Source organism: Patescibacteria group bacterium (assembly GCA_028707065.1).
Lineage (GTDB): Bacteria > Patescibacteriota > Patescibacteriia > Patescibacteriales > WJLG01 > JAQTUZ01.
Window position 1 is genome coordinate 57,672 of sequence record JAQTUZ010000001.1, and the last position, 55,364, is coordinate 113,035.

Annotated in this window: 62 protein-coding genes and 8 tRNA genes (1 of these 70 only partly in view); 41 read left to right on the top strand and 29 right to left on the bottom strand. The window is 44.2% G+C overall.

Annotated features, from left to right (window positions below; all coding sequences use genetic code 11):
* Positions 1–79, top strand: partial view of a PBP1A family penicillin-binding protein gene (locus PHE24_00285; GenBank protein MDD4901565.1) — the final stretch only. The gene continues 2,861 nt to the left of window position 1, outside the view; the window shows 79 of its 2,940 coding nt (coding positions 2,862–2,940); its start codon lies beyond the left edge, outside the window; it ends in the stop codon at positions 77–79.
* Between the two features lie 251 nt (positions 80–330).
* Here PHE24_00285 and dnaN read toward each other — a convergent pair whose 3' ends face one another.
* Both dnaN and dnaA read right to left on the bottom strand, forming a co-directional pair.
* Complete coding sequence (gene dnaN / locus PHE24_00290) at positions 331–1,473, bottom strand: DNA polymerase III subunit beta (protein MDD4901566.1); 1,143 nt, start codon at positions 1,471–1,473, stop codon at positions 331–333.
* Between the two features lie 246 nt (positions 1,474–1,719).
* Positions 1,720–3,093, bottom strand: a complete 1,374-nt coding sequence (dnaA, locus tag PHE24_00295) for a chromosomal replication initiator protein DnaA (protein MDD4901567.1) — start codon at positions 3,091–3,093, stop codon at positions 1,720–1,722.
* A 347-nt stretch (positions 3,094–3,440) separates the two neighbouring features.
* On the opposite strand from dnaA, the gene PHE24_00300 reads away from it, so the two are divergent.
* Positions 3,441–3,514 (top strand) — tRNA-Asp (locus PHE24_00300).
* 626 nt (positions 3,515–4,140) lie between these two features.
* Here PHE24_00300 and PHE24_00305 read toward each other — a convergent pair.
* The 4 genes from PHE24_00305 to PHE24_00320 form a co-directional block, all read right to left on the bottom strand.
* The gene (locus tag PHE24_00305; GenBank protein ID MDD4901568.1) at positions 4,141–4,488 is read right to left on the bottom strand and encodes a hypothetical protein; all 348 of its coding nucleotides are present in this window, start codon (positions 4,486–4,488) and stop codon (positions 4,141–4,143) included.
* 155 nt (positions 4,489–4,643) lie between these two features.
* The gene (locus PHE24_00310) at positions 4,644–4,889 is read right to left on the bottom strand and encodes a hypothetical protein (protein ID MDD4901569.1); all 246 of its coding nucleotides are present in this window, start codon (positions 4,887–4,889) and stop codon (positions 4,644–4,646) included.
* A 103-nt stretch (positions 4,890–4,992) separates the two neighbouring features.
* Positions 4,993–5,712, bottom strand: coding sequence for a diacylglycerol kinase family protein (locus PHE24_00315; protein ID MDD4901570.1), 720 nt, complete (start codon positions 5,710–5,712; stop codon positions 4,993–4,995).
* Between the two features lie 48 nt (positions 5,713–5,760).
* Complete coding sequence (locus tag PHE24_00320) at positions 5,761–6,240, bottom strand: polymer-forming cytoskeletal protein (GenBank protein MDD4901571.1); 480 nt, start codon at positions 6,238–6,240, stop codon at positions 5,761–5,763.
* Between the two features lie 505 nt (positions 6,241–6,745).
* On the opposite strand from PHE24_00320, the gene PHE24_00325 reads away from it, so the two are divergent.
* Positions 6,746–6,819, top strand: a tRNA-Ala gene (locus PHE24_00325).
* Between the two features lie 586 nt (positions 6,820–7,405).
* Here the strand turns inward: PHE24_00325 and PHE24_00330 are convergent.
* The 8 genes from PHE24_00330 to PHE24_00365 all read right to left on the bottom strand — a co-directional run bounded on the left by PHE24_00330 (position 7,406) and on the right by PHE24_00365 (position 14,347).
* Positions 7,406–8,431: a hypothetical protein gene (locus tag PHE24_00330; protein ID MDD4901572.1), complete on the bottom strand. Its 1,026-nt coding sequence runs from the start codon at positions 8,429–8,431 to the stop codon at positions 7,406–7,408.
* 81 nt (positions 8,432–8,512) lie between these two features.
* The gene (locus PHE24_00335) at positions 8,513–8,875 is read right to left on the bottom strand and encodes a YraN family protein (protein MDD4901573.1); all 363 of its coding nucleotides are present in this window, start codon (positions 8,873–8,875) and stop codon (positions 8,513–8,515) included.
* 63 nt (positions 8,876–8,938) lie between these two features.
* Positions 8,939–9,322: a hypothetical protein gene (locus PHE24_00340; protein ID MDD4901574.1), complete on the bottom strand. Its 384-nt coding sequence runs from the start codon at positions 9,320–9,322 to the stop codon at positions 8,939–8,941.
* Positions 9,323–9,384: 62 nt separating this feature from the next.
* Positions 9,385–9,939, bottom strand: coding sequence for a methyltransferase domain-containing protein (locus PHE24_00345; protein MDD4901575.1), 555 nt, complete (start codon positions 9,937–9,939; stop codon positions 9,385–9,387).
* A gap of 25 nt (positions 9,940–9,964) precedes the next feature.
* Positions 9,965–10,630, bottom strand: a complete 666-nt coding sequence (locus tag PHE24_00350; protein ID MDD4901576.1) for a helix-turn-helix domain-containing protein — start codon at positions 10,628–10,630, stop codon at positions 9,965–9,967.
* Between the two features lie 21 nt (positions 10,631–10,651).
* The gene (locus PHE24_00355; GenBank protein ID MDD4901577.1) at positions 10,652–11,110 is read right to left on the bottom strand and encodes a pilin; all 459 of its coding nucleotides are present in this window, start codon (positions 11,108–11,110) and stop codon (positions 10,652–10,654) included.
* Positions 11,111–11,220: 110 nt separating this feature from the next.
* The gene (locus PHE24_00360) at positions 11,221–12,591 is read right to left on the bottom strand and encodes an extracellular solute-binding protein (protein ID MDD4901578.1); all 1,371 of its coding nucleotides are present in this window, start codon (positions 12,589–12,591) and stop codon (positions 11,221–11,223) included.
* 238 nt (positions 12,592–12,829) lie between these two features.
* Entirely contained in the window at positions 12,830–14,347 is a 1,518-nt protein-coding gene (locus PHE24_00365) for a YifB family Mg chelatase-like AAA ATPase (GenBank protein ID MDD4901579.1), read from the bottom strand.
* A gap of 349 nt (positions 14,348–14,696) precedes the next feature.
* Here PHE24_00365 and PHE24_00370 point away from each other — a divergent pair, with 349 nt between their 5' ends.
* Complete coding sequence (locus PHE24_00370; protein ID MDD4901580.1) at positions 14,697–15,092, top strand: hypothetical protein; 396 nt, start codon at positions 14,697–14,699, stop codon at positions 15,090–15,092.
* A gap of 189 nt (positions 15,093–15,281) precedes the next feature.
* Here the strand turns inward: PHE24_00370 and PHE24_00375 are convergent, their stop codons facing one another.
* The 3 genes from PHE24_00375 to PHE24_00385 all read right to left on the bottom strand — a co-directional run bounded on the left by PHE24_00375 (position 15,282) and on the right by PHE24_00385 (position 19,161).
* Positions 15,282–15,572, bottom strand: a complete 291-nt coding sequence (locus tag PHE24_00375) for a DUF4325 domain-containing protein (protein ID MDD4901581.1) — start codon at positions 15,570–15,572, stop codon at positions 15,282–15,284.
* 14 nt (positions 15,573–15,586) lie between these two features.
* Entirely contained in the window at positions 15,587–16,315 is a 729-nt protein-coding gene (locus tag PHE24_00380) for a MerR family DNA-binding transcriptional regulator (GenBank protein ID MDD4901582.1), read from the bottom strand.
* A 224-nt stretch (positions 16,316–16,539) separates the two neighbouring features.
* Positions 16,540–19,161, bottom strand: a complete 2,622-nt coding sequence (locus PHE24_00385; GenBank protein ID MDD4901583.1) for an AAA family ATPase — start codon at positions 19,159–19,161, stop codon at positions 16,540–16,542.
* Positions 19,162–19,517: 356 nt separating this feature from the next.
* On the opposite strand from PHE24_00385, the gene PHE24_00390 reads away from it, so the two are divergent.
* The 6 genes from PHE24_00390 to PHE24_00415 all read left to right on the top strand — a co-directional run bounded on the left by PHE24_00390 (position 19,518) and on the right by PHE24_00415 (position 22,429).
* Positions 19,518–20,090: a (d)CMP kinase gene (locus tag PHE24_00390; GenBank protein ID MDD4901584.1), complete on the top strand. Its 573-nt coding sequence runs from the start codon at positions 19,518–19,520 to the stop codon at positions 20,088–20,090.
* Between the two features lie 221 nt (positions 20,091–20,311).
* Positions 20,312–20,737 (top strand): 50S ribosomal protein L19, encoded by a 426-nt coding sequence (gene rplS / locus PHE24_00395; protein MDD4901585.1) that lies wholly within the window; start codon positions 20,312–20,314, stop codon positions 20,735–20,737.
* Between the two features lie 45 nt (positions 20,738–20,782).
* A complete protein-coding gene (locus tag PHE24_00400; GenBank protein ID MDD4901586.1) occupies positions 20,783–21,436 on the top strand; it encodes an LAGLIDADG family homing endonuclease in 654 nt (217 codons plus the stop codon).
* Positions 21,437–21,451: 15 nt separating this feature from the next.
* Positions 21,452–21,533 (top strand) — tRNA-Leu (locus tag PHE24_00405).
* Between the two features lie 127 nt (positions 21,534–21,660).
* Positions 21,661–22,167, top strand: coding sequence for a hypothetical protein (locus PHE24_00410; protein ID MDD4901587.1), 507 nt, complete (start codon positions 21,661–21,663; stop codon positions 22,165–22,167).
* 188 nt (positions 22,168–22,355) lie between these two features.
* Positions 22,356–22,429 (top strand) — tRNA-Val (locus tag PHE24_00415).
* 192 nt (positions 22,430–22,621) lie between these two features.
* Here the strand turns inward: PHE24_00415 and aroA are convergent.
* Positions 22,622–23,920 (bottom strand): 3-phosphoshikimate 1-carboxyvinyltransferase, encoded by a 1,299-nt coding sequence (gene aroA / locus PHE24_00420; GenBank protein ID MDD4901588.1) that lies wholly within the window; start codon positions 23,918–23,920, stop codon positions 22,622–22,624.
* 218 nt (positions 23,921–24,138) lie between these two features.
* Between aroA and PHE24_00425 the strand changes: the two genes are divergently transcribed.
* The 3 genes from PHE24_00425 to tsaE are packed head-to-tail and all read left to right on the top strand — an operon-like array spanning position 24,139 to position 27,166.
* On the top strand, positions 24,139–25,032 hold the full coding sequence (locus tag PHE24_00425) for a branched-chain amino acid transaminase (GenBank protein MDD4901589.1): 894 nt from the start codon (positions 24,139–24,141) through the stop codon (positions 25,030–25,032).
* Positions 25,033–25,038: 6 nt separating this feature from the next.
* Positions 25,039–26,739, top strand: coding sequence for a prephenate dehydratase (gene pheA / locus PHE24_00430; GenBank protein MDD4901590.1), 1,701 nt, complete (start codon positions 25,039–25,041; stop codon positions 26,737–26,739).
* Position 26,740: 1 nt separating this feature from the next.
* Positions 26,741–27,166: a tRNA (adenosine(37)-N6)-threonylcarbamoyltransferase complex ATPase subunit type 1 TsaE gene (gene tsaE, locus PHE24_00435; GenBank protein MDD4901591.1), complete on the top strand. Its 426-nt coding sequence runs from the start codon at positions 26,741–26,743 to the stop codon at positions 27,164–27,166.
* A 38-nt stretch (positions 27,167–27,204) separates the two neighbouring features.
* On the opposite strand, the gene PHE24_00440 is transcribed toward tsaE, so the two are convergent.
* Genes PHE24_00440 through PHE24_00455 form a run of 4 tightly spaced genes read right to left on the bottom strand, consistent with a single transcriptional unit; the run spans position 27,205 to position 29,127 of the window.
* Entirely contained in the window at positions 27,205–27,915 is a 711-nt protein-coding gene (locus PHE24_00440; protein MDD4901592.1) for a serine/threonine-protein kinase, read from the bottom strand.
* Positions 27,916–27,958: 43 nt separating this feature from the next.
* The gene (locus tag PHE24_00445) at positions 27,959–28,189 is read right to left on the bottom strand and encodes a hypothetical protein (protein ID MDD4901593.1); all 231 of its coding nucleotides are present in this window, start codon (positions 28,187–28,189) and stop codon (positions 27,959–27,961) included.
* Between the two features lies 1 nt (position 28,190).
* Positions 28,191–28,691 carry a signal peptidase II gene (locus tag PHE24_00450; GenBank protein ID MDD4901594.1) on the bottom strand — a complete coding sequence of 167 codons (501 nt, stop codon included), beginning with the start codon at positions 28,689–28,691 and terminating at the stop codon, positions 28,191–28,193.
* Positions 28,692–28,731: 40 nt separating this feature from the next.
* Positions 28,732–29,127: a TraR/DksA C4-type zinc finger protein gene (locus tag PHE24_00455; protein MDD4901595.1), complete on the bottom strand. Its 396-nt coding sequence runs from the start codon at positions 29,125–29,127 to the stop codon at positions 28,732–28,734.
* Positions 29,128–29,322: 195 nt separating this feature from the next.
* Here PHE24_00455 and rpmH point away from each other — a divergent pair, with 195 nt between their 5' ends.
* The 7 genes from rpmH to PHE24_00490 all read left to right on the top strand — a co-directional run bounded on the left by rpmH (position 29,323) and on the right by PHE24_00490 (position 34,417).
* Complete coding sequence (rpmH, locus tag PHE24_00460; GenBank protein ID MDD4901596.1) at positions 29,323–29,463, top strand: 50S ribosomal protein L34; 141 nt, start codon at positions 29,323–29,325, stop codon at positions 29,461–29,463.
* 50 nt (positions 29,464–29,513) lie between these two features.
* Entirely contained in the window at positions 29,514–29,858 is a 345-nt protein-coding gene (gene rnpA / locus PHE24_00465) for a ribonuclease P protein component (GenBank protein ID MDD4901597.1), read from the top strand.
* 74 nt (positions 29,859–29,932) lie between these two features.
* Positions 29,933–30,181 carry a membrane protein insertion efficiency factor YidD gene (yidD, locus tag PHE24_00470; protein MDD4901598.1) on the top strand — a complete coding sequence of 83 codons (249 nt, stop codon included), beginning with the start codon at positions 29,933–29,935 and terminating at the stop codon, positions 30,179–30,181.
* A 120-nt stretch (positions 30,182–30,301) separates the two neighbouring features.
* Positions 30,302–31,060, top strand: coding sequence for a YidC/Oxa1 family membrane protein insertase (locus PHE24_00475; GenBank protein ID MDD4901599.1), 759 nt, complete (start codon positions 30,302–30,304; stop codon positions 31,058–31,060).
* 327 nt (positions 31,061–31,387) lie between these two features.
* Positions 31,388–31,981 (top strand): hypothetical protein, encoded by a 594-nt coding sequence (locus PHE24_00480; GenBank protein MDD4901600.1) that lies wholly within the window; start codon positions 31,388–31,390, stop codon positions 31,979–31,981.
* Positions 31,982–32,144: 163 nt separating this feature from the next.
* Positions 32,145–32,215, top strand: a tRNA-Cys gene (locus PHE24_00485).
* Positions 32,216–33,895: 1,680 nt separating this feature from the next.
* Positions 33,896–34,417 carry a hypothetical protein gene (locus tag PHE24_00490; GenBank protein MDD4901601.1) on the top strand — a complete coding sequence of 174 codons (522 nt, stop codon included), beginning with the start codon at positions 33,896–33,898 and terminating at the stop codon, positions 34,415–34,417.
* Between the two features lie 88 nt (positions 34,418–34,505).
* Here the strand turns inward: PHE24_00490 and PHE24_00495 are convergent, their stop codons facing one another.
* The 6 genes from PHE24_00495 to PHE24_00520 all read right to left on the bottom strand — a co-directional run bounded on the left by PHE24_00495 (position 34,506) and on the right by PHE24_00520 (position 37,183).
* Positions 34,506–34,952 (bottom strand): pilin, encoded by a 447-nt coding sequence (locus tag PHE24_00495; protein ID MDD4901602.1) that lies wholly within the window; start codon positions 34,950–34,952, stop codon positions 34,506–34,508.
* 29 nt (positions 34,953–34,981) lie between these two features.
* Complete coding sequence (locus PHE24_00500) at positions 34,982–35,365, bottom strand: hypothetical protein (GenBank protein MDD4901603.1); 384 nt, start codon at positions 35,363–35,365, stop codon at positions 34,982–34,984.
* Positions 35,366–35,368: 3 nt separating this feature from the next.
* A complete protein-coding gene (locus tag PHE24_00505; protein MDD4901604.1) occupies positions 35,369–35,767 on the bottom strand; it encodes a hypothetical protein in 399 nt (132 codons plus the stop codon).
* 33 nt (positions 35,768–35,800) lie between these two features.
* The gene (locus PHE24_00510) at positions 35,801–36,154 is read right to left on the bottom strand and encodes a hypothetical protein (protein ID MDD4901605.1); all 354 of its coding nucleotides are present in this window, start codon (positions 36,152–36,154) and stop codon (positions 35,801–35,803) included.
* A 58-nt stretch (positions 36,155–36,212) separates the two neighbouring features.
* The gene (locus PHE24_00515; protein ID MDD4901606.1) at positions 36,213–36,605 is read right to left on the bottom strand and encodes a pilin; all 393 of its coding nucleotides are present in this window, start codon (positions 36,603–36,605) and stop codon (positions 36,213–36,215) included.
* A gap of 191 nt (positions 36,606–36,796) precedes the next feature.
* A complete protein-coding gene (locus tag PHE24_00520; GenBank protein ID MDD4901607.1) occupies positions 36,797–37,183 on the bottom strand; it encodes a hypothetical protein in 387 nt (128 codons plus the stop codon).
* Between the two features lie 306 nt (positions 37,184–37,489).
* On the opposite strand from PHE24_00520, the gene PHE24_00525 reads away from it, so the two are divergent.
* The 9 genes from PHE24_00525 (at position 37,490) to PHE24_00565 (ending at position 46,724) form a co-directional block, all read left to right on the top strand.
* Complete coding sequence (locus PHE24_00525; protein ID MDD4901608.1) at positions 37,490–38,839, top strand: M23 family metallopeptidase; 1,350 nt, start codon at positions 37,490–37,492, stop codon at positions 38,837–38,839.
* Between the two features lie 122 nt (positions 38,840–38,961).
* Complete coding sequence (locus PHE24_00530) at positions 38,962–39,213, top strand: hypothetical protein (protein MDD4901609.1); 252 nt, start codon at positions 38,962–38,964, stop codon at positions 39,211–39,213.
* Positions 39,214–39,410: 197 nt separating this feature from the next.
* Positions 39,411–39,482 (top strand) — tRNA-Ala (locus PHE24_00535).
* Between the two features lie 66 nt (positions 39,483–39,548).
* Positions 39,549–40,067, top strand: coding sequence for a hypothetical protein (locus PHE24_00540; GenBank protein MDD4901610.1), 519 nt, complete (start codon positions 39,549–39,551; stop codon positions 40,065–40,067).
* Between the two features lie 30 nt (positions 40,068–40,097).
* Positions 40,098–41,042 carry a thermonuclease family protein gene (locus tag PHE24_00545; protein ID MDD4901611.1) on the top strand — a complete coding sequence of 315 codons (945 nt, stop codon included), beginning with the start codon at positions 40,098–40,100 and terminating at the stop codon, positions 41,040–41,042.
* An 82-nt stretch (positions 41,043–41,124) separates the two neighbouring features.
* Positions 41,125–41,412 (top strand): hypothetical protein, encoded by a 288-nt coding sequence (locus PHE24_00550; GenBank protein MDD4901612.1) that lies wholly within the window; start codon positions 41,125–41,127, stop codon positions 41,410–41,412.
* A gap of 72 nt (positions 41,413–41,484) precedes the next feature.
* Positions 41,485–44,358, top strand: coding sequence for a DNA polymerase I (gene polA, locus PHE24_00555; GenBank protein MDD4901613.1), 2,874 nt, complete (start codon positions 41,485–41,487; stop codon positions 44,356–44,358).
* Between the two features lie 265 nt (positions 44,359–44,623).
* On the top strand, positions 44,624–44,926 hold the full coding sequence (locus PHE24_00560) for a hypothetical protein (protein MDD4901614.1): 303 nt from the start codon (positions 44,624–44,626) through the stop codon (positions 44,924–44,926).
* 169 nt (positions 44,927–45,095) lie between these two features.
* The gene (locus PHE24_00565; protein ID MDD4901615.1) at positions 45,096–46,724 is read left to right on the top strand and encodes a UDP-N-acetylmuramoyl-L-alanine--D-glutamate ligase; all 1,629 of its coding nucleotides are present in this window, start codon (positions 45,096–45,098) and stop codon (positions 46,722–46,724) included.
* A 67-nt stretch (positions 46,725–46,791) separates the two neighbouring features.
* Here the strand turns inward: PHE24_00565 and PHE24_00570 are convergent, their stop codons facing one another.
* Complete coding sequence (locus tag PHE24_00570; protein ID MDD4901616.1) at positions 46,792–47,205, bottom strand: hypothetical protein; 414 nt, start codon at positions 47,203–47,205, stop codon at positions 46,792–46,794.
* 118 nt (positions 47,206–47,323) lie between these two features.
* On the opposite strand from PHE24_00570, the gene PHE24_00575 reads away from it, so the two are divergent.
* The 12 genes from PHE24_00575 to PHE24_00630 all read left to right on the top strand — a co-directional run bounded on the left by PHE24_00575 (position 47,324) and on the right by PHE24_00630 (position 55,294).
* A complete protein-coding gene (locus tag PHE24_00575; protein MDD4901617.1) occupies positions 47,324–48,568 on the top strand; it encodes a glycoside hydrolase family 1 protein in 1,245 nt (414 codons plus the stop codon).
* A gap of 16 nt (positions 48,569–48,584) precedes the next feature.
* A complete protein-coding gene (locus PHE24_00580) occupies positions 48,585–48,914 on the top strand; it encodes a nucleoside triphosphate pyrophosphohydrolase (GenBank protein MDD4901618.1) in 330 nt (109 codons plus the stop codon).
* 39 nt (positions 48,915–48,953) lie between these two features.
* Positions 48,954–49,931: an EamA family transporter gene (locus PHE24_00585; protein ID MDD4901619.1), complete on the top strand. Its 978-nt coding sequence runs from the start codon at positions 48,954–48,956 to the stop codon at positions 49,929–49,931.
* A 58-nt stretch (positions 49,932–49,989) separates the two neighbouring features.
* Positions 49,990–51,528 (top strand): O-antigen ligase family protein, encoded by a 1,539-nt coding sequence (locus tag PHE24_00590; protein ID MDD4901620.1) that lies wholly within the window; start codon positions 49,990–49,992, stop codon positions 51,526–51,528.
* Positions 51,529–51,794: 266 nt separating this feature from the next.
* A complete protein-coding gene (locus PHE24_00595; GenBank protein MDD4901621.1) occupies positions 51,795–52,040 on the top strand; it encodes a GIY-YIG nuclease family protein in 246 nt (81 codons plus the stop codon).
* Positions 52,041–52,044: 4 nt separating this feature from the next.
* Positions 52,045–52,131, top strand: a tRNA-Ser gene (locus PHE24_00600).
* A gap of 42 nt (positions 52,132–52,173) precedes the next feature.
* The gene (locus PHE24_00605) at positions 52,174–52,491 is read left to right on the top strand and encodes an HNH endonuclease (GenBank protein MDD4901622.1); all 318 of its coding nucleotides are present in this window, start codon (positions 52,174–52,176) and stop codon (positions 52,489–52,491) included.
* Positions 52,492–52,833: 342 nt separating this feature from the next.
* Positions 52,834–53,652 carry an MliC family protein gene (locus tag PHE24_00610; GenBank protein ID MDD4901623.1) on the top strand — a complete coding sequence of 273 codons (819 nt, stop codon included), beginning with the start codon at positions 52,834–52,836 and terminating at the stop codon, positions 53,650–53,652.
* A 31-nt stretch (positions 53,653–53,683) separates the two neighbouring features.
* Positions 53,684–53,845 (top strand): hypothetical protein, encoded by a 162-nt coding sequence (locus PHE24_00615; protein ID MDD4901624.1) that lies wholly within the window; start codon positions 53,684–53,686, stop codon positions 53,843–53,845.
* Between the two features lie 95 nt (positions 53,846–53,940).
* Positions 53,941–54,453 carry a Type 1 glutamine amidotransferase-like domain-containing protein gene (locus PHE24_00620; protein MDD4901625.1) on the top strand — a complete coding sequence of 171 codons (513 nt, stop codon included), beginning with the start codon at positions 53,941–53,943 and terminating at the stop codon, positions 54,451–54,453.
* 5 nt (positions 54,454–54,458) lie between these two features.
* Positions 54,459–54,935, top strand: a complete 477-nt coding sequence (locus PHE24_00625; protein MDD4901626.1) for a tryptophan-rich sensory protein — start codon at positions 54,459–54,461, stop codon at positions 54,933–54,935.
* Between the two features lie 288 nt (positions 54,936–55,223).
* A tRNA-Pro gene (locus PHE24_00630) sits at positions 55,224–55,294 on the top strand.
* Positions 55,295–55,364: the final 70 nt, after the last annotated feature.

Below are 55,364 nucleotides of genomic sequence, written 5' to 3' on the forward strand. Positions count from 1 at the left end.
CTGGGAAGGCGATCTGGTAAAAACCAACGAAACAACGGTAACGATCACGCGCACGCCCGCCACCGTCGCCTTGCCTTAAAATAGTCAATAAGATGGTTACAAAATAGTTTTGTAACCATCTCAATTTAAAAACCGTCGTCTTAAAGGGGCGGCGGTTTTTCGTTTTTTATTTCTTGATTGCTTTTTTTCGGATTTTTTTTGGATATAGCGCGGCCTTCCATTTTCTAATTTCCCGCATGCTTAGCTCCCTGTCCAACCATGGCCGTTTTTTTGCCGGGGTTTTGCCGCAACGTATCGCCACTGACTCGCCATGACCCATTTCGTCCTCCTTTATTGTTTAATAGGCATAATAATATATAAATATCCTTTTTCACCCAGCGGCTTGATCAGGCACGGCGTATTGCCGTCAATCACTTCCAGCTTGATCGTTTCTTCGTCGATATTATTCAAGCCGTCCAATAAATATTGATAGTTGATGATAATGCCGTTGTCAATGCCGTTGGTTTCAGCTTCAATCTTGACGATATTTTCGCCGGTAGTGCCGGAGGCCGAAGAAACGATCACTTGATTTTTTCCTTCGGGAAAGTCCAGATTAATATCATTGATGCCGCTTTTGGAAAAAAGCGCCGACGCCTTAATGGCCCTGATCAATTCAAAACGGTTCAGCACGGCCGTGGTTTTTCCGGCCGCGGGAATAATCTGTTTATAATCGGGATATTGCCCCTCGATCAGGCGAGAAATCAATTCGGTATTATCGACCGCGAATAATATTTGATTGTCGTTGATGTAAAAATTAATTTCCTTTTTACCCCCCTCGCCCTGGTCCAGGCCGGCCAAAATTCTTAATATTTCCTGAATGGTCCGGGCCGGAACAATGACCTTTTGCTCTGGAACGGCCTTGTCTTTCCCCTCGCTACCCTCCTCTTTGATCTCCAATTCTTTTTCCGCCAAGCGATAGCTGTCCGTCGCCGCCAAAACCAATTTGTTCTGGCCAATCGTCATTAAAACTCCCGACAACTCGATGCGCGATTCACTGTTAGCCGCGGCAAAAACCACCTTGGCCAGCGCGTTCTTCAAGTCCGCGATCTTGACGGTTTTCTTATTTTTTTTCTCAATTTGCGGAATCAAAGGAAAATCCTCGCTCGCCTCGGTTTTTATTTTTGTCTTGAAATTTTCACACTCCACGCGTAAGACCCCGTCTTCCTTGATCAGATCAATTTTTTTATTAGGTAAAAGGTTGATGTAATCGGCAAAAATTTTGGCATCTACCGTAAAACTTCCTTCTTTTTCCACTTTCCCCCGGATAAAATGAGTAATACCCACTTCCAAATTCGTCGTCATCAGCCGCACACCCTCTTTTTTAACCTCCACTAAAATATTATTTAAAATCGGCAAGTTGGCATTTTTGCCGGCCAAGTGGCTGACAATAAATAACCCTTGTTTTAAATTTTCTTTTAGGATCGAGAGGTTCATATCTTTTATTAATTTAATATCTTTATTTAATAATAGTAATAAGCGAGTGGATAAGATTGGAAGAAAAAAATTATTGGTTAATATTAAATTGTTTATTCGTATAAAGCGGTGAATAAGGGTGGGGATGGAGTGTTGAAGGGTTTTAACGGTTTGGGGAAAAGTCCGCTCCGGCGGGACTTATCCCGAAACTGTAAAAAATTATGCGGTGGTTGTTAACCGTGTTTGGCGGCCTTGTTCACAGCTTGCTCACAAAGGCGAACTATAAAGAATTTGCCTGATCGACTCGATCTCCTGGATAACCTTTTCATTTTCCTTTGATTCAACTTCGTCCAAAATTTTATTATAAGCATGCATGGCCGTGGTGTGATCGCGCCCGCCCAATTCCGCTCCGATGGTCGGGTAGGAATAATTGATCTCCTTGCGCATCAAATAAATGGAAATCTGGCGCGGCCAGACCAGCTCTTTCTTGCGGCCCTTGCCGACCAGATCCTTATTTTCAATGCTATAAAAACGGCAAACAGCCTCCATAATATCGCGGGGGGAAATTGAGCGGGCCTGCGTTGAAACGATCAGGTCGTTGAGGATGCTCTTAACGGTTTTTAGAGTCGGAGCGGTATTGTTGAACTCGTGATAGGCGACTACTTTATTTAGGGCGCCCTCCAGCTCGCGGATATTATTTTTAATATTGGTTGCGACATAATGGAGGATTTCCGTATCAAGCAGATAATTTTTTTCCCGAGCCTTTCTTTCCAGGATGGCCACCTTGGTTTCGATGTCCGGCTGGCCGATATCGGCCACCATGCCCGACTCAAAGCGCGAGGCTAACCGCGTTTCCAGCGCCGGAATCAGTTTCGGAGGTTTGTCGGAAGTGAGAATTATTTGTTTGTCGGCTTGCTGCAGTTCGTTGAAGGTATGGAAGAATTCTTGCTGGGTGCCGTCTTTGCCGCCCATGAATTGCACATCATCGATCAAGAGCAGATCAACATTGCGATAGCGGTCTTTAAAATCCTTGGCTTTGCCCGACCGGACCGAGTTGACATAATCGTTGGTGAAATTTTCGCTGGTGGTATAGAGAACTTTATTGGTTCTTTTGGCGATCTCATTGCCGATAGCCTGCAAAAGATGAGTTTTTCCCAAACCGACGCCGCCATAAATGAATAAGGGATTATAAACGCGGCCGGGGTTGTTGGCCACCGCCTGGCAGGCGGCATGAGCCAGTTCGTTGCCGCGGCCGACGACGAAAGATTCAAAAGTATATCTGGGATTGAGCCCGAAGCGATTGACGGAAGAAACTATTTCGCCGGTTTCGCCGTTTTCTTTTTTCTTTTTGAGATGAATTTTTTCCAAGAGTCCGACGCCCGGGGAAGATTTTTTAAGCTCGACTTTATACAAAATTTCTTTGATCTTTTGGTTGACGACATGCTCCAGGGCGCTGGCTATTTCTTTGTGATATTTTGTTTCCAGCCATGATTTGGTAAAAGCGTTGGGAACGCAGAGGATCGCCTTGCCTTCTTCGAAAGAAGAAACAAAAGTATTTTTAAACCAAGTGGTGAAGTTCGCTTTGGACAAATTCAATTCGATTTCGCCCAAGGCCGCTTGCCAAATTTGCTCGTTATTCATAGAAGCAAAGAGTTTTTTAAAGTGGTTATATCTTAAGGTAAGTAAAAATTTTTTGCAATAGCATCCCGAAAATCGCAGGCCGCGACAAGTAATTAGTATATCAGAGGCGAGTAAATTAAAGAAGGCTGTAAATGTTCATAAGGTGTTGATAAGAGGTGGATAAAAGAAATTGGTTAATTAGGTAATTAGGAGATTGGTTGTTCGGCTAAAGTCTTGACTGTTGTCTGGTTTTTTGATAATGTTTTTATTAATGAAAGCGAAAAAAATTCGTTTTTTGTTTTTTAATGATATAATAAGGTAGTCCTTCGACTGCGCTCAGGACAATTTTTGAGCGTAGCTCAAAAATTGGAGTGGTAGTTCAGTTGGTTAGAACGCTTCCCTGTCACGGAAGAGGTCGCGGGTTCGAGTCCCGTCCACTCCGCTCAAAATAAAACAGACGGCATCAGGCCGTCTGTTTTATTTTGAGTAGATTGAGGAAGCGGGACTCGAACTAGGCAGGAGCGAGACAAGTTTGCCGCCGCAATTCCGGCGGCGGTAAACGTAGTCGAGCGTCCGCCGACCAGCCGGGGGCTGGTCGGCGCTGCCTCTGGACAAGTGAGCGGAGCGGAAGCGACGCGAGCGCGACAACCGTTTGTTAAAATTGAACTGCTTGGCTCGGCGAGGGACTCGAAAGCCGGAGCGATGCCAGCCGAGCTTTCCGGCGAGGCTGGCCGCGAGGCGGGGTCGCGACCGAGCGAGCGGAAGCGAGCGAGAGTTGTGACCGAGTCCCGTCCAGAGCGACGAATAATCGAGCGACGCCGGCCTTTCGGGAAAAGGCTGCCGCCAACCCTGGACAAGAGAGCGAGCCGCTTTCCGGCGGCGAGCGAACGCGGAAGTCCAGTCTATTGCCAACTGCTTGGCTCGGCGAGGGACTCGAAAGGCTCAAGCGTTGTGCGGCGGGCTTTTTGGGGCCCGCCGCACCGCGAGCCGCCTGACCAATTTTGGATAAAAAAAGAGGTCCGCGTTTTTGCGAACCCCGTTATTTGTTATAGCCGTTTTTCCGGCACATCATGTAAAACTCATTATCCTTCCGAGACACCCGAGGTATTTTATTTCCCCGGAGTTTACCGAATATTGCAAAGTTGCTCCGCCGCCTGACAGACAGGCGATATCCGCGAAAGAAATAGTGGCCAGTTCTAGGCTGACGGTAAAGTCGGTGATCGTAAACCCCCCGTTTCTTTTACCCTGAGAGTATTTTTCGAAGATGGTTTCGATCTTTGCTTCTGTTTCCAGATCATCCGGGACATAGAATCCGCCCGGCCTTTCTTTTTTGTTGATGAGGAGATCTTTCAAGATGCCCCGAAACGTTGCTTCGTTGCTTTTAGCAACCGGTAAATAATTATTTACCCCATTCATGGTTAGCCCCTTCCCAAGTAAAAGATGATTAATATATAAATTTAAAGACACGGTTTTTATTTAAGTGAGATTATCACATCTTTCTCGGTTTGTCAATAGCACAATATTTACGGTGAAACAAAAAAATAGCCAGATCTTAAAAAACTGGCTATTTGCTAAAAGTCGCTTCCTATTTCTTGCACGTAGAATTCCCCTTTAAACAGATCGCAGAAAGTGATTTTATAACGGACCATTTTTCCACTTTCATTCTCCTGGGAAAATGACATCATGACGTCCGTTTGGTCTTTCAGAATGACTTCGCCGATTTCCGTGCCCTTTATGTTCACCAACCGTAATTTTTTTCCGGCGGGAAGCAAGCGAGGAATAGCGGGCAGGGCAAACTTAATAAGCCGTTTATCCATAAAGCCCTCCTTAAAGGACAAAAATATTTAACTCTAATAATATCGCGAGTGCTAAAAATGTCAAGTAGTTTCGCCAGAAAACATAAAAGCCGCTTTAAGGCGGCTAAATGGTTCTTTCTTTTCCCACGATTATTTTTATTTTTTCATCACCCACCTTTATCCGAGCCGGCGTCTTGATTTCCAGGGCGTTATCAGTCACAACCAGCCCGTTTTTATTGACAATCAGCAGATCTTGGAAAAAAAACAGGCTTTCCCCCTTCTCGTCGCGCACCACCATTTTTAATTTTTTTTCCGCCAATTTGTCCTCGGGCCAAGTGGGAATATTTTTAATTTGGATTGCCGAAGGCTTTTGATTGTGGATCAGATAATTTTTATCAATTTCCAAAATAGTTTCCGGCGCCTGCATGGCCGCGCTAAATAAAAAAAAGCCATTGTTAATACTGGCTAACCGAAAGCTTTGCAGGCGGCGGGCAAGCAAAATTTCGCAAGCGCTGCTGATGGAATTGATGCCAAAAGTTCTGGCGATATCATTCCCCTTTTCTACGATCGGCACTATCCCTAAGGTCACTAAATGATGCTCGTCGCTTTTATTTCCGGCAATGGCGTTGATGATCTGGGCGACCGTGCGGTCATTGCCTACGGCTACGATCGTTCTTGTCCCTTGCCTGATCTCGTCGTCCACGGCGACTTTGACATTTTTGGAAATACCGAGCCGGATAATTTTTCCATTCAAGCTAAGGTCAGTAAGCCGCTTTTCTATTTTATAGAGAAGCTTGCCGTATTTTGCTTCATTAGTGAAGCTGTCGTAGATATATGCGTACATAAAACAAAAAAACTGCCTAAGGGCGCTATATTTTAGAGTTCTTAAAAATTATTTTTCGTCTTCAATTTCTTCGATGATTTTTTCCTCCTTTTTTTCCGGTTTTTCCACGGGCAGATTTTTAGTCATCACAATTTTGCCATTGATCACCGCGCCGGCCTCAACGGACAAAGAAGCGCATTCGATATCACCGAAAACTTTGGCTGAAGCAACGATTTGCAATTCCCCCTCGATCTTGATGTTGCCGCGGAGTTCGCCGCCGATCCGCGCGGTTTTGGCCTCAACGTCGGCCGTGATATTGGCCCGATCGCCAATATAGACATTGCCCGCGGTTTTGACGCCTCCTTTTAAGACGCCTTCAATGACGATATTTCCCGAACTGTTGAAATTTCCCTTGACTATTACTGAAGGGCCGATGATAGTTTCGGCGTCCTTAAAATTTTCTCTGGTTTCCTGCTTGAACATAATTTTATTATGGTCAATCGATGAATCGCCGCGAGCGAATAACCAATTGAGTGCTTTTAGAGACATAAATATTTTTTAAAATTTATAATAATATTTCAAGATTTATGGTAAATAGCCGGAACTTTATTATTTATCTTACTGCACTATTGACATTGTGTCAAAGAGCTATATAATAAAAATAGCCATAAAAGCCCACATTTGCGGGCTTTTAAATTCTATTGGTCAGGACGAAAATATTTTAGCGATAATATTGTCCCCATAGTTCAACGGATAGAACGAGGATCTCCTAAGTCCTAAATCCATGTTCGATTCATGGTGGGGACACAGGGAAATTAAAAATTACAAATTAAGAATTAAAAATTTAAGGGTTAATGGTTATAACATGTAATTGTCAAGATTAAATTACCGGACTTTAGTCCACGATATTGTGTACTAAAGTTAATGGTGATTATAAATATAGGCTAATATTAAATAAAATATATATTAATAGCTAATATTAAACAAGATATTACGGTTTTTCAAAAAACAAACAATTTGTAATTTATAATTTTTAATTTATAATTGATTAAGAGGGCCCATAGCTCAGTTGGCTAGAGCGCTTGCATGGCATGCAAGAGGTCAGGAGTTCAAGTCTCCTTGGGTCCACATAAATTTTAAAAGCCTGACCTGCGTCAGGCTTTTAAAATTTATTCTGAACAAGGAGGCTTGAAAGCCGGAGCGATGCCCGAGGCGCAATTTCGGCGCCGAGGGCCGCGAGGCGGGGTCGCAACCGAGCGAGCGGAAGCGAGCAAGAGTTGTGACCAAGTCTCCTTGGGTCCACCTTCGCCCGCCAAAGCGGGCTACGGTGGACGCAGTCCACTACTCCTGCGAAGGAGGGAAAACAAAAACCGCGGTTTTCCGCGGTTTTTGCTTTGTCCAAGGAGACTTGAACTAAAGGGGTGTTAGGGGAAAGAATTTCCCCTAAGATTTGGGGGAGGTACTGGAGGGGCGGAAGTCCCTCCAGAGAGGAGCGGAAGCGACGATTCAAGTCTCCTTGGGTCCACCTTCGCCCGCCGGAGCGGGCTACGGTGGACGCAGTCCACTCGTGTCTGCGAAGGCGGGATTCGCCCGCCGGAGCGGGCTTCGGTCGCACGCCGCCATAGCTTCGGCGACGGCGCGTGGACGCAGTCCACTAAAGCCGCGAAGGAGGGAAAACAAAAACCGCGGTTTTCCGCGGTTTTTTAGTATGATACTATTTTTGTTTATCGCTAATATTAGGCCCATCTCCATTGGCCGGAATATCAGTTTTTGAGTTTTCATCGGCCAATTCTCGATTTACAAATATCATCCAGACGAGTAATCCAGCTATAAAAACAGCAAAAATAAGAATATTCAATGTTTTTTTGTGGCTATCATTAGATAAATTATTACTAATAGTTTTTTGAAAAACCAAATTAGACGACGAGTTTGACGCGATATTATCAATTTTGGTTGAATCCTGCATGTCAATGCTTGCGGGCGTGGTTGTGGCAATAATCTGGGGGGAACTAATGCAAAAAGGCAACGTGTTTGATCTGCGACTCTTGTTTCCTTTTTTATCTTGTGCGATTGCGTAAACGAGATGGTTTCCTCTTTCCAGCGACGCCTTTGGCGAGTAACTAAAAAATGAGGTGCCGGATGATTCATTGCCGGTCGGAACCACAGAAAATAGCTTATTGTCAATGTAAATGAATACCGAAGAATTACTGATAGCAAAGCCCGAGATATATGGGGCAGAAGAAGAGCAGGAAATTTGGCGCGGTGTGAGCAGGGTGGGAGAATTTATTGGCGAGGGATTATTAGTTAAAATATTTTCCTTAATTTCCGCTGATTTTAAAGAAGACCTTTCTATGACTGATCGAACGATGGCTGACGCGGGCGCCGAGAGTTGAAGGGTGCTTTGGTTTTGGGCCAGGGCCATTATTTCAAATGTTTGATTGGAATTAAGAGGGGAAGAGAGGTAGGTAAATTTTGCGACATCGCTATTTATTTGGCTAATATTAGCTACTCCATTATATTTTCCATTGATATAGATTAAGATTCTATAGCCATTTGCCACCAAGCCGTTGATTTGAATTTGGCTACTAGTAGACTCTTCAATTTGCGTGGTAGAGAGAATTGTGGGCAGAGGAATTTGCGGCAACAAATCGGCTTTGGCCGGTTTTATTGAACCGCAAAACGCGATCATCAGGAAAACCGCCAAAACAAGACAGAAAATATAAAAAATTTTTTTGATCATCGTTTTGATCTTATGATATGTTTTTACATTTTATTCTTCGCTTAATTTTTAGTCAAATGGGCCAGATCGGCCGCGATCAAATTACTCGATGTCGCGATAATGTTTTATTTTGGCGCTTTTGGTGAACAGATTAATATTAATGGAAATGAAATCCAGGCGAGTTTGGGCCGGATTGATTCTGTTACGCCAACAATAAAGCCGGATCGCTTTTTTTAAAATTTCGATTTGGCGGCGAGTCAATGCTTCTTCGGCCGGAGCCATTCGATAACCCGACAGAGTTTTTACTTCCACGAAAACAGTCAGGTCGGTTATCCGGGTGATCAGATCGATTTCCCAGCGGCCGATTTTTTTGTTGTGCTCGATAACCTGATAACCGCGGGCGGTTAAAAAATCGCGCGCCAGCAGTTCGCCGAAATTCCCGATTGATTTTTTTGCCGTGAGCATATCTTAATTATAACGCACAAACAAAAAACCGTCCCGACGGGCGGGACGGTTGAAAATAATTTATTAAGGAAGATACTTTTTGAATATTTTTTCTTGATTGAGAAGTTTCTTTTTAGCCGGCAACTTTTTGGCATAAATAATAATGAGAATCATCCAGGCGGCCATGCCGATCGCCCAAAAGGCGAACCAGATCCTCGCGGAGAGAAAAGGGATCATCTGCTGGCTGAAGAAATAAAGGACGACGCCGATAATGGCGTTAGAAGCAAAAAAATTCATTGTTTTGTACCATAACGGCCGGTAAAATCCCTTGCGTTGGCACAGAATAAAGGAGACGATAGCCGCCAGCAGAAAAAAAATTATTATCCCTAATAATAACAGGGCCATGGCCGGGATCAGCGCGCCGGGGGATTGATTAAACCAAAATTGTGCGATTAAAAGGTTGCTCATAATATTGCTTCGGCAAATTAACTGATTTTTATAAATGTTTATTCAAGGGCTTGTTGGGCAAGTTACATTTTGGCGAAAAGAACGCCATAATGAAATTCGCCGGCGTCAAATTCCTCTTCGGCTTTAAGGCCGAGTTTTTCCGCGACCTTCTTTAGTTGGTCGATTTTCACTCTTTTTTCCGGCGGCGGGCCAAAGGGCGAAGAAGTGGTTTCCCAATCCACTACCAGCAATTTTCCTCCTCGTTTTAGGAGGCGGATGGACTCGCGCAATATTTCGGCTCTTTTTTGGGAGTGGAACAAGGTGTTGATCAATAAGGCGACATCCAGGCTTTCCGTTTCGATCTTGGTGGCGCGGTATACTTCCAAATCGCTCCAGACAGTAGCGACGTTCTGAATATTTTCTTGGCGGGCGCGGCGGGCGATCGATTCCAGCGAAGGCTTGAGAATGTCCACGGCATAAACCAAGCCGTGCGGCCCGACAATTTTTGCGGCCGGAAAAACAAAATGGCCGGATGTGCCGCAGCCCAAATCAGCCACCTTCATTCTTTCCTTAATGCGGGCTTTGGCCATGATAAAGTTGACATCAAGCAGCGAACTGCCGCCAGTTGGATTGTTCATAGTCCGTATATTTAAGCAAACTAATTTATTTTACCAGAATCTGTTTGTCAATAATTTTTTTTTGGCTGTATTTGTTTTGGGCGGAAATTATTATCGTGTTGATGCCCTTTTTCAGATTAATTCTTTCTTGAAAGTTGCCGGCACCGTCTTTGGCTATTTGTTTGTCGTTGATGGTGATTTGCGTCTTGGAGTCGGCTCTGCCGACAACATCGACAAAGCTGTTTTCCGTCACCAAGTTATCGGCCGGTTGATAAATTTCCACTCCCGGCAGGGAAAATGCCCCCAGTAAATAATAACCAAGGTAGGAGAAAAAAATAACTACTATGACCAGCAGCAAAACATTCTTTAAAATTCGGGGAAAGATGATCAGCTCCAATTTATTGATTTTCTTTTTGGAAAAAACATCTTTTTTTTCGCCAGCTGCCTGGCCTTTCTCTTTTTGGTATTTATTGAGCAGATGGGCGGGATCCAAACCGAGAAAAGAGGAATATTCCCGCAAAAAGGTTTTGACATAAACGCCGCTGGGGAGGGCCGCGTAATCGCCGTTTTCCAGCGCCAGCAAATATTCACGGTTGATCGCCAGGCTCTTGGCGGCCGCTTCCAGAGTAATTTTTTTTTCTTCTCTGGCGGCGCGCAATTTTTCCGCCACGGTTTCTTCGTCCTCTTTTATCTTATTGCTTTTGAACAACATAAGGAAAGAATATCGCGGCTGCTACTTGGCGGGAACATTGATTTGCAAACCGGTGGTAACGTCAGCGCCCAACAGTTGAGCGGCAAATCTAATGATGATATAACTGGTGAAAACGATAGCCAAACCGATAATCGAATTAATTAATATTTGTTTTCCTTCCTTGACCCGTTCTTCATTGCCGCCGGAAAGGATAAAAACAAAACCGCCGTAGACGAAGAATAATAGGGCGATCGCTCCGACCGAAGCGAGGATCCAGTTGGATACGGTTATGGCCAAAGAAAGAATATCGTTAAGCGAATAATTTCCGCAATTGCCTCCCGGATGCGTGGCTAGATATTCCCGGCAGGCTTTTGTCGCGCTGACATTTCCCGGATTGCCGGTCGCGGCAGGAAGAATGCCGGCCGCCCGAGCGGACAGCGGGAAAAAGGTTAGCCAGACCGAGGCGGTCAATAATAATTTTTGTAATTTATTTTTAAACATAAGATATTTTGAAGAGCAAAGAACATCGAGCAAAGAGCAAAAATAAAAATTTGTTTAATGATTAATAATTTTTGTTCTATGTTCTATGTTCCGTGTTTTATGATTTCTGTTTACTGGATCGTCTGCTGCACCGTGGCCGCGCCCTGATTGAGTATCTCGCTGATGTTTTTGGTATTTTTAACCGTCTGATCGATCATGGCTTGCAGGGCATTGTCCGCGGCCAGGGGATTGGCGCCGCGATACCAGCTTTTGGCCGTGAGGACTTGGCTGGCAAAGATGCCGATGTCCAGATCATTGAGCTGCGAGTTGATCAGGGCGCGCAAAGCCGTTGGTTTTTTGGCTACCTTTAGGTAATTTTGCACTTGATCCTGAGATGTTTCATATTGGACAAAATCCCAGGCTTCATTGATATTCTTGCTTTTGGCGGAAACAGTTTCCAGCCAATAATTGGCATAATTGACTTGATTGGTGTTGCCCGGGATCTGCGGAATTTTAGCCAGGGCGAAATGCAATTTCGGCGCGGCCGCTTTGATGGTCGGCAAATCGTAAGCATAGTCGAACATCATGGCCAAATTGCCTTGTTCGAACATGGTTAAAGAATTGGGCAAGTTGCTGTTCCAGCAGTAAACGTCTTTGCCCGGGTTGGAAAAATCCGTGTAAAAACTCAAAGCTCCCAAGCCGGGATTGTAACCTTGCTCGCTGCCGGGCGGGATTTCCTGAAAAAGCACCGAGCCGTTGTCCATCATCACGGCGCCGTTTTGCATCATCAAAAGCGATAAAATATCTTGCGGCCGCTGGACATTGGCGCTGCCGCCTAAGGCCACGCCGGACTGAATGATGTTGCCCTGGTTATTTTGTTTGGTCAATTTTTTTACGTCTTGCTGAAATTCAGTGTCCCAATAGGCCGGCGGCTGGGAAATGCCGGCATTGTTGAAAAGATCAGTATTATAATACATCGCTAAAGTATCCACGTAAAGCGGCAGGCCATAGATCCGGTCGACGCCGCCTTTGTTCAGTAAAACGTCGCTGTACACAATGTCGACAAAATTGCTTTTCAAATCCTTTAAGGTCAGGCTCGGGGTGGTGCGCAATTCCGCGACTGTCGTTTTTTTAAGAGTCCCTTTGATTATCGGATAAACCAAAGTCAATTGCGCCGGCAAGGGGGTAATTTTATTTTGGTATTCCGTGACCCAGTTCGAAGGGATGGAAAAAATATCCGGGCCGCGATCTTCGGCCAGAGCGTTGATCAATTCCTTTTCATATTCGTCGTAGCGGAATTTTTTATATTGGATAGTAACGTAAGGGTGGATTTTCTGATAATTGGCGATGATGGCGGCAAAGGCGTCTTCATCGTCAAAAACGCGCCAATAGGTGAGAGTAACCGATTTGACGCTGGCTGGCGGGACGGTTGGCGTGCAGCCGGCGCCGGCAGTGAGTAAAAAACTTAAAAGGAGAAATAAGACAAAAAACCTGTTTTTCATAGACAAAATAACTTGGAAATTATTAAGATTTCCCAATTTCATTATAACATAAAATAAGGAATCGAGTAACAGGGAAATTGGTTGATTAGTTGATTGGTTAATTAGTTGAATTATGAACAAAGTTTTTACTGTTAGAGAACGTCTTTCTGCTAAAACTAATTAACCAATCAACTAATTAACTACGGTAGTAAATATATGGTTTCGCCCTTATCTGTGGCAAAAAAATTAAAAAAATCGATTAATTTTTTTCTCTATACTGCAGGGCTTCGGCCAGATGGGCGGTGGTGATCGATGGTTCGCCGTCCAGATCGGCGATCGTCCGCGCCAATTTTAACAGGCGGAAGTATGAGCGCGCCGAAAGATTAAGAGTATCGACGGCCGAACTGATCAATTTCTTAGCTTCGTCATCGAGGGCGCAGCATTGCCGGGTTTTTTCCGAGCTCATTTCGGCATTGGTAAAAATTTTTTCATTCTTGAATCTTTCGGCCTGGACTTCCCGGGCGCGGGTTACCCGGCTTTTGATCGCCGGAGAATTTTCGCCGGGCAAGCCGGCGTCTAATTTTTTAAACTCCACGCGCGGCACCTCCAGATGCATGTCGATGCGGTCAAGAATCGGGCCGGAAATTTTTTTGCGGTAATTTTGGATTTGTTGCGCCGAGCAGGAACAATTTTTGGTGCGATCGCCAAAATAGCCGCAGGGGCAGGGATTCATCGAGGCGATCAAAATGAATTTGGCGGGAAATTCCAGGTGGCCGGCGGCGCGGCTCACCGTAATGATGCCGTCCTCGAGCGGCTGGCGCAGAGCTTCCAGAACCGGCCGGGGAAATTCGGCGAATTCGTCTAAAAATAAAACGCCGCGGTGAGCCAGCGAAATTTCTCCTGGCGCCGGTAAAATTCCGCCGCCGACCAAAGCGACACCGGAGGCGGTATGATGCGGGGCGCGGAACGGCCGGGATTTAACCAGGCCGTTTTTTTCTTTTAATTTTCCGGCCACGCTGTAAATCTTGGTGACCTCAAGGGCTTCGGCAAAAGCCAGGTCCGGCAGAATCGAAGGAAAAGTTTTGGCCAGCAAGGTTTTGCCCGAGCCGGGCGGGCCGAACATCAGCAGATTGTGTCCGCCGGCCGCGGCGATTTCCATGGCCCGCTTGACATGCTCCTGGCCCTTGACGTGGCTCATATCGAATTCGATCGGCACATTGAAAAGTTCCGGGTCCTGATAGGGGAATTCCGGAATGTTGATCTCGCCGCGCAAATGCATCACCAGCTGATATAAATTTTTAAGCGGAATTACCGTGATTTCGCGGGCTAATTTGGCTTCGGCGGCATTGGCTTCGGGAAGAAATAAAACTTTTTTGCCCAGCCGCTTGGCGCACAAGGCGATGGGCAAGGCGCCGCTGATCGGCCGCAAATCGCCGCTCAAAGCCAGCTCACCGGTAAAAATAAAATCATTTAGATTGATTTTTTCGGAAATGAAGCCGCTCTTGCGCAAAATGCTCACCGCGATCGGCAGATCGAATGAAGGTCCGTGCTTGGGCAGATAGGCCGGCGCCAGATTGACCGTCACCGAAACGTGAGGAAACTCAAAATTGGAATTTTTAATGGCGGACCTGACGCGTTCTTTGGCCTCGGTGACGGCTTTGTCCGGCAAGCCGACCAAAAAAATTTTGCCGAATTCTCCCCCGCCGGTATCGGCTTCGGCCTCGACCAGTTCGGCATCCAGTCCGACCACGGCAGCGGAAAATATTTTAGAAGACATAAAAATTAAGTAAAAAGTAGAAAGTAAAAAGTAAAAAATTTAAAGAGAGATGTTTTTATTATAACACGAACAATTGTTACATTGCTAAATTGTTAAATTGTTACGCAACGAGAACAATCAATTCCTTCGTAGTCCAAGACGAAACTACGGCAAGACTAAACAAACATTATTTATAGTTTGTCGTTCAAGAGTATTAATTATGTATTATTGGTTGGACGATTGACAAAAGATTAATTACGGCGTTAAGATAAAGCTGCCGACATGGTGTTGGCAATTGAACATTTTCAGAGTCGGATGACTCAAAGAACGGAGGTTCAGAATGTTTAGGGAATCGGTAGAGGCTAGACGTTTGCGTAGAATTTTGACGGATTTTCCCTGGCTTTGGGCGATCAAAGACAGCTGGGTCGCCTCTCTGCATCGGGTCAAAGTGGTTCGTGATCCGGCCAAAATTGAGACGGCACTATGCCATTGTCTCCAGGAGAAGTACTTGCTTTGGCTGCACTACATTAGTCATTCCTTCATCGGACCCGTCGGATGCCCGGCTTTTGTCGAGGGGGCGGTTACGGGCTTGGTTGAAATCAGACCGGAAGAAACCATAGCTTGTGCCATAAAACGAAACCGGAAGGAATATCAGGAAGATTGCAGCCGTGTAATTGCGATGGCCATAGTTCATGAGCACGAAATCACGATTTATATTTCCAAAAATTGGAAAGATGCTATTGAATCAGTCTGTCCCTTTTCTTGATTACACAGTATTTTAGCCGCATGGTTCGCCCAGCGGCTATTTATTTTGGTTCCGCCGCGGGATCAGTTCGGATTGCGGCGGCGGGGCAAAAACAAAACGGCCGCAGTCTGCTTCCGCCGGCCGGCGGAGCGAGACCGTGATTGCACTAAAATGCCGCGGCCCAAGGCGGGGTCGCGGCGCAAGCAGAGCTTATTTTCTAAGAAATTTGAGGCTATTGGCCGATTCCAAAATTTCCAGGGTGATATTAACTGACGGATTGCTTGTCGCGTTTAAAAACATTTTTCCCGGGAACATTTTATCAAGCTGGGTCAAGAATTCATCGCCCCAGGACGGCGAAAAAATATCAACGCCGTCAAAATCAACTTCGATTATTTCGTTCTTCGGCAAAGTTTTTAAATTAGGCAGAAAGGCCGCGAAAGCTTCTTTGCCCAATTGCCGGGAGGTCAGGATGTTGCCGAATTTTTTTAATTCAATTTTCATATATTTGAGGCAATTTAAAATTTTATCAAAACCAAGCATCCCTGGTTTTTTTTGATAGCCCTTTTTATTTTCAAGTCCGAACTATAACCGGCTATGGCCAGCTCCGCCTCCCCGCTTTGAAAAAATAAATCGATCGGCGTCTGCTCCACTATTTTTCGCACGAATTTCAAGCCATTGCCGCGGCTTTCCGGCGATCTTCCGGAAATAATTCTGGTAAAAGCCGCCTCCAGCGCCTCTTCATCCGTATTTAATTCCGGGGCGGCTCTTTTCAAAGTTTTCAGGACGCCCTGTCCGCGATCGGCCAATATAATTTCCCTTTTCGCGGTGTTGAAGCAGAAAAATAATCCGGGGATGTCCGGCCAGTTGCCGATATTGTGGTCGAAAGAATTGTTGCCTATTTCGCCGGCCATCGCCACCAACAGGGAAAAAATCGGCTTGTCGCCGAATGTTTTTATCAGTTCATTCCTCATTTTAGACAAGCGCGCCTGAAACACCGAACTATTTTGGCAATAAATAAAATTAGGCGGGTTTTTCGGCTTCTTGTTTCGGGACCATTTTTTGGCAAAAATAAAAGCATTGGTTTTTATAAATTCTTCAACCTGGGTTAAAGAGTAAAAACGGTATTTATTGGCCGGGTCGACCGTGGGGATTAATTTTCCGTTTTCAGCCCATTTTCTAAGAGTTAGAGCTGAAACCCCCAAAATTTCCGCCGCCTCGCCGATTTTCAAATTATTGGTAGTCATATAGTTTATAATATCATATAAATAAACTATAGTCAATAGACATGTGAAACATTAATAGTTTTTTGTAAGTATTTTATTTAAAATTAGCCAATTTATATTTTTAACATTAATACTTTTTTTTACAATCATTACTGCAAAAATTTAAACTAAAACGGCCACGGTCTGCTTCCGCCGGCCGGCGGAGCGAAACCATGGCCGTATTAAACAATTTAACAGCATAACATTTATTTTTTTATGTAATCTTCCAGCTTGATGCTCAGTAATTTTGAGACGCCGTTTTCCTGCATGGTCACGCCGTAGAGGACGTTGGCGCGATGCATCGGGGCGCGGTTATGGGTAATGACGATGAATTGGGTTTTAGCAGAGAGATCTTCCAAAATTTTCGCCAGGCGTTCGGAATTTGATTCGTCGAGCGCGGCATCAACTTCGTCTAAGAAAACAAAAGGCGAAGGGTTGGCGGAAATAATCGCGCAGATCAAAGCGATTGCGGTCAAGGCTTTTTCGCCGCCGGAGAGCATATTGATCGTATTGATCTTTTTTCCTGGCGGGCAAGCCTGGATTTCGATGCCGGCCAAACCAGTCGCGTTATACTTGGAAAGCCGCTTGATCTTTTCCTGCAATTCTTTCTGCTCGTCTTTTTCCTGTTCGGGCGCGCCATCAGCTGCCGCGACTTCTTCCTCGTCTTCCAGTTTGATTATTTTGGCTGAGCCGCCGTTGAATAAAATTTTGAAATACTCTTCAAACTTATGGCAGATTTCTTTAAATTCATGGTCGAATCTTTCTTTTATTTTTCCATCCAATTCGCGGATTACGCCTTCAAGCGTGCCGATGGCTGATTCCAGATCATTAACTTGCTCTTTGAGAAAATCGAATTTTGTTTTGGTTTCGGTATATTCTTTTTCCACTTCCGGATCAATGCCGCCGATCAGGCTTAATTGGTTTTCCAATTGGCGGATTTTTATTTCGGCCTCCAAGGTGTTTACTTCTTCGGCAGCGCGATTTTCTTTGATGTCCTTAAGATTATCAAGGCTTTTGCGGATCTCGGTTTCCAAGTCTTCCAGTCGGGTTTCGTATTTGGCTGAATCGATTTTTATCACATTAAGTTCGTTGGATAATCGGTTGATTTCCTGCTGTAAATTCTGCCCTTCGCGCTGGAGGCGGAAAAGTTTGGCATGCTTTTCTTCTCTTTCGCGGTTGAAAGTATTAAGTTTTTCTTTTATTTCCCCGACCCGATTATCAATCTCTTTAAGCTCAATTTCCAATTTGGCTTTTTTATCTTTGATTTCTTCATCGCCCTTTTTTTCGCCGCTGGATTTGATCTTTTCCGAAGTGGATTCAAGCTCGTTTTTCTGCCGGTGTAAATTATCATTCAATAAATTTATTTTTTCCGCCAAAGTCTTGGCGGCTAATTCCGGCTCGATCGCTCGGCCGATCAATTCTTCCTTTTCGCGGGCCAATTTTAATAATTCTTCCTGAATGGCATGCTGTTTGGCATAAAACGCTTCATTGTCGTCGCCGGCAGAGCTTAAATTTATCACTTCCGAAATAAGCGATTTTAATTTGCCCAGCGTTTCTTTGATCTTGCCGATCTCGTTCTCTTCTTCCAGTTTTTCCAACTCGATTTTTATTTCGCCCAAAAGAGAATTGATTTTTTTCTCATCGCGGGCAATCCCCTTTCCGCCGGCCGATAATTCGCGCAGAGTTTTGTTTAATTCTTCGATCTTGCCATTAAGAGAGTTTTTTTCTTCGTTAAAATTCTTGACCAGATTATTTTTATTTTCCAATTCATTTTTCAGATCCCCGAGCGCGGCTTCATTGCGATCAACTTCTTGTTTTAATTCGCTCTCTTTATTGACAAGCCAAGACAGGTCGAAATTTCCCGAAGCTTCCAATTGCAGAGTCAATTGCGCGTCAACGGCGGCGATTTTCTGCAAGATTTCTTCGCGTTGTTTTTGTATTTCCGCGGCCTGAGCGGATAATTTGTCATATTCTTCAGTCTCGCGGCTTTCTTCCATTTTAGCCAATTCAGCATTAAGGCCGGCCAATTCCGAGGTTTTGGCGCGCAAAATTTCTTCCAGCGAAAGATACTTATTATTGTATTCGGAAAATTTATCGTTCAAATTGTGCCAGACGAATTTGAAATAGGAAGTGCGGATATTTTTCAGTTCAGTTTCAATCTCGCCCCGGGCATGGAGTTTGTTCACTTGCCGGGTCAAGCTTCTTAAGCGCGGTTCGATTTCTGACAAAAGCATATTGGCTTGGCCGGAATTTTCATAACTGGCGATCAATTTTGATAAAGATTGTTCGCGCTTGATCTGGAATTGGCGCACGCCGGTCGCTTCATCGAAAAATTCTTTGCGCTCGCTGGCGGTCGTGGCCAAAAATGATTCGACCATCCCCTGGCCGATCACGCTATAAGTTTTTTGGCCCACGCTTGATTTAGCCAAAAGGATCTGAATATCGGCCAATCGAACCTTGGCTTCATTTAATAAATAATCGCTTTCGCCGTTGCGGTATATTCGGCGGGTTATCACTAATTGTGAAAAATCAATCGGCGCTTGGCCATCTTCATTATTTAAATATAAAGAGACTTCAGCCATGCCTAATTGTCCTTTGGAAGAAGAGCCGGAAAAGATCACGTCCTCGGAGGTTTTGGCGCGCAAGGTTTTCATGCTTTGCTCGCCCAAAACCCAGCGCACCGCGTCAGCGACGTTGGATTTGCCCGAGCCGTTCGGCCCGACAATGACGGTGATGCCCTTTTTGTCTTTGCTGCCAGCCGGAAAAACCAGCGTGTTTTTGCTGGCAAAAGACTTAAAACCCTGAATATCCAACTTTTCCAAAAACATATCGTAAAATGTTTAGATGTTTAGTTTATTATTATACCGCAAAGTAGCACATTTACAAAAATCCAAAGATCAAAATCCAAAATCCAAAATAAATTCAAGACACAAAATTCTAAAAAAATTATAACACACCCCGCCTAGAACCCACCCCGGCTGCGCGGCGCAGCCACCCCTCCCAAGAGGGGAAGCTCGGCACCCTTCTTGATAGAGGGGACTGGGATCTTGCGGAAGTATTTATTTCGTTGCGAAGTCCCCTCTTGAGAGGGGTGGCAGGCCGCCTCGGCCTAACGGGGTGTGTTATAGTTAATAGCACACAAAATATTGAGTTTATTTTTTCCCGGTGATAATATTAATTTTATATGATTATTTCTATCTCCGGCGCGGAAGGGTCGGGAAAATCAACTATCGCGAAGATGCTGGCGGCCAAATTGGGCTGGCCGCGTTATTATATTGGCGGAATTCGCCGCGAAAAAGCCAAAAAGCGCGGGCTGACCTTGGCTGAATATAATAAGCTGGGTGAGACTGACCCGTCAACTGATCTGGAAGTTGATGAGTATCAAAAAAAACTCGGTGAAACGAGCGATAATTTTATTATGGAAGGTCGGACGTCGTGGCATTTTATCCCCCAATCTTTTAAAATTTATTTGGATGTTTCTTTTGCCGAAGGCGCGAAAAGGATTTTCGGCGCGTTGCAAAAAAGCGGCGAGCGCAACGAAGGAAAAAATTTAAAAACTTACGATGACGTGCTGGCCAGCATCAGATCCCGCCGCGAGAGCGACAAATTGCGCTATGCTAAATATTTTGGCATCGACGTCTTTGATTTGAAGAATTATGATTTTGTTTTGGACACGACGAATTTGAATATTGACCAGGTTTTTAAAGAGGTTTTGGGGGCGATTGAAAATAAGTTGAAAAACGAAAAAAATGTTTAATTTTAGCTAATTATACATTATACTTTATACGTAATACAAAAACATTGACATTCCGCAATTTTTGTTCTAATATTGAAAAAGATTTGAATTAAAGGGATTATTTCAAATAGAATCACTGAATTCTATTTTTTATATCTCAAATAATTTATCCCGAGGCAGGCTCGGGATGCCGACTTCACGTCGGCATAATTCATAATTTATAATTTGTAATTGATAATAATATGGCTGAAGAAAAAAATACCTCCACCTCCGCTGAAGCTACGGTGGACAAGACTGCCGAGGCTGAAGTTAAGCCGGTGGCGGACACGAAAGACACCAAGGGCAAGGCGGCTAAGCCGGAAGAATTAAAATCAGGGATGACTGTCCGCGTCTATCAGAAGATCCGGGAAACAAATGCCAAGGGCGAAGAAAAAGAGCGCTTGCAGTTTTTTGACGGCATGATCATCGCTAAGAAGCATGGCAATCAGGCCGGCGCTTCGATCACGGTCCGCAAGATTTCCGAAGGCGTGGGCGTGGAAAAGATTTTTCCCCTGCATGCTCCGACCGTTGACCGCATCGTCATCAAGAAACAGGCGAAAGTCCGGAAATCCAAACTGTATTATCTGCGCGGCGAGTATAAGAAACGTTTGAAAGAAAAAGCTTATTAGGATAAAATGACTGTGTGATTTACACGGTCATTTTTGAATAAGACCATGAGCCGTCCAAGGAGGGATAAAATCAAATGGTCGCCGGATTTGGCGTACGTTGTCGGGCTGATAACCAGCGACGGCTGCCTTTCTAAAGATGGGAGGCACATAGAGTTTACCTCAAATGATATTGATTTGATTCTTACATTTAAGAGTATCTTGGGGCTTAAGGTAAAAATTGGACATAAAACATCCGGCTATACTGGTAAAAAATATCCGCGTTTGCAATTTGGCGACATTGTTTTGTATAATTGGCTTAAATCGATCGGTTTGATGCCGAAAAAATCGAAGATAATTGGTGATTTAAAAATTCCTAGAAAATATTTTTTTGATTTTTTAAGGGGATTATTCGATGGTGACGGCTGTTTTTATTCTTACTGGGATAAGCGTTGGAAAAGTAGTTTTATGTTTTATGTTGATTTTTGTTCTGCCAGTAAAAAGTTTTTGAAATGGTTGCGTAAATCATTATCTGCCCATTTAGAGATAAGAGGAAATTTAAAGATAGGTACTAATGTTTGGAATTTAAGATTTGCTAAAGAGGAAGGATTAAAAATTATTAAAAAAATGTATTATTTGTCAGACGTTAAGTGCTTGGCGAGAAAGAAAAATAAAATTATCAGGGCGTTTAAAGAAGGGGAAGAAAAGTTTGTTTTAAGGTAAAATTAGTTAAAAATTGGGGATGTGGTGAAACTGGTACACACGTACGCTTGAGGTGCGTATGCCGCAAGGCTTGGAGGTTCAAGTCCTCTCATCCCCACCTGCGCTCGCCGTAGCCTTGGCGAAGGCGAGCTTCGCCATCGGCCACGTCGAGCTTCGGTGGGCAAGGCCCACCAAGACTATTGAAGACAGAATTCATCTGCCGAAGCAGACTGAAATTTAAATTTATGATTTGGCTCTATATAATTGTTTTTATTTTTGCGCTGACTTTTCTTTACGCTTCCTGGCGGGCGGCGCCTTGGCTGCCGATGTATCGGCGGGATGTGCAGCGGGCAATCGATTTGGCCAAACTTAAAGCCGGCGAGAAATTTTATGATTTGGGCGCGGGCGACGGCCGGACGCTTTTTGCCGCCGCGGCCGCCGGAGCCGTGTCCGAAGGTTTTGAAATATCATTACTCCCCTATCTGATCACCAAGGTAAAAATTTTATTTTCTCAGGATAAGAATAAGCCGAAAATTTATTTCCGCGATTTTTGGAAAATTAATTTGGGCGAGGCCGATGTGATCTTTGTTTTTCTGATGCCGCGGATTATGGAAAAGCTGAAAGAAAAAATGGAGAAGGAACTAAAGCCGGGCGCCCGAATAATTTGTTACACTTGGCCGATGCCGGGCTGGACGCCGACAATAACAGATGACATTCCCGGCCGCCCAAAGATTTATATTTATAACAGATAACGATTTTTAGCTTCATAAATCGCCAATCGAATTGGGGTAATTAGCTCATCCGCCAGTTGGCGGAGGTTATCCGCGACGTCGCCGTAGGCGCGCGCGGACCCGCTCACAGCCCAAAGGGCTGATGTAGCGGGGAGCGCCCGGTTTATTCACCCCGCCCCATTTGCCTAATTATCATAATCTAAAAAAGAGGATCTATAGCTCAGTTGGTTAGAGCGCCTCGTTTACACCGAGGAGGTCGTAGGTTCGAATCCTACTGGGTCCACGAAAAAAAACAAATGGGGCGGGGCAAGTCCGGAAGGTCGTAGGTTCAAGTCCTACATTACCCACCGAAATAATTTTTTGAAATTTTTTAAAAAATCGCCCGGTATTTTGTCCGGGTGATTTTTTTTATGTTTAATTATTTTTGCGAATTTTGCCGACGCTTTTTAAATCGATTAAAATTAGATGGCTCATGCTAATATTTTTTTATTGCCGCCCCCAAACTGTTCATTGTCTCGACAAAGGCGGGAAATGTTTTTTTGATCGCTTCGGCCGTGGTGATCGTTGTTTCGCCGGCGGCTAAGAGGCCGGCCAAAGCCAGAGCCATGACCGTGCGATGGTCGTCACAACCATTAACCTCTGTTCCGGCAAGCGAACTTTGTTTGATGGCCAATCCGTCGTCGATCTCTTCGATGTCAGCTCCCATTTTCCGCAAACCATTTTTCATACTGGCGATCCGGTCGGTTTCTTTGCTGCGAACTTTGGCATTTATCAGACGAGTCATTCCTTTTGCATAAGTACCGATAACGGCTAAAGTTGGCAATAAATCGGGGATATCGGCGCAATCGATCGTGAAACCGGCCAATGGTCGTCCGCCGTTGATGACAAGCTGATTGTCTTGCCAAAAAATATCCGCTCCCATTTTAGTTAAAATTGGAATCAGCTGTTTATCGCCCTGGACATCGTTCGCTTCAAGGCCTTTGATGATCGTCCGCCCCGGGAAAAGAGCGCCGGCGGCGATCAGATAGGAAGCGGAAGAAAAATCTCCGGGCACGGCTGCCGCAAAGGCGCGATATTTTTGCCGGCCGGGCAAATCAATGATGTCAATGTTTTTTTCTTGGCGCCAGCCATATTTGATTCCCAATTTGTCCAGCCAGCAGGCGGTCAGTTTTGCATAAGGGCGTTCCCGCAAATTATTTATTGTCAAAATGGAATCTTCGCGAGCCAAGGGCAGGGCGATCATCAAGCCGGATAAAGTTTGGGAAATTTCGCCGTCGATTTCCGCCTTGCCGCCGATCAATTCGCCCGAAACTTTCAGAGGAAAATTTTCTCCGTTTTGGCCGCTGATCGCCATCCCTAATTTTCTTGCGGCGGCGATCATTGCCGTAATCGGCCGGCGGCGCATTTGTTCCCCGCAATCAAAAGTTATCTCTTTCGAACAGTCGGTTCGCAAACCCAGTAAGGGCAAAGAAAAATTAGTGGCGATTCCGGAGTTGGAAGTATAAATTAAAGAAGAGACATGCTTAAACGGAACGTTCGCGCCCTTCATTTTAATGAGTGGTTGATTGCCGCCGGTTCGCGAATCAACTTGAGCCCCCAAAGCTTTGGCTACGGCAATCGCCGCCGCTGAATCTTCGGAATCAAGCGCGTTGGTTATGACCGAATCGCCTTCGGCTAAAGCGGCCAAAAGAATGGCCCGCACTGTTTGTGATTTCGAACCGGGGGCGACGACCTCGCCATTGATATTATTAATTGGTCGGACGCGAAGCTTCATAAAATATCCCATAATTGCTTTAATATTATAGCAGAAAAACAAGCTTGTCAAAGGATTTCATTGCCTTTATGATTTTGACGATTGGGTAACGGCGAAGTATAATGGAATTTGCTATCTTTCCCCATTTTGCGGTCAATCCGGCCGAAGCGCCCGGTTTTCCCGGGGCAAACCCGGCAAGCCAGGCAGGAATAGCCGGATGAAAATAATTAAAAAATTTTATGAAAAAAAATTCAGTTTGGTTTGATGGAAAATTCATGCCGCTTAAATCCGTTCGCGTGCCGCTTTTAACGCACGGCTTGCATTATGGCAGCGGGGTTTTTGAAGGAGTCCGTTGCTATCAAACTCCGGCCGGGCCGGCGGTTTTCCGCATCAAAGAGCATATCGATCGGCTATTCAATTCGGCAGCGGCGATCGAGATGAAATTCCCTTATTCGCGCGCGGAAATCGTCCGGGCCGCCAAAGAATTGATCAGGAAAAATAATTTGCAGGAATGCTATATTCGCCCGCTGATTTTTTACGGAGAAAAAATGGGGCTTTCGCCGCTCGGGGCGCCGGTGCATTTCGCCATTGCCGCCTGGCCGTGGGAAAAATATTTGAATCATGACCGGATCAGGGTGCATGTTTCCAAATTCATCCGCCTTCATCCGGATACGGCGGTGATGACCGCCAAGATCACCGGCTATTATTTCAATTCGATCCTGGCCTCGCTGGATGCCCACGCGCACCGGGCCGACGAAGCTGTTTTGCTCGACGCCAACGGTTGCATCGCCGAAGGACCGGGAGAAAATATTTTTTTCGTGAAAGGTAAAACTTTGGTCACGCCGAAACCGGGAATGATTTTGGCGGGCATCACCCGCGATTCGATTATTAAGATTGCCAAAGATTCGGGCCTAAAAGTAGTGGAAAGAAATATCAAGCCGGGTGAACTGGGCAGATTCGACGAAGCTTTTTTGACCGGTACGGCGGCGGAAATTACTAATATCAGCCAGATTGACCGCGTTATTTATTCCCGAAAACCGAAGGTATCCCGGGAATTGGCCAAGGCATTTTCCGAGGCAATCCACGGTAAAATTAAAAAATATCGCCCCTGGCTGGATTTTGTTAATAAATAAAAAGCGATGAAAAAAACTGATAATAAAAAACCGGTGATCGGGATTATCGGCGGCAATGGCCGATTTGGCGGCTGGTTCAAAAGTTTTTTTACGGGTGCCGGCTTGAAAGTTTTGGTGGCCGGCAGAAAAACCGAGTTGACGCCCAAAGAATTGGCAAGCGCTTGCGATATCGTCATTGTTTGCGTGCCGATTCCGGCCACCGCGGCAGTGATCCGGGAAGTCAGAGATGAGGTCAGGCCCGATGCTCTGCTTTGTGATTTTACTTCGCTCAAAGAATTGCCGCTGGCAGAAATGATGAAAACCAAATCAGCCTGCGGCGTGACCGGCATTCATCCCCTCTTCGGCCCGTTAGTGCCGAATATGGAAAAACAGGTGATTGTTTTTTGTTCCGGCCGCGATAACCATTGGACGAAATTTTTGGCAGAACTTTTTAAAGCTAACGGCGCCCAGGTCATCTACAGCCTGCCGGCCGATCACGACCGGCAAATGGCGGTGGCGCAAGCCTTCACCCATTTTATCAATATTGTTTTCGCGCGCACCATCCAAAAACAGAAATTCGAATTGCTCAATACTTTTTCCACGCCGGTTTTCCGCCTGCAGAGCGTCGTGGCCGGGCGTGTTTTGGGCGGCAGTCCCGAGCTTTACGCCGATTTGGAAATGGAAAATCCTTTTTTTGCCGCTCTGGCCGAAGAATTTTTAGGGGAAGCAAAAAAAATCATCAGCCGGTTGAAGGCTAAAGATCGCCAGGGTTTTGCGGCTGATTTTGCCGAAGCGGCCGCGGCTATGGATCGCTTCGTTCCGGTGGCGCAAGCCAAGGCGGTGGAACTTATCTCTTTATTGGACCGCCAGCCGGTGGAATTGAAAAAATTTTCCGGCGCGATCAAATTGGGTAATTTGAAAGGGCGGGTGGCTTATTTGGGGCCGGACGGGACTTTTTCCCATCAGGCGGCGCGCCAGGTTTTTCCCCGGTCGATGGAAGAAATGCCCTGTCCTGCCATTACCGGTATTTTTAGCGCGGTCATTAACGATGAAGCGATTCTCGGAATTGTGCCGGCGGAAAATTCCACCGAAGGGGTGATTCAGGAGACGATGGACAATCTGATCAAGCATCCGCTGCGCATTGTCGGCTCTTATAAACTGCCGGTGCATTTGAATTTTTTGGCCCGCACTGCTGATGTTAAAAAAATAAAAGTGATTAAATCCCACGCCCAGCCGCTGGCCCAATCGAGAAATTGGCTTTATCAGCATTTTCCCGGGGCAAAACTGGAAGTCGAGTCCAGCACGGTGCAGGCGATCCTTTCCAGCATGGATCCGAGCGTGGCTTTTATCGGTTCGCAAGCGGCGGCGGAAAAATATAACCTGCAAGTTTTATTTGAAAATATCGAAGACAAAAAAAACAACATCACCCAGTTTTATATCATTGCCAAGAAAGATTCGCCCGAGCTGGCCAAGAAATTGGGCGCGGATAAAACTTTGTTGCTTTTGGCGGTTTATGATCGGCCCGGAGTCTTGCGCGATATTCTTAATGAATTCGCCCGGCGGAATATCAATCTGACCAAATTGCATTCCAAGGCGACGGAGGCGGAAGGCTGGGATTATTATTTTTTCGTCGAGCTCGCCGGATTGCCGGAAAATAAAAAAATTCAGGAAGCTTTAAAAGCGATAAAAAAATTCTGCTCGATTGTCAGGATTTTAGGTGAAACATAAAATGAAATTTATTACCCGTTCGGAAAAAGAAACGATTGCTTTGGCCAAAAAAATGGCCAAGCGCGCCCGCGGCGGCGAGGTTTACGCCTTGTCCGGCGATTTGGGCGCGGGAAAAACGGTTTTCGCCCGCGGCTTCGCGGCCGGTTTGGGCATCAAGCGCAATATCAATAGTCCGACTTTCGTCTTGATGAAAATTTATCCGGTCAAAAAAAATAAAATTATCAAGCATCTCTGCCATATCGATGCCTATCGTTTAAAATCCGCCCGCGACTTGGTCGCGATCGGCGCCGGCGATTATCTTAACCATCAAGATTCGGTATGTCTGGTCGAGTGGCCGGAGAAGGTCAGAGGAGCGTTAAGGAAGAGAAAAACAATGATTAAAATTACGCACCGCGGAAAAGAAAGAAGAATAATCGAAATAAAATAGACCCTCTGCCTGTCAGAGGGTCTATTTTGCTGAGCCTGTTAAGCAGCTGATTTTTTTTGTTGATGTAGCTCGCTTTGTTTTTTTAAATCCATTTTTTTACTTTTTAAAAAATTGGCAAAAAGGAGTTTGGTGCTCCGGAGATTATTTAAATCGCCCGCAAAGGTCATGTTTTCATTTAACTTTAAATCTTTAATCCATTTTGACTGCCCGAAATCAATAATCCAGTGGTTGCCGTCCTTATCGATCAATATATTTTCCGGTTTGATATCGCGATGATAGATTGTTTCGTTCAATTTTTTCAAATCAGCTTCAAGCTTTTCGAAGAAATCAAAAAAATTAAAAGTGGTCGGGATTTTTTCCAGCGAATCAGATTCCATAATGTCCCGCAGACAAAGGCCATCGATAGTATCCATAAAAGTGTAAATGTTTTTATTCTTTCCCTCGCCATCGATTACCAGTGCCCGCGGCGTCGGAACGTTAACGCCCATATCTTTGGCCACCTCCATAAAATCAAGCTCTTCGATAGGATCATTTTCGTCGCCCGAGTCAGCCTTATTTATTTTGACGCAATAGTTTGAAGAATCGGGCAACGTTAAAACCGAAGCGTAGTTCCCCTCGCCCAATTTTTTTCCCGACTTTTTTATTTTTTCGACGGTTTTTTCAATATGATCTTCATTGAAAATCGCCGTTTCCATTCGGCCGCCTTCTTGCTCGGTTTTATTTTCCGGATTTATGTAAAAAGTTTCCATATTGCTTATCAAAAAAAGGGGAAAAGCCTGGCTATCCCCTTTGTTATTTACCGATCATTTCCCTTTCCGACAAGGGGGTGTTACCGAGAATCTCGTCGCAGCGGACATAAACCGTTCCGCCGGCCAACTCGATTTTTTCTCCGCCATTATCGGTCGCTGAAAGTTCAATCCCGCTGTTACTAGACAGCGTGAGTTTAGCAAGCTCGCCGCTAAAAATCCTTTGCGCGGCTGTTTCCAATTCCTTTTTCATTTGATTTGAGATTTGGATTTTCATTTTATTTTCTCCTATTAGTAAAGATCATCCAGATAATCGAAAACACTATCATTATATCGGCTAAATTAAATACTGTAAAAAACTGCAGAGAAAAATAATCGATGACATAACCGTATAAGATACGATCGGTAAAATTAAGAATAGCACCCAATATTAATATTGTCAAGGGGAAGATGGCGCCAGAAATCGGAGCCAGGGCTGCTGAACGCTGAGCAGATAGTTTAAAAGAAAAAAATAATTTTAACCAATAAATCAATAAAATAAAAATTATTATGCCGATTATTGCCGTTAAAATCGGGCCGGAAAAAGGGATGGAGAAAGCGATGTAATAATTTTTGACGAAATTCAAAGTGAAGATATCGCCGAAGATCGGGATTGGCCGGTCAAAGAAGCCATTAAGACAAAGGGCTTTCAAAAACCGGTCGGCCAAAACAAAAAAGACGGCCAAAATGATAAATGCAACCGTCTTCTTTGATAAAATATTTGTAGATTTGGATAACATTTGTAGATTTGGATTATAAACCAAAGCGATCCAAAATCGTTTAACCATTCTGCAGTTTGGTTTTGCAATCGATGCAAGTTCCGGCGGTCGGCCGGGCGAGCAAGCGTTTGGGATTGATCGGCTGGCCGCAATATTTGCAAACTCCATAAGTTCCTTTGGCGATCCTGGCCAAGGCCGAGTCAATATCGCGCAGCGTGTGTTCGAGCATATCTTCTTCGGCCAAATTGGTGGTATATTCCGCGATCTCCTGGGCGTTCTCATCGGGCTTGTCGCCGTATTCGGGGAAAGCCGGCTTGTATTCATCATCGCCCGAATCATTTTCCTTTTTGGCGATCTCGCCTAAATCAGCCAGAATTTTCTTTTTCCGCTCTTCCAAATCTTTTTTTATTTTATCCAGGGTTTTTTGATCGATTGCCCCGGAATTTTTAGGATTCATATAGCTGGTAAAAATTAAAAAAAACAAAGCAGCAAGCTGCGTTTTTTTAGAAATGATTAAATGTCAAATTACAGTATATACCGAAAACGGCCTTTTGACAAGCCAGCTTGAATTTTGATCATTCGAGCCGTTGACTTATTGATTTTGCCGTGTTACAGTGAGATTAAATTTAAAAATAACGATTGTTAATGATTTATGTCCACCAAGCGAACGTTTCAGCCTAACGCCAGAAGGGCCAAGAAAAAACACGGTTTTCGCAAGAGAATGAGAACTAAAAATGGCCGCAATGTCCTCAAAAGACGCCGCGCCAAAGGCCGCAAGAGATTATCTAAATAATTAGAATACTACGGCTCGAGGCCGTAGTATTTGATTTGCCTTGATTTGCGATGATAAAAAAAGCTAATCGCCTAACTCGCAAAAAGGATTTTGACGCTGTTTGGCAAAAAGGACGGTCGAGTTTTGATAAGATTTTCGGAGTCAAGGTTTTAAGCTCCGGACTGCAGGCAAACAGATTCGGCATTATGGCTGGCTTAAAATTCAGCAAGAAAGCCGTGGAGCGGAATAAGATCAAACGCAGGATCAGGGAAATAATCGGCGCTGAAGAAAATAATTTTAAAAAAGGTTTTGATATTGCCATTACTGCGATGCCGGCGGCCCGGCAGAAGAAATTTTCCGAATTGCAAGAATCACTACTGAAAAATTTTAAAAGATTGGGAATTACGAATAATTAGAGCATAGAACAAAGAGCAAAGAACATAAAATTCAAGCCGCTCTCTGCTCTTTGTTCTTTGCTTTATATATTTCTATGCCGATAGATAAATTTTTTTCATTTATCGCCATTAAGATCATCAGATTTTATCAGCACACCCTTTCCTTCGATCATGGTCCTCTGAAGGTTCTTGCTCCTTATGGACGTTGCCGTTTCCAGCCGACCTGCTCCGAATATGCGATCAACGCCATTGAAAAATACGGCCTGATCAAAGGCGGGCTAAAGGCCTGTTGGCGCATTTTGCGCTGTAATCCCTGGAATAAAGGCGGATTTGACCCGGCCTGAATCATAGAGCATAGAACATGGACCATGGAGCAAATTTAATTTCCACGTGTTCTTTGCTCTATGATCTTTGTTCTTTTAGCTTCGATGTTTAGACAATTATTTTATTTTTACCCCTTTTTTATGACGCACTTGTTTACAATAATCTTCTATCAGCCGATATTAAACCTTTTGGTTTGGCTTTATAATATCATTCCCGGGCATGATATCGGCATTGCCATCATCCTTTTAACCATAATTATCAGGGTGATCTTGTTGCCCTTATCGAAGCAATCGATCATGTCGCAAAAAGCTTTGCAGGATCTGCAGCCCAAGATCGAGGAGATTAAGAAGCAATTCCCCGGCAAAGAGGAACAAGGCAAGGCAATGATCAAGCTTTATCAGGAAAACAAGATCAATCCGCTCTCTTCCTGCCTGCCGCTCTTGATTCAGCTGCCGTTTCTTTTTGCCGTGTATCAGGTATTTATCGATGGCCTGAAGAGCAGTTCGCTAAACTTGGTTTATCCCTTCATTAGCCGGCCGGAAAGCATTAGTGTTATTTCTTTTAACTTTCTTGATTTATCCAAACCAAATTGGGTTTTGGCAATATTGGCCGGAGCAGCCCAGTTTTGGCAGGCCAAGATGATGATCACCAAAAAGCCGCCGGCCGCAGTGCAAGGCAGCAAGGGGGCGCTGGATGAGGGCATGGCCGCGATGATGAATAAGCAAATGCTTTATTTTATGCCGATCTTTACGGTTTTCATCGGTCTTAGCTTGCCGGGCGGCCTTACTCTTTATTGGTTTGTCGTTACTCTATTAACCGTATTGCAGCAGCTATTTATCTTTAACCGCATTCTCAACCGAGATAAAAAAGAAGTGATTACCATTGAACCGGTAAAATAATAAAAAATAAAGACGAGGCTGCAAGGCCTCGTTTTTTTATTTGAAAAAAATATTGGTAATCGGCTTCCGGGGCTTGATTTTTCAAAGTAAGTATGCTAAAAAGACATGATGGATTGTAGCCTGTACTATTGACAAAATTGATAAAGTATGATATGCTGAGACGATATTCGGTAACGATATCTCCTATCAATGATGATAGGATTTTTTGTTTCCAGGATGATTTGCCCTGTTTTGCGCGGAAATAGCCAATTTAATTGATTTAAATATGATTAAATGCTTGTCTGCCTTGGCAGGACAAAGGCGAATGACTGGTAGCATACAAAATATATGAATAATTTTAAACAATATGTAAAATTAGCTCAAAATAAGCTGATCGAAAGATTGCTTGTTTTGATTTCTTTGCTTACTTTAGCTAATTTAATATTTTTTCCAATCCCAACCCTGGCTGAGACGGAAAATTCGAGCATTAATTCAGGTATTATTACCGCGAATTTTCAATTAGTGCCGGAAAATAAGGGCTATAATTTGATTCAAATTCTTAATCCTGAGGTTATGTTCGATGGCAGCGCTCACCCCCAAAACGGCCATTTGCCCCAAAATAAAGGGCTGGAAGCCAAGTATTCAGTTACCGCGGTGCTTACCGCCTATAATTCCGAAATTGGCCAGACCGATAATACCCCCTGTATCACGGCTAGCGGCTTTGATCTCTGCAAGCACGGCCAGGAAGACATTGTCGCAATTAATGGCGTTAAAATGGGAACCAAGGTCAGATTTCCTGATCTTTTCGGCGACCGAGTGTTTGTGGTCAGGGACAGGATGAACTCTCGGTATGATTCCAGCCGCGTTGATGTTTGGATGTTGAGCCGCGCTGATGCTAAAAATTTTGGGGTTAGAGTCGCGAAAATGGAATTTCTCGAATAAATAGTTATATTGAAAATTGTCATAACAAAAGCAAGGGCAATCCCCTTGTTTTTGTTTTAACTGTTTGATATATTAAAACAAGTTGAGGGGAAATATAATTTTTATATAATTGATGTTTAGAGAAATAAGATTTGCCAAATTTCCATTTTCCAATTTTGTATATGGTCTGGTCGCCAAGTGGTAAGGCATGGGTCTGCAAAACCCTTATCGTGAGTTCGATTCTCACCCAGACCTCGTTTCTTTTGGCAGGTGGTGGTGCCTCTGCCATTTTTTTGTGAGTTCCCGCCCAGAGGGCGGTCCGCCTTTGGCGGAGATTCTCACCCAGACCTCGTTTCTTTTGGCAGGTGGTGGCGCCTCTGCCATTTTTTTGTGAGTTCTCCGCGACGTCGCCGTAGGCGCGCGCGGATCCGCTCACGGCCAGAGGCCGATGTAGCGGAGATTCTCACCCAGACCTCGTTTCTTTTGGCAGGTGGTGGCGCCTCTGCCATTTTTTTGTGAGTTCTCCGCGACGTCGCCTGATGGCGCGCGCGGATCCGCTCACGGCCAGAGGCCGATGTAGCGGAGATTCTGCCGACCTGAAGTCGGCATCCCGAGCTTGCCTCGGGATCACTCAGACCTCAATCCAAACCATTAGCGCGGACTCCGAAATAAAAGGACATGAAGCTCTCGCCATTAACCCTTGAGAAGGTAATAAGTATCCTGACAAACAGGTCATCAATTAGGTGAAGTAAAAGTCCACGCTAGCGTGGACTTTTGAGTTAGATTAATCAGTAATTCCGTAAACGATATGTACACTTTAACGTGGACTTAAGTTGTGGAAAACTGTGGATAACCTGTGTTTTGAGTGGATAACTTAAGGACTTTAGTCCACAGTAGCGTGGACTTAAACGGTGCATAAGTAGATTATTGTATACAAATTTTATACAGCTTTTTTGCTAATTTTAGAGCATAAAATCATTTCAATTTCATGTTTTTGCCCTATTGTTGACGTGCTTTTTTAGATATGGTATTATATTAATAGATGATTATATAGTTCTTTTATCAAGTACATGGTTCTTTATTTGATCTTTGAAAACCGAGTCAAGAGAAATTTCCCTTAATAAAAAATTAGGAGCAATTTCTTTGCTTTCCATTCGTCTTCACATTGCCGATATCGACGCGGCGCTTAAAACAAAAATAAAAAAATAGCAGGATGCGATGTACTCAAGTTTATTCGCGTTCTACAAAGGCAGATGGAAAGCCGCTTTCTCCAAGTCGATAGAGAAAGTATCCAACCTTGAAAAATAAATTGGAATAAGGTAGAGTAAAAAACAATTTATATTTTAAGGTCGGGGCTCAGTTCTAGGCCTATAAATTATTTTTTATAAAAAAATAGGGGCCCGTCTGGGCCCCTCTTTTTTTTCCACAAATGCTACCTGCCTGCCGGCAGGCAAAATGAGACATCCGAATATACGGAGAATTTTTTTAAATGCAAAAAAATTCAGATAATGCGAACCATTTTTTATTACAAATGCCACAAAAAGAGATATCAGAGTTTGCTACGAATTTGAATAATGAGAATTTTTTTACAGATGTTATCTGTTTACTAACTGATGGATGGACCCGGTATCGTCAGAATCTCTCGCCTCGAGGATTCTGACACTAGTTGGTAAGTCGCGGCATAATCCGCTTGGCGAGATTTTGGCGAAGCTAATTTATGAAAAGCGCGTGTTAAGGTGCTGGTAAGGATTGATTGCCGCTGGTAGGCTAATTAAGCGGTTTTGTTGGCGCCAGGGATTGATTGGAACGTCCTAATATTAGGTTTTTTCGGGTTAATTCAATATTATACGGTTGACAATTGGCAATATTTATGCTACGATTAGATGACTATTATTGTAAATAGTTTGTACATAACCCAATTTCAAAGGAGATCGCATGAACTCGATCGCAAGGTTTGTATTGCTGGCCGCGGTATTGGCGGTTGCGTATGGCTGCGCTTCATATTCCGCCTGTGAGTATCGCCGTAACGTAAAAAATTCCGGAGCAGAAAGAATCGGATGGCAGCTGGATTCCAACGCAAATTACCTTGACCGTCACTCTGTCGAGCGGCACATCAGCATGTATCGGCTCGGTAAATTGCCGGTTTACGGGGACAGCTCGGGTTATAAGGGATTCATTTTTAATGAATCAATTTCCGATGCGGTCACCTGGGTAATCTATGACCAGGATGGCGTGGAAATGGGGTCGGGCCGTCTTTGCAGCGTTTGGTATAATCGGGAAATGACGGGTGAATACAATGCAAGTTATGTGTCTGATTCATTAGTCATCCCGCCCGGGAAATATCGGGTAGAATTTCAGGACGAGCAAGGATATTGTTATCGTTATCCTTTCCACGTCCCGTCTCCGGTTGACAAACCTCACGGGAAAAACGGGCACTGGCATGTGTTTTTCAAGTGAGTTAAGTCTCTATTGAAGCAATTTTAAAAGGGCCATCAAATTTGATGGCCCTTTTCATATACTTAAGCTGGTTGCTAATTTAATTGATTTAACCGCTGCCGCCAACCGTGTGAATTCCTTGTCCTGCTCCGGTATTTAAAGCATTGAAGACAAAGTAGGTGATGGAATAGGCGGCGATGACGATCACTAAGCCGATGATGGCGCGGGTGATGGTTTGCTTGGCTTTGTCGATCTTTTCTTCATTGCCTTCGGCGGTCATCCATTGGAATCCGGCGTAGATCAATAACGCAATGAAGATTACGCCGAGCAGGCCGAGAACCGCCGTGATTATCGCGCCAGTTATGCCGGCGACACTGGTAACGGAGATTCCCGAGGCCGGTAAAAATGCTTTCATTTGCGGATTGGTAATGGAAAGGGGATTGCTGGCCGGCGCCGGAGTCGCGGCCGGCGGAGTCTGGGCCGCGGCCGGAAAAACAAGAAATAAAATCCCCCAGGCCAAAAGCGAAAAAAGCAAGCAAGATAATTTTTTTCTCATATTATTTGGTTTAATTAATAACCAGTTTTCTAACCCGAGACAGCGAAAGATACGCTTCTGACTAAAGCGTAAATGCCATAAACGCCAACGGTGATTACCAGCCCGATTATCGCGTTCCGCAGAATTTTTTGAGCTTTCTCCACTTTAGCTTCGTCGCCTTCGGCCGTCATCCAGATAATGCCGGCGTAAACGATCAGGGCGATAAAAATTATGCCCAATAGGCTTAAAACCGTGCTGACGACCGCGCCGGCAATCACCGAGATGGTTGTTTGGTTGGTTGATTTATTGTAACCGCCGGCAACGCCCACGTTTTGCAAAGCGTTAAGCGGGGAATCGGCAAAAACAAAATAGGGGAGAATTAAAAATCCGAGCAGGCTTGCTAAAATGAAAATTCTTTTGATTATTTTTTTCATAAATTATTGTTTATTGCCAAAGACGCTTATATTTAAAGCGCTGATCACAAAGAAGCTGATGGCGTAAGCGGCAAGCACCACGACCAAGCCGATGATTGCCGAACGGAGGATGCTTTGCGCTTTTTCTATTTTGGTTTCTTCGCCTTCGGCGGTCATCCAGGTAATTCCGCCATAGATGATGAGCGAGATGAAGATTACGCCCAGCAAACTAAGCAGCGCTTGAATGACTGTTCCGATTATCTGGTAGACGGTGGTTTTGGTATCATAACCGGTCCCCGCGGCCGCGCCCAGGGAGCTGCTTGAAAAAGCATCGCCCAAGCCGGCGGCCTGGACCGGAGAGAGTAAAATAAAAGACAGACAAAAGATTAGCGGAATTATTTTTAACCAGAAAGTCTTTTTCATAAATTTATTCGCCCGTCTCGTGCTCGTGTTTTTTTAACCTTTGGTTAAAGCGCTGATGACGAAGAAACTGATGGCATAAGCGGCTAAAACAATAATCAATCCGATTACGCTTTCAATGATGATGTTTTTGGCTTTTTCGATCCGTTCTTCCTTGCCTTCGGCCGTCATCCACATTATGCCGCCGTAGATAGTTAAGCCTAAAAAGACCACGCCGATCACGGCCAAGATCACGCCGATCACCGTGCCGGCCATGGCGGTGACCCCGGCGGTTCCGGAATTTTCCGGAATGCCGGCATTTTTGGCGGTATCGCTCACGCCGCTATTTTTCAAAAAATCGTAAGCGATGAGTTTGTTATTAAGAGAAATAAGGGTAGAAAAGATAAACATCGCTAATTTTAATGATTATGTTTAAAATTTTTGGCGGCTAAAATCCGGTGGGGAGATTTTATTTGCCGCCGGTCAATTGAGTGCCGATAAAGGTGGTGATGGCATAGGCCGAGAGCACGATGACGAGGCCGATTACCGCGGCGATCAAGATTTCTTTGGCTTTTTCCACTTCTTGTTCGTTGCCTTGGGCCAGCATCCAGCGCAAACCGCCGTAGATAACCAATAAAAAGAAAATGACGCCCAATAAGGAAAGAACGGCGCCGACGACCGTGCCGGTTATTTGCTGCGGGGTTCTGTCGATCAGCGTCCCCTTGGATTCGGTCAGGCCGTAATTTCCGGGCGGCGTCGCTGGCGCCTCGGTCTGGGCGAAAACCGGCAAGGAAAAGAAAGGCAAGACGAAAAATACGAAAATTGCCGATAAGATACCGATTTTTTTGGCGATCACAAACATATTTTTGAAAGCTAATGGTTTTTTACTGCTCTGGACACAAAATCAGAATCACCCCTTTAGAACCACCCCCAGACCCCTTCTTGAAAAGGAGGGGAGATTTTTAAAAGGAGGGGAAATTCTGTCCAAGGCAGTGAGTCTTACTTTAGGAATAAGACCCACTAATTTTCCTAAAACTAGTTTTGGAAAAATTACTAAGTCGTTGGTATGCCTGTCGCCGTAAGCAGACTATTAAGGACAAAGGTGGCGATTCCCCAGGAAGCTAAGATAATGATCAAACCGATGATGCCGGCCATCAAGACTTTCTTGGCATCTTCAATTTGCTCTTCATTGCCGGCCGCCGTCATCCACTTAAAACCGCCGATCAGAATGATAACTACCGCCAAAACACCCAAGAAGCCCAAGGCGATCTGAATTATCAATCCCGCCATTTTTCGCGGGTCATTGGTGCCCAGACCGGTCACGCTGTTGTTGACGTAGTTAGTTCCCAAATCCAGAGCCAAAGCTGGCATGGCCAGAACCGGTACCGCGATGGTCAGAACCATGGCGACGATCATCAGACTTTTTAACATTTTGTTCATAATTCACCTCCCCTCTAAAGACACCCTGAAAGTGCCTTTAATTAGTTTATTAACATACCATAATTTTAGCACAAAGTTTTTTAAAGAACAATTGGCATTTGCCAAAGAATGACGTTGAAAGTTTAGAACAAGGAGCAAAGAACAAAGAACAGTTTGAACAGCGTCTTGTTCCTTGCTCTTTGTTCTATGTTCTTGCCAGGTAAGATTGACTCGGCTCTTCCAAAATGTTAAGATAAATCGTATAAATCGAATAAATTAATCAACAAATCTATCGCGAAAAGAGGTGAAATTTTCAAAAAAATAATCGTGGAAATTCTGCTGGTGATCATGAAGCTGCTGGCCTTGACCAAGACCGTTTTGGCAGCTTTTTTGTCATTTGTCTTTAAGCCGATATTTTTCCTGCTCAATTTCATTTTTTTGAAGCTGTTCGCCAAAATTTATTTGGCTTATTTTTCTTTTGCCAAAAAGATCGGTTGGAGCCGGGTGGGAGGAAATTTCTTTTCCTTTTTATTGAGTCGGAAAACCGCGCATATTTTATTGGCCATTTTAACGGTGATAGTTTGTTTTTCCGGAATCATGAGCCAGCGATCCGATGCCAAATCTCTTTTTGACAACGCCAATAAAACCATTATTTCCGGATTAATCGCCAGCGAATTTAGCAATACCGATGAGGGCGACCTGATTGAAGAAACCGCGAATACGGGCGTGGCCATGCCGGGCAGGGGGACGCAATATTTGGATAATAGCGAAGTGGCGACGAAGCAAATGTCTATCTCCACTTCCACTCCGGCCGAAGAGGAAACCACTTTGGCCGATCTGGGTTCGCAAAATGACGGGATGCTGGTCAAGCCGGAAGTGGCAACGACCGCTAAGAGCAAAAAGACCCGCAAGGCCTCGATTAATTACACGGTTTTGCCCGGCGATACCGTCAGTTCCATCGCCGTTAATTTCGATATCAGCGTCAATACGATCCTTTGGGAAAATAGTTTAAGCGCTACCAGCCTGATCAGGCCGGGCGATGCTTTGGTCATTTTGCCCGCCTCGGGGGTTACTTATAAAGTCGCTAAGGGCGAAACGCTGGGGGCGATCGCCAATAAATTCGGCGTTGATGCCAATGATATTTTAACTGTCAATAATTTGCCCGAAGACAGCAAGCTGTCGCTGGGGCAAAAACTTTTCATTCCGGGAGGAAGACAAATTTATTACGCGCCGGCCCAGTCCAAGGTGGCTTCGGCCTATAATCCGCTGGAGGTGATCAAGGGCTTGTTAAGCCCGAGCAAGGCAGTCACTACGGCCGGCAAGATGCTCTGGCCGACGGTTGGGCACTATATTACCCAATACTTCACTTGGAGGCATAAAGGCGTGGATATTGCCAATAAATCAGGCACGCCGGTTTACGCCGCGGAATCGGGAACCGTAATTGACGCGGGCTGGAGCAAGTCCGGCTATGGCAATAAGATTGACATTGATCATGGCGGGGGCATGTTCACCCGCTATGGCCACGCCTCCAGATTGTTAGTTAAAAAAGGCGATGTGGTGAACAAGGGCGACGTGATCATGCTGATGGGTTCGACCGGCAAGTCAACCGGCCCGCACCTTCACTTTGAAATACACATCAACGGCAAGACTTATAATCCGCTGGATTATTTGAGATAAAAAACATAATCCGAACCCACAAAATATCCGAATACTACGAACATTTTTGCGAATATTTTGTTCGGTTCGCGGAGTTCGTAGTATTCGGATATAATTCGTAGTATTCGGATTATAAATAAATTATGAATATTCTTTTGGGAATAATTATGGCCGTGGTCGGCGCGCTGATCACCATCAAATCCGAGGCCATGCTTAATATGTTCGGCCGCGTCGCTTTTTTTGAAAAATATCTGGGTACCGAAGGCGGCACCAGATTGGGCTACAAGCTTTTGGGGATTTTGGTTTTTTTAATCGGAGTGATGGTGATGACTAACGTGTTCGGGGAATTTATGCTCTGGCTGCTGTCGCCGTTAATTAATGCGGGGAGGGGATAATTAGATAAAATATCAAATATCAAATAACCAATATCAAAAAAATATTTTAATAGATAAATATTCAAAGATCCTTTAACTTGTATATTTATTGGATATTTGATATTAATTATTGGTTATTTACGATTAGTTCGGGCCAGTAGCTCAGTTGGTACCCCGTCATTCGACGGGGCAGGGAGCGCCGTCCCGCACCTTTTTTTGGGGATATAGCTCAGTGGTAGAGCATCGCGTTTGCAACGCGAGGGTCAGGAGTTCGAGTCTCCTTATCTCCACAAAAAGGTGCGGGACAACGCGGAGGCAAGGAGTTCTAACCCCCTCTGGTCCACCAAAAATTAATTATGAAAGAAAAATTTATTTGTGGAACGAAAAAATATCTTTTGGAGTGGGGCAATATCACGTTACCGGTTTTGTTGAAAGAATTGCCGCGGGAAATTGAAGTTGAGGGGTACAGGTTGGCGCTGAAATCGTCGTTCCATGTCAGCTTGGTTTGCCCGGGGAAAATCATCGAGAAAAATAATATTTCAATTAAGAATTTTGCCGATCTGGTCATCAAAGACTTTTGTGAATTTACCAAAGACCATGATGTTTCGCTAACCGGTTATCGCGACGAATTTCGATTTGTAGCGCAAAATGAAAGACGCACGGTAGTCATGATGGTGAAGGTATCTAATTTGGACAGCTTCTTTGATTTGTTGAACCGGAAGTATGATTTAAAGCTAGAGGTGCCGCCGACTCATATCACTCTTTATACTCTTCAATCGGATATTGGCATTTATTTAACCGATCAAAAGGATTTAAAACAATTTACCAAAATAATTAAGAGCCCGATAAAATTGCCGGATTTGGGCGAAGTGTAATCGAGTGATGATCTCAATTTGATTAAATCTATGCGGATAAAAAACAAAACCTTGTTTTTATTGCTGGCGGGTTTTGTTTTTTTAATTTTGGTGGCTAAGCTGCATTTCGGGGCGGATCAAAAATTAACGGCCGACGAGGCGGTTAGCGCAAATTTGGCGCAAGCGGAATTGAGCCAGCAAGAAATTTATGCCACGAGCTCTTCCGAGACAGAACATCCTGTCTACATAACACACCCCGTCGCCGCGGCGGCGCCACCCCTCTCCCACGCATCGCTTCGCTTTGCGGGGCAGGCAAGAGGGGACTTAAATTATGAATATTTTCAAGTGGTAAAAGTTGTTGACGGCGATACGATCGATATAATAATGAATGGCAAGACCGAGCGGTTGAGATTAATCGGCATCAATACGCCGGAAGTGGTTGATCCGCGGAAGCCGGTGGAATGTTTTGGCCGAGAGGCTTCTGACAATGCCAAAAAATTATTAGCCGGACAGGAAGTGAGAATTGCCGCCGATCCGAGCCAGGATGATCGGGATAAATATGGCAGATTATTAAGATATGTCTGGCGGCAAGATGGATTATTTTATAATTTGGCGGCGATCAAAGACGGCTTTGCTTATGAATATACATATGACCTTCCTTATATATATCAAAAAGAATTCAAAGAAGCGCAAAAATACGCTCAAGAAAATAAATTGGGATTATGGGCCGATGGTGCTTGCGGCCTAAAAAACATTGGCAGCGGCAATGTTGCGGCAACAAGTTCGACCGGAGAAAAATGTCTGATCAAAGGGAATATCAGTTCGACCGGTCCCGCCTCCGCCAAGGCTTCGGCGGACAAGGAGAAGATTTATCATGTGCCTGGTTGTGATTATTATAATCAGACGGTTATCAGCGAAGATAAGGGTGAAAGATGGTTTTGCAGCGAAGCGGAAGCAATCGCGGCTGGCTGGCGCAAGGCAAAAAATTGTCCGTAAATAGTCCTGTACAAATCATTAAAATTGAGTTAAAATAGCGGCAACCTAACAATGATCTTTAATTTAGCAAAGGAGCTGAGATATGAGTGTCGGCAATCTTGACGATTTTGTGGCAGCCCTGTCCTCGGGGGACCCGAATGAGCTTTATGAAGCCTGGTTGTTTTTCGAGAGAGTTGAAGCCAAAAGAAAGGAGGAGCCGGACATCGGAAAAAAATTGGCGGAAAAAAGATTGAAGATTTTGACGGCGGCGCGCGCTGTTTGCCCGCCGGATAAAGAAATAGTTTTTTTTGGAAATTGGGGAAAAATCGATAAAATAATCAATCTTTGCCAAAAGGAGATGTCTGATGTGCCTCCACCAGCCCAGGTTTAAAAGAAAAAAGCCGCCATCGGACGAAAAGTTGATGGCGGTTTTAAATTCGCCGAATTTTGGTATAATTGACATATGGCAAAAGGAAAAGAAAAATTAATAATTATCGACGGGAACGCCTTGATCCATCGCAGTTTTCACGCCCTGCCGCCGACTTTGCGCACCAAAGACGGGGAGCTGGTCAACGCGGTTTACGGTTTTTCGGCCGTTTTGCTCAAGGCCTGGCGCGAATTGAAACCGGATTATATCGCCCTGACTTTAGATATGAAGGGGCCGACTTTCCGGCACAAGCAATATAAGGAATATAAAGCCACGCGCATCAAGGCGCCGCAAGATTTGTATGATCAAATTCCTCGCGTCAAAGAAGTGGCTACGGCTTTTAATATTCCGATTTTTGAGTTGCAAGGTTTTGAAGCCGATGATCTGATCGGCACGATCGACAAAAAAGTCGATGCGAGCGTGGAAAAAATAATCGTGACCGGTGATCTGGACACTTTGCAATTGATCGACGATGACACCAAAATTTTTACCATGGGCCACGGGCTTTCGGAAAGCGTGGTTTATGATGCGGCTAGAGTTAAGGAGCGCTATGGGCTTACGGTTGACCAGATGATCGATTACAAAGCTTTACGCGGCGATCCTTCGGATAATATTCCCGGCGTCAAAGGAATTGGCGAGAAAACCGCGACTAAGCTTTTGCAAGAATTTGGGACTCTAGAAAATTTATATAAAAAGCTCCAAATTTCAAATTTCAAATTTCAAATTTCGCCGAGAGTTACAGATTTATTAATTAAACACAAGAAGGACGCTTTCTTGTCGAAAGAACTCGCTACGATCAGATTGGACGTGCCGATAAAATTTGATTTGGAAAAATGCCGGGCTTATGATTTTGACCGGGAAAAAGTGGCGGGAATTTTCAGCGAGCTGGGTTTTAAGTCGCTTTTGCCGCGAGTGCAGGATTTGGTTTCCGCCCATTTTAAAGTTTCGGATAAATCCGGCTACGCCAAGGCTACGGCGGATAAATTTGAACGCGATCGCACCGAATTTAAATATATTTTAGTTGATGACGATAAAAAATTCGCTAAATTTTTGGCCGCGTTAAGCAAACAGAAACAATTTACGATTGATACGGAAACGACCGGATTTGACCCGTTATTGGAGAATCTGCTTGGCATCAGTTTTTCTTGGCGTGAAAGCGAGGCTTATTTTATTGTCGCAAATAAGTCCCCTCTTGAGAGGGGTGGACGGCCCCTGGCCGGACAGGGTGTGTTAAAGGTGGTGAGCCAAAGTAGTCTATTTAAGGATGATAAAAAGGAAAGTACGGAGAAAAATAATCATCCGTGGCTGGAAAAATTGAAATCAATCTTGGAAGATGAGAAAATAAAAAAATGCGGGCATAATATTAAATTCGATCTGCGGGTGCTGCGCCATGCCGGGATTGAGATGAAAGGGATCGAGTTTGATACGATGGTCGCCTCATATTTATTAAATCCAGGCACTAGAGCGCATAATTTGGACGCGGTGACTTTTGCCGAGCTGGGCTTGGAAAAGATCAGCACCGAAGATCTGCTCGGATCGGGCAAAGACAAAAAAACTTTTGCCGCGGTCGAAACGGAAAAATTGGCGATTTATTCCTGCGAGGACGCCGATTGCACCAACCGGCTGGTGGCAAAATTGGCCAAGCATTTGCGCGATAAGGAATTAAGCAAACTTTTCGAGGAGATTGAAATGCCGCTGGTTTCAGTTTTGGCCACCATGGAAGATAATGGTGTTATGATCGATAAAGATTTTTTGGCGGCCATGGATAAAAAAATTGCCAAAAAAATATCAACGCTGGAAAAAAAGATCTGGGATTTGGGCGGCGGCGAGTTTAACATTAATTCCACCCAGCAGTTGAAAGAAGTCTTATTTGAGAAATTAAATATTTCCACCGCCGGGATCGGCCATACCAAGACCGGTTATTCCACGGCCGCCGATGAATTGGAAAAATTAAAGCACGAGCACGAAATAATTCCGCTGATCCAGGAATATCGCGAACTGGCCAAATTGCAATCTACTTATATTTTAGCTTTGCCGACTTTGATCAATCCCGTAACCGGCCGCGTCCATACCAGCTTCAATCAAACCGTCACCGCCACCGGCAGGCTTTCTTCGTCTGATCCGAATTTGCAGAATATCCCGATCCGCACCGAGCTGGGCCAGGAAATCCGCCATGCTTTTATCGCCCAGCCGGGCTGGAAAATAGTTTCGCTCGACTATTCCCAGATTGAATTGCGCCTGGCCGCTCATTTATCCGGCGACCAAAGAATGATCGATACTTTTGAGCGCAGTTTGGATATTCATACTTCCACGGCCGCTGCGATCAATAATGTAAAGATTGAAGACGTTACCAAAAAAATGCGCCAGGAAGCCAAGGCAATCAATTTTGGAATTTTATACGGCCAGGGCGCGTATGGCTTATCGCAAAATACCGATATGCCGCTAAATCGCGCCAAGGAATTTATTGAGCATTATTTTGATCTCTATAAAAATATTAAAACTTATACCGAAGATATGGTAGAGTTTGCCCGTAAGAACGGCTACGTGGAAACATTATTCGGCCGTCGCCGCTATCTGCCCGAAATCACTTCGCAAGTGGCGCCGGTTCGCGCCGCGGCCGAGCGCATGGCCGTCAACACGCCCCTGCAAGGCACGAATGCCGATATGATCAAAAAAGCAATGATCTCGGCGCAAAATTTAATTGATGAAAAATATTCTGATAGTGTGAAGATGATCATTCAAGTCCATGACGAATTGGTTTTTGAGATGCGTGAAGACAAAATGAAAGAAGCCGCCGGCCGGATTCAGGACATCATGCGCGACATTCTGAAATTAAAAGTCCCGGTAGTGGTGGATATTGAGATCGGGGAGAGTTGGGGAGAGATGAATCGGCTCGAAAACAAAAAGTAATAAGTAAAAAGTAAAAAAAGTAAGAAGTCAGGAGATAGAAGCTAGAAATTTTTAAAGTTATAAAGTTGAAAGTGGAAAATTCCCCTCTTGGGAGGGGTGCCGAGCCCGCTTGTCCGCCTCGGGCGCGGGCGAGGCGGGGTGGGTTTATTCCCGACATTATTATTGTTAAATTGCTAAATTGTTTTTTTAAAATAAAAAAGTCCTTGGAAAAAATTCCCAAGAGCTTTTATTTCGACGCGGTTAAACTTTACAAAATTTATGACAGATGACGGTAAAAATTATCAATGAAAGCAGTGAAAGAACGATGCCTGGCCAGGGCTTGAAGAATGAAAAAAACATCATTAGCACTATTGAACTGGAAGCCATTAGCAGCTCCATGACAAATAGCAATAACGCGAACATTAAGATTGCTCCGCCTATCACTGCTTCTTGCCATGAATTAACGTATATTATTAGTTTAGGTAGAATTGCGCAAGCCGCAAGCAGCATTAACGTTATTATCACCACGACAGGGGCGGAATTGACAGGAATTAGGATAATAGAGTTTGAAAAACGATCAAAAACATGAAAATAATCGACTGCTTGAGCAAGACCAAAAAAAATCGCCACGGTCGTTAATGCCAGAATGACCACTTGTTTCATTATAAACCTCCAGGTTTAAATTTATTTCCGTTATTTTGTTTTAGAGAGCAACGTTAAAGATTAGCATTTTTTATATTTTTTGTCAATAATTGTCAATGAAAATCGTTAAAAATATCTTAAAATCGTTGAATAACAGGAAAATCGCCATGCTCGGGCTGGGGGTGGAAAATTTGGCGTTGGTGAAATATTTGTTACGCCGCAGTCCCGCGGCGGAGACTGCGGCGGGGCAAGGTTTGCACATTACCGTTTGTGATCCAAAGTCGGCGGCGGAATTGGGCGACAGATATTTGGAAATCAAGCAGCTGGCGAAGAAGAATAAATTGCCGGAAATAATTCTGATGACCGGCAAGAATTATGACGCGCATCTGGCGGATTTTGACATTATTTTCCGTTCGCCCGGCTATCCGCTGTTCAATCCGAATTTGCTCAAAGCGAAAAAGGCCGGCGTGATAATTTCCAGCCCGATGAAATTATTTTTTGAATTGTGTCCGACGAAAAATATCATCGGCGTCACCGGCTCGAAAGGTAAAGGCACGACTTCGTCGCTGATTTATGAAATTTTAAAAAAAGCCACAACCACCCCCGGAACCACCCCCAAACCCCTCCTTCGAAAGGAGGGGAGAGTTTGGCTGGGTGGAAATATCGGCAATGCGCCGTTTGAATTTATCGAGAAAATAAAGCCGAAGGATTTCGTGGTTTTGGAATTATCCAGTTTTCAATTGGAAGATTTGGATGTGAGTCCGCATATTGCCGTGGTCACGAATTTATTCAAAGAACATTTGGCTCCGGCCGATCCGAACAATCCGAATTATCATCGGTCAATGAAAGATTATTGGGCGGCGAAAGCGAATATTTTCTCGCACCAGCAAAAAAATGATTATTTGGTTATAAATGAAAAATTGAAAAACAAAATTCCCCTCTCGAGAGGGGTGGCCGCGCCGCGCGGACGGGGTGTGTTAAATGGCGGCACAAAAGTAATCTTTTGTTCTAGCTCTGCTTTGCCAAGTAATTTGATTGGGGCGCATAACAAAGAAAACTTGGCGGCGGCCGAGGCGGTGGCGAAAATTTTGAAGATCAAGCCGGAAATCGTGGCGCGGGCGGTGAAAAATTTCCAGGGCTTGCCGCATCGGCTCGAATTTGTGGCTGAAATTAACGGCGTCAGATATTTTGATGATAGCTTTGCGACCGTGCCCGATGTTTCGGTAATCGCGCTTAAAGCGGTCGGCGGAAAGTCCCCTCTCGAGAGGCCCACCTACGCTAAAGCTCCGGTAGGGCAAGGGTGGCCAACCTTAAAAGAGATAGCTTGTCCAACGAAGCTCCGCCGCGGAGCGAAGTTGGAGGGTGTGTTAAAGTTGGGTGGTAGTAAAAGCGAGATTGCTTCGCGAGGCGCTCGCAATGACAAAAATATAATATTGTTGGCCGGCGGCGCGGACAAAGGTTCGGATTTTAAAAAATTCGCCCAAGAAATAACCAAGCGCGTAAAATATTTAATTTTATTCAAAGGCAAAGGGACGGATAGATTGAAGAAAGAATTACAAATTACAAATTACAAATTTCCGATCATTGCAGTTGACACTATGAAAAAAGCTGTGGAAATTGCCAGACGAGAGGCGGAGTTGGGCGACGTTATCCTGCTTTCCACCGGTTGCGCCAGCTTCGGCTGTTTTAAAAATTATAAAGAACGAGGTGACTTTTTCAAGGAGGAGACGCTAAAAAACAAATAAGTTGGCGATTAAGTATTAAAAAACGCCCGGCCGTTTGCGCGGCGGGCGATTTGTTAAAGAGATTTTTTTAAATTTCAGATGAATCGCCGTAATACTTTTCCCGTTTAAAATAAAAAATTGCGTAAATGCCCGATAAAAGCAAGGGAACAATAAAGGCAATAAGCCAGCACCCCAAAATTTTTATAGGCATAGCTAATTTTATTGTTTCGTGAGGGAGAAAAAGTACGAGACCGATGACGAAGAAGGTTGGATATATTAGCAATGGACCTAAGGGATGGGTAAGGGTGGGGTAAGTATTTGCTAAACCAATCAATGAAATAATTCCTCCAATAACACCGCTTATTGTCATTGCTAAAATTGTATGTTCCAGCCAAAGGCCTTTTAAAAAATAACCGGTTAAACAGCCGTAGAATAAGAGGCCAAAGGTTATAAGTACGAAGAAGAACCATTCTATGCCATAAAAGCTATTAAATTTTTTCATAAATCCTCCTCTGCCGAATATTGATAAAATGGAAAAGAACCAGTTGTTTAGATAATGTTAGAATAAAAAGTTTTTTTAGTCAACTGCCAAAAATTTTCAGAAATGCTATAATGAAAATATGCTGGAAAATGAAAATCAGGAACAAAATAACTTAAATTTCCCCGAGGGGTTTCTTTGGGGAGTTTCGACTTCGGCTTATCAAATCGAAGGCGGGATCACTAATGATTGGAGCCAATGGGAAATGTCGGAAAAACGGCTGAAAGCTTTGCGCGATAAAAAATTGAATTACCGCGATTTTGTCGCCGGTCAGGCTTGCGATTCTTATCATCGTTACGAAGAGGATGCGGAGATGGTGAAAGCTTTGAATTGCGGCGCCTATCGCTTGAGTTTGGAATGGTCGCGGATTGAACCGAGAGAAGGCGAGTTCGATCGCGAGCAGATCGAACATTATCGGCAAGTGCTGATGGCTTTCAAAGAAAAAAATATCAAAATAGTTCTGACGCTCTGGCATTGGACCAATCCGCTTTGGCTCGTCAACGAGGGCGGTTGGAGCAATAAAAAAGCCGTGGTTTATTTCGCCCGCTATGCGGAATTCGTGGCGGCCGAATTAGGCGACTTGGTCGATTTCTGGGTGACGGTCAACGAGCCGACTATCCATGTTCATAAAGGATATTTCATCGGTCAGTTTCCGCCGAACAAAAAGAATTATTTTTTAGGAGCGAAAGCTTTTCTAAATCTGGCGGCGGCGCACAAAAAAGCGTATGAAATCATCCATCGAACAAACTTGCGCGCTAACGTCGGTTTTACCCATTTAGGCGATAATTTTTATCCGGCGCGCAGCTGGTTTTTGCCGGAAATTATTTTGGCCTGGTTTTTGAATCTGGTCTGCAATAATCTGTTCATCAGCTTGGTCAAAAAAGAATGCGATTTTATCGGCCTGGATTATTATTTTTCCAACCGGATCGTCTGGCATCCGCCCTTCCTTAAAAATTTAAACAAAGAAATGAATGATTTCGGCTGGGAAATTTTTCCCCAGGGTATTTATGAAATATTGAAAAAACTGCGCCGCTTTAAAAAGCCGATTTATATTATGGAGAACGGCATCGCCGACGCGGCTGATGCCAAGCGGGAAAAATTCATCGTCGACCATTTGTTTTATGTCCATAAAGCTATTGCCGAAGGCGAAGATATCCGCGGGTATTTTCATTGGTCGCTTTTGGATAATTTCGAATGGGCGGCCGGCTATACCATGAAATTCGGCCTTTATTCCGTCGACCGTCAGACTTTCCAGCGCACCCCCCGGCCCAGCGCGGCGGTCTATGCGGAAATCTGCCGGACGAATCAGATAACAGTTAAGAGATGAGAGTGAAGAGATTTTTATGAAAACTTATAATAAATTAGTTAGAGACAGAATCCCCGAAATTATCAAGGCTGATGGCGAGAATCCTAAGACTAGGATTTTAGACGATACTGAATACAAGAAAGAACTCTTGAAAAAAGCGGTCGAGGAAGCCAACGAACTTTTGGCCGCCGGTGAAGATAAGAAAGAATTAATTAAAGAAATCGGCGATATTGAGGAAGTTTTAGAATATATAATAAAAAGTTTTAATCTTGATGGGGGTGAAATAGAAAAACTTAAATCAATGAGGAAAGAAAAACGAGGAGGTTTTGATAAAAGAATTTTTCTTGAATGCACGGAAAAGGTATGAGAATTTATAATTTATAATTTTTAATTTGTAATTGAAAAAATGTGGTTAGGTATCGCTATTATTTCCTATCTGATGAACGCCGGCGTTTACGTCGGCGATAAATTTTTGCTGTCGAAAAAGATCCACTCTTCGATCGCTTATGCTTTTTATGTCGGCCTTTGGAGCTTTTTGAATATTTTTCTGCTTTTTCTCGACCCCTGGGTCCCTAACTGGGCGCAACTGGGCGTTGATCTTGCCGCCGGCTTGATTTTTTTGATGACCTTGATTTTTTGGTATAAAGCTTTGCACCAATCAGAAGCGACCAGGGTCGTGCCGATCGTCGGCGCCTTGATTCCAATTTTTAGTTTTGTTTTAGGACTTGTTTTTTTGCATGAGCAGCCTTCCGAGCGCGAGCTTCTGGCTTTTTTGATCTTGATCATCGGCGGCGTTATGATCTCGGTCAAGCATACCAGATTCTATGAATTGCACGCCGTGGCCAAGCGGGTCCGCCAGGTTTTTGGCAATACTTTGGGCGAAATACATGCCGAATATCGTCCGAATCAGCGCTTGATCATGAATTCGATCGTCGCGGCTTTTTTCTTCGCGGCATTTTATGTCTTGATAAAATATGTTTATTCCACCCAGCCTTTTGTCGGCGGTTTTGTCTGGTCAAGAATGGGGACTTTTATCGGCGTCCATCTTTTACTGATCGTTCCTTCCTGGCGCAAGTTAATTCTTGAAAAGCATATCGGCGAAAGCTCCAAGCCGAAAAATTTGTTTCTTTTTTTCTTGATCCGCGGCTTGGCCGCCTTCGCCTTCATTCTTTTGAACCGGGCGGTCAGCCTGGGCGATGTGGCGATCACCAATGCTTTGCAGGGAGTGCAATACATCTTCCTTTTTATTATCGTGATGTTCTTGTCAGCCAAGTATCCCCGGGTGCTCAAGGAAGAATTGGGCGGCGAGGTTCTATTTCAAAAGGTCATCGGCGCGATCTTGATCGGCATCGGGCTGTATATGCTGGCAGTGAATATCGCATAACACGCAGCACATAGCACGTAACAAAATTTTTTAAATCGATTGTTATGTGTTATGTGTTATGTGTTATATTATTTTTTTATCTATATTTTTAATTCTGTTTTCTGTTTTGGCCTGGCGTCGGCTTGATTGGGCGGTAATGCTGATTATCGCCGGATTGCCTTTATATTTGGTCAGATTTAAGGTATGGTCGATACCAATGACGCTTTTAGAAGCGATGATCTTGATCGCTTTTTTTTGTTGGATTATTTTTAAAACAAAATTTTGGGATTTTTTACGAGGGAAATATAAAATTAAAGATTTTTTAAAAAATAGTCCGTGGAATAAAAAGGGCAGCGCGGAGGGGCGAAGAAGATATCCTTTCGGCATCGAAATAATTTTACTTTTGATCATTTCGTTTGCCGCCGTGGGCGTGGCGCATTTTTCCGCAACATCTTTGGGGCTTTGGAAGGCCTATTTTTTTGAGCCGATCTTGCTGTACATTCTGATCTTGAATATATTTCAGGAGTCCCCCCTCCTTTCTAAGGAGGGGTTTGGGGGTGGTTATAGTGGCGTTAATAAAATCGGCTTGAGTCTGGCCGTTGGCGCCTTGATCGTTTCTTCTTATGCTATCTTCCAAAAGTTCACCGGTTTCGGCATTGATAATCCGCTCTGGGCGGCCGAAACAACGCGCCGGGTGGTTTCATTTTTCGGCTATCCCAACGCGGTAGGTTTGTATCTTGGGCCGGTCATTCCGGTTTTAACCGCCTTTTTATTTTTGCCGCCCAAGAAAGATTTTTCTCCGCTCGAGAAAAAAATTCATTATCCTCTTCCCGAAGAAAAAATTTCCGCGATTAGTTTGTCAAAAGGTTTTTTAGGGTTTATTATCGTTTTGTCATTAGCGGCGGTTTATTTTGCCAAATCGGACGGAGCGCTGATTGGCTTGGCCGTTGCCGCTTTTATTTTTTGTTTGTTTATTAATAAAAAAGCGCGGATCGCGGTTCTGGCCGTTGTCGTGATCGCCGCGATCGGAATTTATTTTTATCCGCCGATTGCCAAGCCGCTCGAGAGAAAAATAACCATCGAAGATTTTTCCGGACAGGTGCGCCGCTTGCAATGGAAGGAAACCTTAATGATGCTTAACGGGGAGAAGAAGATTTGGGGGATCGGCCTGGGGAATTTTCAGCAAGCGGTTGCGCCCTATCATCAGCCGGGATTTTTTTATGATGACGGCACTGATCCTTTATTCCACCAGCACACGGTTGAAAGCGCCGCCGTTCGCGCCCGCACCTGGCAGCCGGTGGAAATATATCTGTATCCGCACAATATCATTTTAAATTTTTGGGTAGAATTAGGCTTGGCTGGGCTATTTTTATTTGTTTGGATTTTCGGCAAAACAATTTATCTTTTATCATCTATCGTTTATCATTTTAAGGCGAAAAAAGATAAAACAAGTTTATTTTTAGCCTTAGGCTTGCTATCCGCAATAATTGTTATTATCGTCCATGGTCTGGTCGATGTCCCTTATTTTAAGAACGATCTATCTTGTATTTTTTGGATTTTAGTGGCAATATTGGTTTTGTTGGATTTGAGAAATAAAGATAAACGAATTGAATGTTGAATTTTTGTCATCCTGAGCGCCGCGCGAAGGATCTATTGTCCGAGAAAAATATCAAAATATCATTAAATATTAGAATCGATATGGCGATAAAAATTTTGGAAACGGAAATTTAACCTTCCTGCAATATAGATCCTTCGTCTCACGACTCAGGATGACAAAATAATTTGGAGATGTGCCAGAGTGGTCGCCCGCTACGTCGGCCTTTGGCCGCGAGCGGGTCCGCGCACGCCGCCATCGGGCGGCGATGTCGCGGAAATGGGATTATTATGTATTATGTTTATTTTATAAAAAGTTTTAAAAATGGGAGTTTGTATATTGGATCAACGGAAGATTTAAGAAAAAGACTGGCGGAACATAACGCGGGAAGAACCCAATCAACCAAACCATTTTGTCCCTGGGGAGTTGTATATTATGAGGCTCATTTGAGTAAGGAATTAGCCAGACGAGCGGAAATATTTTATAAGACTGGGCAAGGGCGAAGACAAGTAAAGAAAAAATTAGGAATTGAATAATTTTGGAGAGGTGCCAGAGTGGTCGAATGGGCTTGACTCGAAATCAAGTGTGTTCGCAAGAATACCGAGGGTTCGAATCCCTCCCTCTCCGCTAGAAAATTTAAATTACATTGCTAAAATGTAAAATAACCTTATGGGTTTATTAGATTTTTTATCAGAAATTTTTGATGGAAATTCCAGTAGAGAAAATAAAACATATATTGATGAAAACGGTTATAGAAGGTTTTCAGACTCCGATAAATTAGTAAGCCGTTGGATAGTTGAGAAAAAATTAGGCAGGAGACTTAATCAGGACGAAGAGGTTCACCACAGAGACAGAAACAAGTTAAATAATCGCCCAGGCAATCTCGAAGCCCTAACTCCTGAGGAGCATAACAGAGAACATGGACTTCCAGATGATTATAATTTAGATTATGATAATGATCTTGATGATTATGACGATGACTTTTAGGGCGTGATATTCCTTACTAGGGTCCCAACTTCGTCCCGCGCACCCCGCTAACTAAAATAACCCGACCGCCGGGTTGTTTTTTTAAAGTCGGGGAAATGCTATAATTTGGGCATAATTATAATCATGGACAAATTTATGAAAGACAAATTTTTAAACATTTGTTTGATCGTCGTTATCCTGCTTATCGCCGCGGGCGGGACTCTGTATTTTAATCGCCAAAAAATTTCCTGGCTAGAAAACAAAAATAATCCCGCGCCGAGCACGTTGGTTGGGAATGACCGCGACGCGCATGGTTGCATCGGTTCAGCCGGATATTCCTGGTGCGAAGTCAAACAAAAATGTTTGCGCTCCTGGGAAGAGCCTTGCGTAGCGGCTACCAGTTCGAACATCGTCAAATATTTTTGCCAGGAAGGAATCTTGCGGGCGAATTATGGCACCAGTTCGGTGGGCTTGATATTAAAAAATGGCAGCACCATGACTTTGCCGCAAACCAGATCCGGCTCGGGGATTCGTTATGAAGAAGGATCGACGGTATTGGCGAGCAAAGGCGATAACGCTTTCTTGACGCAAAAAGATATTACAACATATACTAACTGCGTTGCCGGCAATCAAACCGTTTCCGGCGATACCGCTACTTACACCGACGCGGAAAAGACTTTTTCTTTTTCTCGCCCCAATCAATTTGTTTTGTCTGGCGGAGAAATTGGTTTTTCGCAGAGCTGGAGTTATAATTCAAGCGGCCTGGGATCGCTTTTGGCCGTCGTGGATATTCCCCGCTCGTTTATGCCGGGGACAAATTTTGGCGAAGCAAAATTTACGGTGGGCGCCAGCGGCGATCCGGCTGAAGTGAAGAATTGTTTAAAATCAAACTACGGAGAGATGGGGTCGACTACCAAGGCGACTATCGGCGATCGCAATTTCACCAAAATAAATTTTACCGATGCGGGCGCGGGAAATTATTATGACATTACCAGCTATCGCACGCTTTATAACGGACAATGCTACGCCGTTGAGAGCTTGATCCATTCTACCAATATTGATAATTATCCGCCCGAACAAGGGATCAAGCAGTTTGACCGTTTGAAAATCGGTTTGGTCCTGCAGAATATGGCGCAAAGCTTTGAATTTTTGCCCCAGACCGCGACATCTTCCGCGCAATAATAAATATTATTAATTTTAAAAATTTAAAAATATGTCTCACGAGATCGAAGCCAATTTTGTCGCTGATTGGTCCAATCCTGACAACGAATGTTCTCGCTGCACCGCTTTTGATCCGGAAACCGGATTCTGTTCGGAAGCGAAATGCGAAGTGCCACCCAACGCTCACTGCGATTTTTTCCAGTCAAGAGATTAGAATCAGTTTTTATGACGAAGTATATTCTAAATTCGGGAGGATTAAGGAACAAGCCGGAAAAAGCAGTTATATTTTTCCGCGAGATAGTTAAAGGCTTGAATAAAAATCCGCATATCTTGTTGTGTTTTTTTGCCAGAGAGCGTGAATGCTGGGAAGAGAAATTCAAAAGTTACCAGCAAAACTTTGTAGAGTTAGTTGGCGGCAATATCGAGCCGATGTTTGAATTAGCTCTTCCTGATATATTTACTGAGCAGGTAAAAAATAATGACGCCATCGTTATTTACGGCGGAGATGATGACATGTTGTATTATCGGCTGCAGCAATATGATTTACCGGAAATTTGGCAAAATAAAATTATTGCTGGTAGCTCGGCCGGTTCCGATGTGTTGACTAAACATTATTGGACTTGCGATTTGCGTCAATGTGCCGATGGTTTTGGAATTTTGCCGATAAAATTTATTCCTCATTATAAGTCTGAATATGGCAGCAATGATACGCGCGGTCCGATTGATTGGAAAAAAGCTTACGAAGAGCTCGCCGAATATGGAGATAAATCCTTGCCTATTTATGCGCTGGAAGAAGGAGATTTTATTATTTTTGAAAAATAATATTTATGAAAAAAAGAATTTTAATTTTAGGCGGCTGCATCTTGGTCTGTTTGTTCGTCGGATTAATCGGGTCGATTTTTACGACGCCGGCTATCGGATCTTGGTATGTATTCCTCAATAAGCCGGCGTTTAATCCGCCGGCCTGGATTTTCGCGCCGGTTTGGACATTGCTCTATATATTGATGGGCATCGCCTTGTTTTTGGTTTTTCGAAAAGTTAGGGAGAATAAATTAGCTAAAACCGGTTCAATAATTTTTGTAATTCATCTGGCGCTTAACGCATCCTGGTCGATCATTTTTTTCGGCGCCAAAATGATCCCGCTGGCTTTTGCTAATATTGTAATTCTCTGGCTGCTAATTGTTTATTTGATCATTGTTTTTTGGCGGATTGATAGGCGAGCATCGATCCTGCTTTGGCCTTATTTGGCTTGGGTTTCCTTCGCCTCGGTATTGAATTTTTCATTAATGCTGTTAAATCGCTAAGGGGTCTGTTGCTGAATGCCGTATTTGTCCTAAATCTTCAAATTTCGGTAAATTTTTTCAAAAATATTTTCGCCGATATTGTTATATCGCCTCAAAAATTTTTGAAAAAATTTCCTCAAAATTTGAAAATTTATGCCTAAAAGAGCATTCAGCAATAGACCCCCTTTTTCTTGCTTTTTTTGTCAAAGTTTTATAGTATTAAAAACAGCCCAGATCGGGTTGTTTTTATTCGGGGTATAGTATAGCGGTAGTATCCCGCCATCCGGCGGGACAAGCGCGCCTAAAAAACGGGCTGTAGTATAATGGTAGTACGCGTGCATGGGGTGCATGTAGCCGCGGTTCGATTCCGCGCAGCCCGACAGAATTACGTTGAAATTCTCGGAGCGAAGCGGAGACCCCGCTGGATAGCGGGGCCAGTACCCCGACAGG

Excerpts from the sequence above, each read along its gene's own strand:
- PHE24_00495 (MDD4901602.1), bottom strand. The coding sequence starts at position 34,952 with ATGAGAAAAAAATTATCTTGCTTGCTTTTTTCGCTTTTGGCCTGGGGG.
- aroA (MDD4901588.1), bottom strand. The coding sequence starts at position 23,920 with ATGAAGCTTCGCGTCCGACCAATTAATAATATCAATGGCGAGGTCGTC.
- PHE24_00315 (MDD4901570.1), bottom strand. The coding sequence starts at position 5,712 with ATGTACGCATATATCTACGACAGCTTCACTAATGAAGCAAAATACGGC.
- PHE24_00455 (MDD4901595.1), bottom strand. The coding sequence starts at position 29,127 with ATGAATCCTAAAAATTCCGGGGCAATCGATCAAAAAACCCTGGATAAA.
- PHE24_00615 (MDD4901624.1), top strand. The coding sequence starts at position 53,684 with ATGTCTCACGAGATCGAAGCCAATTTTGTCGCTGATTGGTCCAATCCT.
- PHE24_00530 (MDD4901609.1), top strand. The coding sequence starts at position 38,962 with ATGAATATTCTTTTGGGAATAATTATGGCCGTGGTCGGCGCGCTGATC.
- PHE24_00585 (MDD4901619.1), top strand. The coding sequence starts at position 48,954 with ATGTGGTTAGGTATCGCTATTATTTCCTATCTGATGAACGCCGGCGTT.
- PHE24_00625 (MDD4901626.1), top strand. The coding sequence starts at position 54,459 with ATGAAAAAAAGAATTTTAATTTTAGGCGGCTGCATCTTGGTCTGTTTG.
- rnpA (MDD4901597.1), top strand. The coding sequence starts at position 29,514 with ATGATAAAAAAAGCTAATCGCCTAACTCGCAAAAAGGATTTTGACGCT.
- PHE24_00545 (MDD4901611.1), top strand. The coding sequence starts at position 40,098 with ATGCGGATAAAAAACAAAACCTTGTTTTTATTGCTGGCGGGTTTTGTT.
- PHE24_00390 (MDD4901584.1), top strand. The coding sequence starts at position 19,518 with ATGATTATTTCTATCTCCGGCGCGGAAGGGTCGGGAAAATCAACTATC.
- dnaN (MDD4901566.1), bottom strand. The coding sequence starts at position 1,473 with ATGAACCTCTCGATCCTAAAAGAAAATTTAAAACAAGGGTTATTTATT.
- PHE24_00450 (MDD4901594.1), bottom strand. The coding sequence starts at position 28,691 with ATGTTATCCAAATCTACAAATATTTTATCAAAGAAGACGGTTGCATTT.
- PHE24_00540 (MDD4901610.1), top strand. The coding sequence starts at position 39,549 with ATGAAAGAAAAATTTATTTGTGGAACGAAAAAATATCTTTTGGAGTGG.
- PHE24_00590 (MDD4901620.1), top strand. The coding sequence starts at position 49,990 with ATGTGTTATATTATTTTTTTATCTATATTTTTAATTCTGTTTTCTGTT.
- PHE24_00445 (MDD4901593.1), bottom strand. The coding sequence starts at position 28,189 with ATGAAAATCCAAATCTCAAATCAAATGAAAAAGGAATTGGAAACAGCC.
- PHE24_00355 (MDD4901577.1), bottom strand. The coding sequence starts at position 11,110 with ATGTTTAAAAATAAATTACAAAAATTATTATTGACCGCCTCGGTCTGG.
- PHE24_00510 (MDD4901605.1), bottom strand. The coding sequence starts at position 36,154 with ATGTTTATCTTTTCTACCCTTATTTCTCTTAATAACAAACTCATCGCT.
- PHE24_00350 (MDD4901576.1), bottom strand. The coding sequence starts at position 10,630 with ATGTTGTTCAAAAGCAATAAGATAAAAGAGGACGAAGAAACCGTGGCG.
- PHE24_00400 (MDD4901586.1), top strand. The coding sequence starts at position 20,783 with ATGAGCCGTCCAAGGAGGGATAAAATCAAATGGTCGCCGGATTTGGCG.
- PHE24_00560 (MDD4901614.1), top strand. The coding sequence starts at position 44,624 with ATGACGGTAAAAATTATCAATGAAAGCAGTGAAAGAACGATGCCTGGC.
- PHE24_00385 (MDD4901583.1), bottom strand. The coding sequence starts at position 19,161 with ATGTTTTTGGAAAAGTTGGATATTCAGGGTTTTAAGTCTTTTGCCAGC.
- PHE24_00440 (MDD4901592.1), bottom strand. The coding sequence starts at position 27,915 with ATGGAAACTTTTTACATAAATCCGGAAAATAAAACCGAGCAAGAAGGC.
- PHE24_00480 (MDD4901600.1), top strand. The coding sequence starts at position 31,388 with ATGAATAATTTTAAACAATATGTAAAATTAGCTCAAAATAAGCTGATC.
- PHE24_00490 (MDD4901601.1), top strand. The coding sequence starts at position 33,896 with ATGAACTCGATCGCAAGGTTTGTATTGCTGGCCGCGGTATTGGCGGTT.
- PHE24_00520 (MDD4901607.1), bottom strand. The coding sequence starts at position 37,183 with ATGAACAAAATGTTAAAAAGTCTGATGATCGTCGCCATGGTTCTGACC.
- PHE24_00365 (MDD4901579.1), bottom strand. The coding sequence starts at position 14,347 with ATGTCTTCTAAAATATTTTCCGCTGCCGTGGTCGGACTGGATGCCGAA.
- PHE24_00595 (MDD4901621.1), top strand. The coding sequence starts at position 51,795 with ATGTATTATGTTTATTTTATAAAAAGTTTTAAAAATGGGAGTTTGTAT.
- PHE24_00410 (MDD4901587.1), top strand. The coding sequence starts at position 21,661 with ATGATTTGGCTCTATATAATTGTTTTTATTTTTGCGCTGACTTTTCTT.
- PHE24_00335 (MDD4901573.1), bottom strand. The coding sequence starts at position 8,875 with ATGCTCACGGCAAAAAAATCAATCGGGAATTTCGGCGAACTGCTGGCG.
- PHE24_00305 (MDD4901568.1), bottom strand. The coding sequence starts at position 4,488 with ATGAATGGGGTAAATAATTATTTACCGGTTGCTAAAAGCAACGAAGCA.
- PHE24_00575 (MDD4901617.1), top strand. The coding sequence starts at position 47,324 with ATGCTGGAAAATGAAAATCAGGAACAAAATAACTTAAATTTCCCCGAG.
- PHE24_00505 (MDD4901604.1), bottom strand. The coding sequence starts at position 35,767 with ATGAAAAAGACTTTCTGGTTAAAAATAATTCCGCTAATCTTTTGTCTG.
- PHE24_00570 (MDD4901616.1), bottom strand. The coding sequence starts at position 47,205 with ATGAAAAAATTTAATAGCTTTTATGGCATAGAATGGTTCTTCTTCGTA.
- PHE24_00360 (MDD4901578.1), bottom strand. The coding sequence starts at position 12,591 with ATGAAAAACAGGTTTTTTGTCTTATTTCTCCTTTTAAGTTTTTTACTC.
- pheA (MDD4901590.1), top strand. The coding sequence starts at position 25,039 with ATGAAAAAAACTGATAATAAAAAACCGGTGATCGGGATTATCGGCGGC.
- PHE24_00580 (MDD4901618.1), top strand. The coding sequence starts at position 48,585 with ATGAAAACTTATAATAAATTAGTTAGAGACAGAATCCCCGAAATTATC.
- tsaE (MDD4901591.1), top strand. The coding sequence starts at position 26,741 with ATGAAATTTATTACCCGTTCGGAAAAAGAAACGATTGCTTTGGCCAAA.
- polA (MDD4901613.1), top strand. The coding sequence starts at position 41,485 with ATGGCAAAAGGAAAAGAAAAATTAATAATTATCGACGGGAACGCCTTG.
- rplS (MDD4901585.1), top strand. The coding sequence starts at position 20,312 with ATGGCTGAAGAAAAAAATACCTCCACCTCCGCTGAAGCTACGGTGGAC.
- PHE24_00515 (MDD4901606.1), bottom strand. The coding sequence starts at position 36,605 with ATGTTTGTGATCGCCAAAAAAATCGGTATCTTATCGGCAATTTTCGTA.
- PHE24_00550 (MDD4901612.1), top strand. The coding sequence starts at position 41,125 with ATGAGTGTCGGCAATCTTGACGATTTTGTGGCAGCCCTGTCCTCGGGG.
- PHE24_00310 (MDD4901569.1), bottom strand. The coding sequence starts at position 4,889 with ATGGATAAACGGCTTATTAAGTTTGCCCTGCCCGCTATTCCTCGCTTG.
- PHE24_00475 (MDD4901599.1), top strand. The coding sequence starts at position 30,302 with ATGACGCACTTGTTTACAATAATCTTCTATCAGCCGATATTAAACCTT.
- PHE24_00345 (MDD4901575.1), bottom strand. The coding sequence starts at position 9,939 with ATGAACAATCCAACTGGCGGCAGTTCGCTGCTTGATGTCAACTTTATC.
- yidD (MDD4901598.1), top strand. The coding sequence starts at position 29,933 with ATGCCGATAGATAAATTTTTTTCATTTATCGCCATTAAGATCATCAGA.
- PHE24_00605 (MDD4901622.1), top strand. The coding sequence starts at position 52,174 with ATGGGTTTATTAGATTTTTTATCAGAAATTTTTGATGGAAATTCCAGT.
- PHE24_00565 (MDD4901615.1), top strand. The coding sequence starts at position 45,096 with ATGAAAATCGTTAAAAATATCTTAAAATCGTTGAATAACAGGAAAATC.
- PHE24_00500 (MDD4901603.1), bottom strand. The coding sequence starts at position 35,365 with ATGAAAAAAATAATCAAAAGAATTTTCATTTTAGCAAGCCTGCTCGGA.
- PHE24_00375 (MDD4901581.1), bottom strand. The coding sequence starts at position 15,572 with ATGAAAATTGAATTAAAAAAATTCGGCAACATCCTGACCTCCCGGCAA.
- dnaA (MDD4901567.1), bottom strand. The coding sequence starts at position 3,093 with ATGAATAACGAGCAAATTTGGCAAGCGGCCTTGGGCGAAATCGAATTG.
- PHE24_00320 (MDD4901571.1), bottom strand. The coding sequence starts at position 6,240 with ATGTCTCTAAAAGCACTCAATTGGTTATTCGCTCGCGGCGATTCATCG.
- PHE24_00425 (MDD4901589.1), top strand. The coding sequence starts at position 24,139 with ATGAAAAAAAATTCAGTTTGGTTTGATGGAAAATTCATGCCGCTTAAA.
- PHE24_00340 (MDD4901574.1), bottom strand. The coding sequence starts at position 9,322 with ATGAGCAACCTTTTAATCGCACAATTTTGGTTTAATCAATCCCCCGGC.
- PHE24_00380 (MDD4901582.1), bottom strand. The coding sequence starts at position 16,315 with ATGACTACCAATAATTTGAAAATCGGCGAGGCGGCGGAAATTTTGGGG.
- PHE24_00330 (MDD4901572.1), bottom strand. The coding sequence starts at position 8,431 with ATGATCAAAAAAATTTTTTATATTTTCTGTCTTGTTTTGGCGGTTTTC.
- rpmH (MDD4901596.1), top strand. The coding sequence starts at position 29,323 with ATGTCCACCAAGCGAACGTTTCAGCCTAACGCCAGAAGGGCCAAGAAA.